This window comes from Nonomuraea zeae, assembly GCF_005889725.1.
Lineage (GTDB): Bacteria > Actinomycetota > Actinomycetes > Streptosporangiales > Streptosporangiaceae > Nonomuraea > Nonomuraea zeae.
Map to the genome: position 1 here is coordinate 1 of NZ_VCKX01000046.1, position 55811 is coordinate 55811.

General features: G+C 72.4%; 44 protein-coding genes. 13 read left to right on the forward strand and 31 right to left on the reverse strand.

The features are described from left to right. Window positions 1–251: 251 nt before the first annotated feature. The 3 genes from ETD85_RS17120 to ETD85_RS17130 all read right to left on the reverse strand — a co-directional run bounded on the left by ETD85_RS17120 (window position 252) and on the right by ETD85_RS17130 (window position 14858). Entirely contained in the window at window positions 252–1952 is a 1701-nt protein-coding gene (locus tag ETD85_RS17120) for an ABC transporter transmembrane domain-containing protein (protein WP_138690713.1), read from the reverse strand. Then, window positions 1939–13008 (reverse strand): non-ribosomal peptide synthetase, encoded by an 11070-nt coding sequence (locus tag ETD85_RS17125; RefSeq protein WP_138690714.1) that lies wholly within the window; start codon window positions 13006–13008, stop codon window positions 1939–1941. The genes ETD85_RS17120 and ETD85_RS17125 overlap by 14 nt, the downstream gene beginning before the upstream one ends. Window positions 13009–13070: 62 nt before the next feature. Beyond that, the gene (locus ETD85_RS17130) at window positions 13071–14858 is read right to left on the reverse strand and encodes an ABC transporter ATP-binding protein (protein ID WP_138690715.1); all 1788 of its coding nucleotides are present in this window, start codon (window positions 14856–14858) and stop codon (window positions 13071–13073) included. Window positions 14859–15122: 264 nt separating this feature from the next. On the opposite strand from ETD85_RS17130, the gene ETD85_RS17135 reads away from it, so the two are divergent. Next, the gene (locus ETD85_RS17135; RefSeq protein ID WP_138690716.1) at window positions 15123–16205 is read left to right on the forward strand and encodes an alpha/beta hydrolase-fold protein; all 1083 of its coding nucleotides are present in this window, start codon (window positions 15123–15125) and stop codon (window positions 16203–16205) included. Between the two features lie 94 nt (window positions 16206–16299). Here ETD85_RS17135 and ETD85_RS17140 read toward each other — a convergent pair whose 3' ends face one another. Further along, the gene (locus ETD85_RS17140; protein ID WP_138690717.1) at window positions 16300–17610 is read right to left on the reverse strand and encodes a lysine N(6)-hydroxylase/L-ornithine N(5)-oxygenase family protein; all 1311 of its coding nucleotides are present in this window, start codon (window positions 17608–17610) and stop codon (window positions 16300–16302) included. Between the two features lie 127 nt (window positions 17611–17737). Between ETD85_RS17140 and ETD85_RS17145 the strand changes: the two genes are divergently transcribed. The 4 genes from ETD85_RS17145 to ETD85_RS17160 all read left to right on the forward strand — a co-directional run bounded on the left by ETD85_RS17145 (window position 17738) and on the right by ETD85_RS17160 (window position 23571). After that, window positions 17738–18682 carry a methionyl-tRNA formyltransferase gene (locus tag ETD85_RS17145; protein WP_138690718.1) on the forward strand — a complete coding sequence of 315 codons (945 nt, stop codon included), beginning with the start codon at window positions 17738–17740 and terminating at the stop codon, window positions 18680–18682. 124 nt (window positions 18683–18806) lie between these two features. Further along, the gene (locus ETD85_RS17150; RefSeq protein ID WP_206058362.1) at window positions 18807–19838 is read left to right on the forward strand and encodes a zinc-binding alcohol dehydrogenase family protein; all 1032 of its coding nucleotides are present in this window, start codon (window positions 18807–18809) and stop codon (window positions 19836–19838) included. A gap of 216 nt (window positions 19839–20054) precedes the next feature. Then, a complete protein-coding gene (locus tag ETD85_RS17155; protein WP_138690719.1) occupies window positions 20055–22532 on the forward strand; it encodes a ligand-binding sensor domain-containing protein in 2478 nt (825 codons plus the stop codon). Between the two features lie 58 nt (window positions 22533–22590). Continuing rightward, a complete protein-coding gene (locus tag ETD85_RS17160; RefSeq protein ID WP_138690720.1) occupies window positions 22591–23571 on the forward strand; it encodes a C39 family peptidase in 981 nt (326 codons plus the stop codon). 39 nt (window positions 23572–23610) lie between these two features. On the opposite strand, the gene ETD85_RS17165 is transcribed toward ETD85_RS17160, so the two are convergent. The 7 genes from ETD85_RS17165 to ETD85_RS17195 form a co-directional block, all read right to left on the reverse strand. Then, complete coding sequence (locus tag ETD85_RS17165; protein ID WP_240779198.1) at window positions 23611–24441, reverse strand: SAM-dependent methyltransferase; 831 nt, start codon at window positions 24439–24441, stop codon at window positions 23611–23613. 166 nt (window positions 24442–24607) lie between these two features. Further along, window positions 24608–26566: a glycoside hydrolase family 71 protein gene (locus tag ETD85_RS17170; RefSeq protein WP_138690721.1), complete on the reverse strand. Its 1959-nt coding sequence runs from the start codon at window positions 26564–26566 to the stop codon at window positions 24608–24610. Window positions 26567–26976: 410 nt separating this feature from the next. Then, window positions 26977–28887, reverse strand: a complete 1911-nt coding sequence (locus ETD85_RS17175) for an APC family permease (protein WP_138690722.1) — start codon at window positions 28885–28887, stop codon at window positions 26977–26979. A 301-nt stretch (window positions 28888–29188) separates the two neighbouring features. Beyond that, complete coding sequence (gene lysA / locus ETD85_RS17180; RefSeq protein ID WP_240779199.1) at window positions 29189–30514, reverse strand: diaminopimelate decarboxylase; 1326 nt, start codon at window positions 30512–30514, stop codon at window positions 29189–29191. A gap of 5 nt (window positions 30515–30519) precedes the next feature. Further along, window positions 30520–30780 carry an SAV_915 family protein gene (locus ETD85_RS17185; RefSeq protein ID WP_170246720.1) on the reverse strand — a complete coding sequence of 87 codons (261 nt, stop codon included), beginning with the start codon at window positions 30778–30780 and terminating at the stop codon, window positions 30520–30522. Window positions 30781–30907: 127 nt separating this feature from the next. Further along, a complete protein-coding gene (locus ETD85_RS17190) occupies window positions 30908–31300 on the reverse strand; it encodes a hypothetical protein (protein ID WP_138690725.1) in 393 nt (130 codons plus the stop codon). Between the two features lie 135 nt (window positions 31301–31435). Beyond that, window positions 31436–32701 carry an alpha/beta hydrolase gene (locus ETD85_RS17195; protein ID WP_138690726.1) on the reverse strand — a complete coding sequence of 422 codons (1266 nt, stop codon included), beginning with the start codon at window positions 32699–32701 and terminating at the stop codon, window positions 31436–31438. Between the two features lie 58 nt (window positions 32702–32759). Here ETD85_RS17195 and ETD85_RS17200 point away from each other — a divergent pair, with 58 nt between their 5' ends. From ETD85_RS17200 to ETD85_RS17210, 3 genes are all read left to right on the forward strand, one after another. Then, the gene (locus ETD85_RS17200) at window positions 32760–33311 is read left to right on the forward strand and encodes a helix-turn-helix domain-containing protein (RefSeq protein ID WP_138690727.1); all 552 of its coding nucleotides are present in this window, start codon (window positions 32760–32762) and stop codon (window positions 33309–33311) included. A gap of 81 nt (window positions 33312–33392) precedes the next feature. Further along, the gene (locus tag ETD85_RS17205) at window positions 33393–33920 is read left to right on the forward strand and encodes a toxin-antitoxin system HicB family antitoxin (RefSeq protein ID WP_138690728.1); all 528 of its coding nucleotides are present in this window, start codon (window positions 33393–33395) and stop codon (window positions 33918–33920) included. A gap of 27 nt (window positions 33921–33947) precedes the next feature. After that, window positions 33948–34844: a DUF4097 family beta strand repeat-containing protein gene (locus ETD85_RS17210; RefSeq protein ID WP_138690729.1), complete on the forward strand. Its 897-nt coding sequence runs from the start codon at window positions 33948–33950 to the stop codon at window positions 34842–34844. Between the two features lie 37 nt (window positions 34845–34881). Here the strand turns inward: ETD85_RS17210 and ETD85_RS17215 are convergent, their stop codons facing one another. Continuing rightward, window positions 34882–35718 (reverse strand): NmrA family NAD(P)-binding protein, encoded by an 837-nt coding sequence (locus tag ETD85_RS17215; RefSeq protein WP_138690730.1) that lies wholly within the window; start codon window positions 35716–35718, stop codon window positions 34882–34884. A 30-nt stretch (window positions 35719–35748) separates the two neighbouring features. Further along, window positions 35749–36153 carry a hypothetical protein gene (locus ETD85_RS17220; protein WP_170246721.1) on the reverse strand — a complete coding sequence of 135 codons (405 nt, stop codon included), beginning with the start codon at window positions 36151–36153 and terminating at the stop codon, window positions 35749–35751. 243 nt (window positions 36154–36396) lie between these two features. On the opposite strand from ETD85_RS17220, the gene ETD85_RS17225 reads away from it, so the two are divergent. After that, a complete protein-coding gene (locus ETD85_RS17225) occupies window positions 36397–38319 on the forward strand; it encodes a sensor histidine kinase (protein ID WP_170246722.1) in 1923 nt (640 codons plus the stop codon). On the opposite strand, the gene ETD85_RS17230 is transcribed toward ETD85_RS17225, so the two are convergent. The 3 genes from ETD85_RS17230 to ETD85_RS17240 form a co-directional block, all read right to left on the reverse strand. Beyond that, window positions 38245–38850: a response regulator transcription factor gene (locus tag ETD85_RS17230; RefSeq protein WP_138690733.1), complete on the reverse strand. Its 606-nt coding sequence runs from the start codon at window positions 38848–38850 to the stop codon at window positions 38245–38247. The two genes, ETD85_RS17225 and ETD85_RS17230, sit on opposite strands and share 75 nt — an antisense overlap. 86 nt (window positions 38851–38936) lie before the next feature. Further along, the gene (locus ETD85_RS17235) at window positions 38937–39404 is read right to left on the reverse strand and encodes a MarR family winged helix-turn-helix transcriptional regulator (RefSeq protein WP_138690734.1); all 468 of its coding nucleotides are present in this window, start codon (window positions 39402–39404) and stop codon (window positions 38937–38939) included. Between the two features lie 64 nt (window positions 39405–39468). Then, window positions 39469–39894 (reverse strand): winged helix-turn-helix transcriptional regulator, encoded by a 426-nt coding sequence (locus tag ETD85_RS17240; RefSeq protein WP_138690735.1) that lies wholly within the window; start codon window positions 39892–39894, stop codon window positions 39469–39471. A gap of 85 nt (window positions 39895–39979) precedes the next feature. Here ETD85_RS17240 and ETD85_RS17245 point away from each other — a divergent pair, with 85 nt between their 5' ends. Further along, window positions 39980–40936, forward strand: a complete 957-nt coding sequence (locus ETD85_RS17245; protein WP_240779200.1) for an NADP-dependent oxidoreductase — start codon at window positions 39980–39982, stop codon at window positions 40934–40936. A gap of 110 nt (window positions 40937–41046) precedes the next feature. Here the strand turns inward: ETD85_RS17245 and ETD85_RS17250 are convergent, their stop codons facing one another. The 11 genes from ETD85_RS17250 to ETD85_RS17300 form a co-directional block, all read right to left on the reverse strand. Continuing rightward, window positions 41047–41319 carry a hypothetical protein gene (locus ETD85_RS17250; RefSeq protein ID WP_138690736.1) on the reverse strand — a complete coding sequence of 91 codons (273 nt, stop codon included), beginning with the start codon at window positions 41317–41319 and terminating at the stop codon, window positions 41047–41049. Further along, window positions 41316–42362: an ABC transporter ATP-binding protein gene (locus tag ETD85_RS17255; RefSeq protein ID WP_240779201.1), complete on the reverse strand. Its 1047-nt coding sequence runs from the start codon at window positions 42360–42362 to the stop codon at window positions 41316–41318. The genes ETD85_RS17250 and ETD85_RS17255 overlap by 4 nt, the downstream gene beginning before the upstream one ends. Continuing rightward, window positions 42344–43105 (reverse strand): ABC transporter permease, encoded by a 762-nt coding sequence (locus ETD85_RS17260; protein ID WP_240779202.1) that lies wholly within the window; start codon window positions 43103–43105, stop codon window positions 42344–42346. Before ETD85_RS17260 ends, ETD85_RS17255 begins: the two co-directional genes overlap by 19 nt. Window positions 43106–43253: 148 nt before the next feature. Beyond that, window positions 43254–44027, reverse strand: coding sequence for a molybdate ABC transporter substrate-binding protein (gene modA, locus ETD85_RS17265; protein ID WP_138690738.1), 774 nt, complete (start codon window positions 44025–44027; stop codon window positions 43254–43256). Between the two features lie 41 nt (window positions 44028–44068). Then, window positions 44069–44479, reverse strand: coding sequence for a TOBE domain-containing protein (locus tag ETD85_RS17270; protein WP_138690739.1), 411 nt, complete (start codon window positions 44477–44479; stop codon window positions 44069–44071). 363 nt (window positions 44480–44842) lie between these two features. Further along, complete coding sequence (locus ETD85_RS17275) at window positions 44843–45595, reverse strand: peptidylprolyl isomerase (RefSeq protein WP_138690740.1); 753 nt, start codon at window positions 45593–45595, stop codon at window positions 44843–44845. Between the two features lie 99 nt (window positions 45596–45694). After that, a complete protein-coding gene (locus ETD85_RS17280; protein WP_240779203.1) occupies window positions 45695–46621 on the reverse strand; it encodes an ABC transporter permease in 927 nt (308 codons plus the stop codon). Beyond that, the gene (locus tag ETD85_RS17285; protein WP_138690741.1) at window positions 46618–47634 is read right to left on the reverse strand and encodes an LLM class flavin-dependent oxidoreductase; all 1017 of its coding nucleotides are present in this window, start codon (window positions 47632–47634) and stop codon (window positions 46618–46620) included. Before ETD85_RS17285 ends, ETD85_RS17280 begins: the two co-directional genes overlap by 4 nt. A gap of 12 nt (window positions 47635–47646) precedes the next feature. Further along, the gene (locus ETD85_RS17290; protein WP_138690742.1) at window positions 47647–49242 is read right to left on the reverse strand and encodes an ABC transporter substrate-binding protein; all 1596 of its coding nucleotides are present in this window, start codon (window positions 49240–49242) and stop codon (window positions 47647–47649) included. A 35-nt stretch (window positions 49243–49277) separates the two neighbouring features. Further along, entirely contained in the window at window positions 49278–50795 is a 1518-nt protein-coding gene (locus ETD85_RS17295; protein WP_138690743.1) for an ATP-binding cassette domain-containing protein, read from the reverse strand. Further along, window positions 50792–51595: an ABC transporter permease gene (locus ETD85_RS17300; protein ID WP_240779204.1), complete on the reverse strand. Its 804-nt coding sequence runs from the start codon at window positions 51593–51595 to the stop codon at window positions 50792–50794. The genes ETD85_RS17295 and ETD85_RS17300 overlap by 4 nt, the downstream gene beginning before the upstream one ends. Before the next feature lie 123 nt (window positions 51596–51718). Between ETD85_RS17300 and ETD85_RS17305 the strand changes: the two genes are divergently transcribed. Further along, the gene (locus ETD85_RS17305; RefSeq protein ID WP_138690745.1) at window positions 51719–52180 is read left to right on the forward strand and encodes a MarR family winged helix-turn-helix transcriptional regulator; all 462 of its coding nucleotides are present in this window, start codon (window positions 51719–51721) and stop codon (window positions 52178–52180) included. Window positions 52181–52433: 253 nt separating this feature from the next. Here ETD85_RS17305 and ETD85_RS67500 read toward each other — a convergent pair whose 3' ends face one another. Further along, window positions 52434–52718 (reverse strand): SDR family oxidoreductase, encoded by a 285-nt coding sequence (locus ETD85_RS67500; RefSeq protein ID WP_379507311.1) that lies wholly within the window; start codon window positions 52716–52718, stop codon window positions 52434–52436. Between the two features lie 18 nt (window positions 52719–52736). Between ETD85_RS67500 and ETD85_RS17315 the strand changes: the two genes are divergently transcribed. After that, window positions 52737–52907, forward strand: a complete 171-nt coding sequence (locus ETD85_RS17315) for an AraC family transcriptional regulator (protein WP_206058365.1) — start codon at window positions 52737–52739, stop codon at window positions 52905–52907. Here the strand turns inward: ETD85_RS17315 and ETD85_RS17320 are convergent. Together ETD85_RS17320 and ETD85_RS17325 are read right to left on the reverse strand one after the other, a co-directional pair. After that, a complete protein-coding gene (locus tag ETD85_RS17320; RefSeq protein ID WP_206058366.1) occupies window positions 52868–53320 on the reverse strand; it encodes a hypothetical protein in 453 nt (150 codons plus the stop codon). The two genes, ETD85_RS17315 and ETD85_RS17320, sit on opposite strands and share 40 nt — an antisense overlap. Window positions 53321–53529: 209 nt before the next feature. After that, window positions 53530–53979 (reverse strand): carboxymuconolactone decarboxylase family protein, encoded by a 450-nt coding sequence (locus ETD85_RS17325; RefSeq protein WP_138690746.1) that lies wholly within the window; start codon window positions 53977–53979, stop codon window positions 53530–53532. 84 nt (window positions 53980–54063) lie between these two features. Between ETD85_RS17325 and ETD85_RS17330 the strand changes: the two genes are divergently transcribed. Further along, the gene (locus ETD85_RS17330; protein WP_138690747.1) at window positions 54064–54942 is read left to right on the forward strand and encodes a sigma-70 family RNA polymerase sigma factor; all 879 of its coding nucleotides are present in this window, start codon (window positions 54064–54066) and stop codon (window positions 54940–54942) included. A gap of 178 nt (window positions 54943–55120) precedes the next feature. On the opposite strand, the gene ETD85_RS17335 is transcribed toward ETD85_RS17330, so the two are convergent. Continuing rightward, the coding region (locus ETD85_RS17335) for a TetR/AcrR family transcriptional regulator (RefSeq protein ID WP_138690748.1) at window positions 55121–55811 on the reverse strand (691 nt) is incomplete at its 5' end.

Here is a 55811-nt window from a genome sequence, read left to right on the forward strand (position 1 = left end):
AGATGTGTATAAGAGCCAGGCTCGGCGACGCCGCCTGCGACCGGGAAGGGGTGGGCGTCGCCGTCGGTGCGGGCGTGCCGAAGGGCGGCCAGGCGCCCAGCCCGGGGACCCTGCCGCAGCCGGCCAGGCTCAAGACGAGAGCCGCCATCAGCAGCGTTCTGCGCACCGGGCACCGACCCCCAAGACCGGAAAAGGACATGGCCGAAAGAGAACATATCGGACATCCGATCTAGGTGGCGCGTCCGGGCGGGCTACCGGGCCACGGCCAGGCGGTAGTTCTCGTCGGTGGCGAGCAGGTTGCGGTGGGTGTCCTCCGCGATGATGACGCCGTCGTCCAGGACCAGGACGCGGTCGGCGGCGTCCAGGAGCGCCGGGCTGCCGGCGATCACGATGGTGGTGCGGTCGCGGCGCAGCTCCGCGAGGTTGCGCGCGATGAGCTGCTCGGTGACCGCGTCGACCGCCGTCGTCGGATCGTGCAGGACCAGGATGTCGGCGTCGGCGGCGAGGGCGCGGGCCAGGGACAGCCGCTGGCGCTGCCCGCCGGACAGGTTCGCGCCACGGTCGCGGACGCCGTAGTCGAGCCCTTCGCGGTGCAGGGCGACGACGTCGGCCAGCATGGACGCCTCGACGGCCTCGGGGACCACCCGGCTGACGCCCGCCGGGTCGATGTTCGTGCGGAGGGTGCCGGCGAAGATCTCCCCGTCGTACGGGTTCACCAGCAGGTGCTCGCGGACCGCCTCGATCGACAGGTCCGCCAGCTCCCGCCCGCTGACCCGCACCACGCCCTCGTACGCGCCGGGCGGGACGCGTACGGCCAGGATCGAGGCGAGGTCGGCCGCCGCCTGCGGCTGGTAGACGGCGATCGCCACGAACTCGCCCGCGGACACGTGGAACTTCAGCTCGCGCAGGGACCCGTACCGGACGCTGTCGACCTCCAGGTCCCCGCCGGCGGACGGGCGCTCGGACCCCGGGGTCATCACCGCGGGCGCGGCCAGCACCAGCGCCATCCGCTCGGCCGAGACGCGCGCGGTCATCACGTATTTCGGCATCTCCGAGAACAGCTTGAGCGGCTCCATGATGAACTGCGCCAGCCCCACGGCCATGACCAGCTCCCCGATGCCGATCCGGCCGTCGAACGCCAGCCAGCCCGCCGTCAGGGTCACCGCGGCGGCGAGGATCGCGTTGAGCGCCAGCGCGGTGCCGGCGTACGCGCCGTTCACCTTGGCGACGGTGATCGCCTGGCTCTTCGCCTCGGTGCTGACCTTGCGGTAGGACAGGAATGCCGGGTGGTTGCCGCCGAAGCCGTGCAGCGGGCGCAGGCCGGTGATCAGGTCGGCGACCTTCGCGCCCGCCCGCGCCACCCGGGCCTGCTGCTCGCGGGTGCCGGCGCCGATCCGCCTGGACAGCACGCTCAGGATCGACAGGATCGCGATGGTCCCCACGATCACCAGCAGGCCGAGCTGGAGGCTGGCCAGGCCCAGCGCGACCGCAGTGATCAGCACCGCGACCAGCGAGCTGATCAGCAGCGGCACCACCTCGATGATGTCGGCGGTCTGGTCGGCGTCCTCGGTGGCGATGGTCAGGATCTCGCCGGACTTGAGATCGACGTTCCTGGCCACCGGCTGGAGCCCGCAGGCCGCGACCCGCACCCGCCAGCGGTGCGCCTCGGTCGTGTTGGCCTTCTGCAGGATGCGCATCCCGAACCGCCACGACAGCGACACCGTCGTGATGATCACGGCCAGCGCGGCGATCGACACGGCGAGCGAGCCGAGGCTGCGCTCCTGCAAGGTGTGCTCGACTATCAGGCCGAGCGCGATGGGGAAGGCGGTCTCGCCGGCCTGGTACATACCCATGAGGACGGTGCCCCAGGTCATGGCGCCGGCGTTGCGCCGCAGCGCGGTCCGGAGGATGCCGGACCCCGTGCTGGGCCGCTGCTGGTCAGGACTGATCATCAAGGTGGTGGGCAATCGCTTCCGGGGTCCGCAGGGCGAGCAGGTCACGAACGGTGATCACGGGGCCGTACTCGCGGCGGAGCAGCCCGATCAGCCGCACCGCCAGCATGGAGTGCCCGCCAAGGGACGTGAAGTCGCTCACCGCGCTCACCTCGTCGTCATCCAGGTCCAGCGCCTCGGCAAAGAGCTCGCACACCACGGTCTCCGTCTCGGTCTCCGGGCCGCGCTCGCCCGAGGTGGTCAGCGCGCCCAGTGGCCTGGCGTCCGGCAGTGCCTTGGCGTCGGCTTTCCCGTTCACTGTCAGCGGGATGCTATCGACCTGCGCGTAGTGCGTGGGCCGCAGGTAGTCCGGCAGCCCGGCGCCCACCTCGGCGGCGACCGCCGCCAGGTCACCGTCCCCCAGGACGAGGTACGCGGCCAGCCGGTAGGCCCCGTCCACCTGCGGGTCAGCCTGGGCGACCGCGGCGGCGAACCGCACCGCCGGGTGCGCCGCGAACGCGGCCTCGACCTCGCCCAGCTCGACCCGGTGCCCCCGGATCTTGACCTGCTGGTCGGTCCGGCCCAGATACGTCAGGTTCCCGTCGGGCCGCCGGGCCGCGAGGTCCCCGGTGCGGTACATGCGCTCGCCGGGCTCGCCGAACGGGCACGCGACGAACCGGTGCGCGGTCTGGGCGGACTGCCCGAGGTAGCCGCGGGCGATGCCGATGCCCGACACGTACAGCTCGCCGGGCACGCCGTCCGGCACGGGCCGCAGCCACGGGTCCAGCACGTACACGTCGGTGTTGTCGATCGCGACGCCCACCACCGGGTCCTGGCACTCGAAGGTGCCGACGCCGAGGGTGTTGATGGTGTACTCGGTGGGTCCGTACAGGTTGTAGCCGACCGTCCCCTCGGTCTCGGCGAGCCGCCGCCACAGCGCCGGGGTGACCGCCTCGCCGCCCAGCAGCACCAGCGCGGGCCGCCGCGCGGGGTCGTCGAGCAGCCCCTCGGCCGCCAGCTGCTGGGCGTAGGTGGGGGTCACGTTGATGACGTCGATCCCGTGCTCAAGGCAGTACTCGACCAGGCGGGGCGCGTCGCGCCGCAGCTCCTCGTCGCAGATGTGCACCTCGTGGCCGTCGGCGAGCCACAGCAGCTCCTCCCACGACATGTCGAACGCGAACGACACGGTGTGCGCGATCCGGAGGACCCGGTGGCCGTGCTCGGCCAGCACCGGCTCGAAGATCCGGCGCTGGTGGTTGATCAGCATGTTGGTGAGCCCGGCGTACTCGGTCACCACGCCCTTGGGCTTGCCGGTCGAGCCCGAGGTGTAGATCACGTACGCGGGGTGCCGCAGGCGGTCCGGGTCGTCCGGCGCGAACGTCACGAACGGCTCGGCCGCGGGCAGGGGGCGGTCCAGCTCGATCAGGTCGCCGGTCAGCCGGGGAGAGACGGCGCTCACGGTGAGGATCGCGTCCGGGCGGGCATCCGCGACGATCGCGGCGATCCGCTCGTCCGGGTGGTCCAGCTCCAGCGGCACGTACGCGGCCCCGGCGCGCAGCACGGCGAACAGCGCCACGATCGAGTCGAGAGAGCGCGGGATCGCCAGGCCCACGGTCGACTCGGGGCCGATGCCGCGCTGGGCGAGCACCCCCGCCACTGCCCGGCTGCGCTCCCTGAGCTGGGCGAACGTCATGGTCCTGCCGTGGGCGACGAGCGCGACCCGGTGCGGGCTGCGCTCGGCCGCCTGGTCGAACCGGTCGACCACGGTGTCCGTGCCGACGTCCGCCCGCTCGCCCGGCTCGGGCTCCGGCCCCAGTCCCCGCAGCGCGCCCACCGGCCCGGTCGAGCGGGCCACGTCGTCGAGCACGCGCAGGTAGTCGTCCAGGAGGCCACGGGCGCGCTCCGCGTCGTCGCCGCCGTGCTCCAGCTTGATCGTGAGCCGGTCGCCGGGCGTGACGACCCAGGTGAACGGGTAGTGCGTGGAGTCGTCGGCCCGCACCGAGGTGATGCCGTGCCGGGCGTTCAGCTCGGCGAGCGCGTCCAGGTCCAGGAAGTTCTGCAGGACGAACAGGTTGTCGAACAGGACGTCGTGCCCGCCGGCCCGCTGGATCTCGCCCAGCCCGAGGTGCTCGTGCTCCATCGCCGAGACCCTGGCCGCCTGCACGCTGGACAGGTACTCCCGCACCGTGTCCTCCGGCCGGGCCCGCGTCCACATGGGCACGGTGTTGAGCAGCACGCCGACGATCCCGGCCAGGCCCTCGCCCTCCCGGCCTGAGACGGTCACGCCGAACACCGCGTCGCTCCGGCCGGTGTGCGCGCCGAGCAGCAGGCCGAACGCGCCGGTCAGCACCGAGTTCAGCGTGACACCGTGCGTTCTGGCCGCCGCTCGCAGCAGCTCCGACTGCTCGGCGGTCAGCGTGTGCACGAGCGCGCGCGGCAGATCGCCGGGAAGCGCCGGTGACGGCCCGGCGAGCAGCGTGGGCCCGGGCAGGCCGGTCAGGTGCTCTGCCCAGAAGCGTTCCGACGCGGAGTGGTCCCTGGCGTCGAGCGCCCGGGCGTGGTCCTCGAAGCCCGGCGTGGCCGGGGCCGGGTCGAGCGGCTCCCCCGCGACGACGGCCTGGTAGGCGTCGAACAGGTCCCGCAGCACGATCTCGCGTGACCAGCCGTCCCACAGCAGCAGGTGGTAGCTCAGCAGCAGGCCGTCGTGGCCGCCGGGCCTGCGCACCACGGTCAGCCGGATCAGCGGCGGCTCGTCCGGGTCGAAGCCGGTGCCGCGGTCCTCGGCGCGCAGGGCTTCGACGTCCGCGTCCGACGGCAGGAACACCGTGCGGACCTTGACCCGCCGGCCCGCCGCCAGGACCTGGACCGGGTTGCCGCCGGCGTCCGTGGTGAAGCCGGCGCCGGCCACCGGGTGCCGCGCGATCACGTACGCCATCGCCTCGGCCAGGGCGTCGGCGTCCAGGCGCCGGTCGAAGGTGAAGTAGCTCTGGGCTACGTAGTGCCCGGCCGGGCCCGTGAGCTGGGCCTGGAAGTACAGGCCCCTCTGCAGCGGGGTCACCGGCGCCGTCCGCTCGGCCGTCGCGCAGGCGTCCGCGATGCGCTCCAGCGCGTGCCGCCAGTGCTCGGTCAGCTCGTCGGGGATGCCCGCGGCGAGGGTGAAGGCCGCGCGCAGGCGTCCGGTGGCGGCGTCGATCCACGCGTTGACCTCGACGGCGTACGGGCTGCCTGGGTCACCAGCAGCGGTGGGCCGGGTGATGGACAGGGCTTGGGACTCGCTGCCCCGGCCGAGGTAGTTGAACAGCACCTGCGGGCGGGCGGTCAGCAGCGGGGCCGTCTGCGAGTTGAGGTATCTGAGCCGGCCGTAGGCGACATGCCCGCGCTCGTCCGGCTGGCGGTCCGCGACCTCGCGCGCCGCCGCTACGGGGTCGGTGTGCGGCGTGAGCCGTACGGGTGCGATGGAGGTGAACCAGCCGACCGTACGGCTGTAGTCGTGGTGTTCGAGCGCCGGGACCCGGCCGTGCCGCTCCAGCTCGATCGCCAGATCGGCGGGCGTCGGCTGGATGCGCGTCAGCGCGGCCCGCAGCGCGCCGCACAGCAGCTCGGTGAGGCCGACGCCGAGCGCGGCGGGCGCGGTGCGCGTCACGAGGGCGGTCACGTCGGGCCCGGCCTCCACGATGACCTCGCGCTGCTCCTCGATCGCGGGCAGCAGCGGGGGCGCTTCGAGCGTGGTGATCCAGTGCCCGAGGTCGTCGATCGCGTGGGCGGACTCGGTCGTCAGCGCGTCGGCGTACTCGGCGTAGGACGTGGTCGGCGGCGGCAGGGCCGCCCCGCGCATGGCGGCGGTCAGGTCGTCCAGCAGGACCAGCCAGGACACCGAGTCGACGGCGAGGTGGTGCACTACGACCACCAGGGTCCGGCTCGCCGCCAGCCACGAGAACGCGACCACCTCGCCCGCCTCGGGATCGAGCCGGCCGGCGGCTTCGTTCGCCGCGGCAGTGGCGTCGGCCACATGGGTCGCGGGGGTCTCGTGCGTTGCGGCGGTCGCGGCGGTTGCGGCGGTTGCGTGGGTCACGGCGGTTGCGTGGGTCGCGGCGGGCGTGTCCGTTCGGACGACGGTGACCTTGCGGGCGGGCTCGGTGTGCAGCGTCCACACCCCGTGCTCGGCGCGCAGCCGCAGCCGCAGCATCGGGTGCGCGGCCACGACGGCGTTCGCGGCGCGCTCGGCGTCGGCGAAGCCGGCACCCTCGGGCGCCACCAGCGCCCTGGCCTGGGCGAACCGGGCGAGAGAGCCGCCCAGCTCGCGCTGGCGCAGGATGATCGGCGTCGGTGCCAGCGGGCCGTCCTCCGGGCGGGCGGGCCCGGTCTCGGCGGCGTCCGCGGCCTGCGGCGCGCGCGGCCCCAGCTGTCCGGCGAGCGCGCGGGGCGTCCTGAACAGGAACACGTCGCGCGGGGCGATCGGCAGGCCGAGTGCCCTGGCCCGGTTGACCACGGTGATGGCGACGATGCTGTCGCCTCCGGCCCGGAAGAAGTCGGTGTCGCCGTCCGCGTCTCCGCCGGGCAGCGTCTCGGCGAAGATGCCGACCAGCGCGGCGAGCGCGGAGTCGCTCGCGGGCGCCGGGAGGTCGTCGTGCCGCGCGGCGAGCGCGGAATCGTTCGCGGGCAGCGGGAGGTCGTCGTGCCGTGCGGCGCGCTCGCTCAGGGCCTTGCGGTCCAGCTTGCCGTTGACCGTCAGCGGCAGGGCGTCGACCAGCCGCACCGAGCTCGGCACCATGTGCGCGGGCAGCTTCGCCGACAGCAGGCCGGCGAAGTCACCGGGCACGCGGCCCACGACATGCGCGACCAGGTGATCGCCCCCACCTGCCACAGCGCCGCCCGCAATGACACCCGCAGCGTCACCAATAGTGACGGCCACGTCGACCACGCCGTCGAGCTCCCTGATCGCGGACTCCACCTCGCCGAGCTCCACGCGGAACCCCTTGAGCTGCACCTGGTCGTCGGCGCGGCCCACGAACTCCAGCTCGCCGCCGAGCGTGCGCCGGGCGAGGTCGCCCGTGTGGTACATGCGGGAGCCGTCCCCCGCGAACGGGTCCGCCACGAACCGGCTCGCGGTGAGCTCCGCCCTGCCCAGGTAGCCGAGCGACACCTGGTCACCAGCGACGTAGATGGCGCCCACCCGGCCCGGCGGCACCGGCCGGAGCCGGTCGTCGAGCAGGTGGGTGACCAGGCCGGGGATCGGGCCGCCGATCGGGCTGACGTCGTCGCCGCCGGCGAAGTCCGCGCCGGTCAGCACCCGGTGCGTGACGTGGACGGTGGTCTCGGTGATGCCGTACATGTTGACCAGCTCGGGCGAGGCCGTGCCGTGCCGCTCGACCCAGCCGCGCAGCCGCCCGAGATCCAGTGCCTCGCCGCCGAAGATGATCCGGCGGAGCGCGGTGACCGGCTCGGCGGCGTGCCGGTCGGCCTCGATGAACTGGTAGAACGCCGACGGCGTCTGGTTGAGCACGCTCACTCCGCGCTCGCGGACCAGGCGGTGGAAGTCGACCGGGGAGCGGGTCAGGGCGTACTCCGGCACCAGCAGCTCACCGCCGTACGCCAGCGCGCCCCACAGCTCCCACACCGCGAAGTCGAAGGAGTAGGAGTGGAACTGCACCCACACGTCGTCCGGGCCGAAGCCCATGTCGGGCTGGGTGTTCGCGAGCAGCGTCACCACGCTGGAGTGCGGGACGACGACGCCCTTGGGCCTGCCGGTCGAGCCGGAGGTGTAGATCACGTACGCCGGGTCGTGCGGGCCGGCCTCGGACGGGGTGGCGTCCAGCGGCAGCTCGTCCCCCTGCACGAGCACGCGGGCCGGCACGCCCGCCCTGGCCGACAGCTCCGTGAAGCGGTCCCGCTGGTCCCGGTCCACGAGCACGACCTGCGGGGCGGAGTCGGCCAGGATGTACTCCAGCCGTTCGTCCGGGTACGCCAGGTCCAGCGGCACGTACGCGCCGCCCGCGGTGACGATCGCGACCAGGGCGACGACCTGATCGAGGGAGCGCGGGACGGCGACGGCGACCCGCTTGCCCGGTCCGACACCGGCCGCGCGCAGCGCCGCGGCCAGCTCGTTCTTCGCCTCCGCCAGCTCGCCGTAGGTCAGCGACCGGGCGCTGCCGTCGAGACCGCACTGGGTGACGGCGGCGGCGGCCGGGTCGCGGTCCGCGGCGGCGTCGAACAGCCCGCCCAGCGTCGCCGGGGTGATCCGCGCGGGCTGCCGGACGCCGCCGGGCACCGGCTCGTCCGGACGGGCGAGCAGGCCGGTCAGGGTCCGGGTGAACGTGCGCAGGATCGCCTGGGCGTGCGTCTCCCGCAGCAGCTCGCCGTCGTAGATCAGGTTGAAGCGCGGGCGGCCGCCGGGTGCGCGCTCCACCACCAGCGTCAGCGGGTAGTGCGGGGCGCCCTCGTTCACGATGCCGGTGATGACCAGCTCGTCGCCGGGCCGGCGCAGGCTGTCCAGGTCGGTCGCGACGTCGAACACCACCAGCGTGTCGAACAGGGGGCCGCCGCCGCCGGCCTGGCGGCCGATCCTGGCCAGCGAGACATGCTGGTGCGGCAGCACCGCGCTCTGGTGCTCCCGCACCGAGGCGAGCAGTTCGCGGGCCGTGGTGGTGGCGTCCCAGCGGGCGCGCACGGGGATCGTGTTGATGAGCAGGCCCACCATGTCCTCGATGCCGGGCACGTCCGCGTCCCGCCCGGACACCGTGGAGCCGAACACCACGTCCGTGCCGGGCAGGATGCCGCCCAGCGTCACGGCCCAGGCGCTGTGCACGGCGACGCTGAGCGGCACCCCCGCCGCCCGGACGGCCGCGTCGATGTCGTCGCCCGGCTCCTCGGCGGTCTCCGCGAACCGGCCGGACGGGGTGTGCCCCTCGGCGACCAGCGAAGGGCCGGGCAGCCCCGCGAGCTGCTCGCGCCACACCCGGTCGCTCTCGTCGCCGTCGCGCATGGCGAGCCCGCGTACGTAGCCGGGGAAGCCGCTCTGCGGATGCCCGGTCCCCGGCGCGTGGTACTCGGCCAGCAGGGCGCGCAGCATCGGGGGCACCGACCAGCCGTCGGCGATGATGTGGTGCACGGTCTGCACCAGGACGTCGCGGCCGTCGCCCGCGCGAATGAGGGTGTATCTCATCAGCGGGCCGGTGGCCAGGTCGAACCCGGCGCGGCGGTCCCGCTCGGCGCAGTCGCGGATCTCGTCGTCGGTGATGCCGGGGCGCTCCAGCGTGGTGAACGGCGCCCGCGCGCCGCTTTCCAGCACCGAGACCACGCGGCCGTCGGAGAGTGCCACGAACCGCGCGGCCAGGTTCGGGTAGAGAGCGAGCAGCCGGGTGGCCGCCGCCGCGAGCCGGTCGGCGTCCACGTCGCCGTCCAGCGTCAGGAGCTGCTGCTCGACGTAGCTGCCCGCCGAGTCGTCGTCGAAGACCGAGTGGAAGTACAGGCCCTCCTGCAGCGGGGTCAGCGGCAGGATGTCGCGCAGCGCCGGGCCGTCGAAGGCGTCGACGTCGGCCTGCGTGAGAGACACCGCGCCGAAGTCGCTGGGGGTGTGGCCGCCCTCGTCGAGCGCGGCCAGCCCGGTCAAGGCCGCCTGGAAGTACGCGCCGATCGTCGCGATGTCCTCGCCGGCGAACATCCCGTCGGGCCAGGAGATGGTGGTGACCAGCTCGTACTCGCCGGTCGGGCCGGGTTCGGCGATCGCGTTGAACTCCAGGACGCGCGGCAGGCGCATCCCGGGGTCGCGCCTCTCCCCCAGCTGGCCGGTGGCGCCGGCCAGCTGCCAGTCCCCGGACGCGCCCGCGTCGAAGCGGCCCAGGTAGTTGAACAGCACCTGCGGGGCGGAGGCGTCGAACCCGGTGCCGGCCAGGTATCGCAGGGCGCCGTAGGACAGCCCGTTGCCCGGCACCCGGGCGAGGTCCTCCTTGACCGACTTGAGCGCGGCGGACAGGTAGCCGGGGGCGGTGAAATCGGCCGTCGCGCCGGGGTCCACGGTCACCGGGAACAGCGTGGTGAACCAGCCCACGGTGCGTGACAGGTCCGGCTCGAAGCCGGCCGGGCCCGCCACGAACCGCCCTTCGCGGCCGTGGCCTTCGAGCTCGATGTGCGCGAACGTCTGATCCTGCCCGAGGTCGCGGCGCCACCGGGCGAGGGCGACGGCGAGCGCGGTCAGCAGCACGTCGTTGACGCCCGCGTGGAACTTCGCCGGGATCTCGCCCAGCAGCGCGGCGGTGACCTCGGCGCCGGCGGAGACGGCCCGGGTCCGCTCGCGTGCGACGGTGTCGGATCCGGACAGCGGGCGCCGGCCCAGCGGCCCGTCCGCTCCCGGCAGGGGACGCTGGAAGTGGCCGCGGTCCGCGTCGAACGCCGTCCGCTCCAGCAGCTGGGTCCAGCGCCGGAACGACGTGCCCACGGCGGGCAGCTCGATCGGCGCGCCCGAGGCGAGCTGCCGCCACCCCGTGGCCAGGTCCTCCATCAGGACACGCCAGGACACGCCGTCGATCACCACGTGATGGACGACCACGACCAGCTGCCGGGCCGCGCGCCGCCAGACGGCACGAAGCATCACGCCGCCGTCCGGGTCGAGCCCGCCGGTGGCGAGCTCGACGCACTCGTCGAGCGGCCGGTCGCTCTCCTGCCACGCCGCGACGGCCTCATCCGCCTCCGGGACGTCGAAGCCCCAGCGCTCGCCGCGCACCAGCCTGGCGCGCAGCATGTCGTGCCGCCTGACCACGGCGGTGAGCAACTCGCCGAGAGCGCCGGCGGTCAGGTCCGCCGGGGTGTTCAGCACCACCGACTGCACGAAGCCGTCGATCGCGCCCGTGCTCTCGCCGAGCCAGCGCAGGATGGGCGACCCCGTGACGGGACCGGTCGCGACATCCTCCCGGTCCACGGCGGAGACGTCGTCGCGGCTCGCCACCGCCGCCAGCGCCCGCACGGTGCTGTGGGTGAAGATCTGCGTCGCCGTGACGTACAGGCCCGCCTCGCGCAGCGCGCTCAGCAGCGAGATCGCCAGGATGCTGTCCCCGCCGAGCCGGAAGAAGTCCTGGTCGGCGCCGACCTCGTCCAGCCGCAGCACCGACGCGACCGCCGCGCACACCGCGCGCTCGTTCTCGGTGGCGGGCGGGGCGGACGAGCCCGTCCCGATCCGCGGCTCCGGCAGCGCGCTGCGGTCCACCTTGCCGTTGGGGGTGAGCGGGAACGCCTCCGTCACGACGATGTGCGCGGGCACCATGTACTCGACCATGTGCTCGGCGGCCCACGACTTGACCTCCTCGGCGCGCAGGTCCTCGCTCCCGGCCGCCGGGATCACGTACCCCACCAGGTAGGTGCCGCCGGCCGTGTTCTTCCTCGCGACGACGCAGGTGTGCCGTACCCGGGGGTGCTCCGCGAGGCCGATCTCGACGTCCTCGATCTCCAGCCGCATGCCGCGGATCTTGATCTGGTTGTCGGCCCGGCCGAGGAAGTCCAGCGACCCGTCAGGGGCGAAGCGCGCGAGGTCACCGGTCCGGTACAGCCGGGACCCGTCCCCGGCGAAGGGATTGGCCACGAACCGGGACGCGGTCAGGCCGGGCGCGTTGACGTACCCGCGCCCCAGGAGGAACCCGCCGACGTACAGCTCGCCGCCGACGCCGACCGGCACCGGGCGCAGCTCCTCGTCCAGCACGTACAGCTCGGTGTTGGGGTTGGCCTTGCCGATCGACGTGGACAGGCGCTCGGCCGCGCCCCGGTAGATGACGTGGGAGACGCCGATGGTCGTCTCGGCCGGGCCGTAGCCGTGGTACATGGGGATGTCGAGCCGGGTGCGGAAGCGCTCGTACAGCTCCGGGGTCAGCACCTCGCCGCCGCACCACACGTGCCTGAGGCTGTCCAGCCGCCCGGAGTCGCCCGCGATCTCCAGCAGCACGTCCAGCATGGACGACACCAGGTACGTGAAGGTGACGCGCTGCTCGGCGATCACGCTCAGCAGGTGGTGCGGGTCCCGCTCGCCGCCCGGCCGCAGGATCACCAGCCGGCCGCCGCACACCAGCGGCAGGAAGATCTCGTTGATGGAGATGTCGAACGACAGCGGCGCCTTGAACAGCGAGGCGTCGTCGTGGCCGAAGCCCAGGATCTCCCTGGACTGCCACAGCAGGCGCTCGCTGATCGCCTCGTGCCGGATCATCGCGCCCTTGGGCCGCCCGGTCGAGCCGGAGGTGAAGATCACGTACGCCAGGGCGGGACCGGGGATGGCGGCCCCGGCGTGCTCGGTGGGATACGAGCCGAACCGCCAGTCGCCGAGGTCGACGGCCACGGCCTGCGGTTCGCCCGCGCCGTGCTCGCCGGAGCCGTTGAGCTGGAGCACCACCCCGGCGTCGTCGATGACGACCGCCCGGCGCGCGGCGGGCCACTGCGGATCGAGCGGCACGAACGCGCACCCCGCCTGGAGCACGCCCAGCAGGCCGATCACCATCTCGGCGGAGCGCTCCAGCGAGACGCCGACGATCTGCTCGGCGGTGAGCCCGCGTTCGATCAGGTGGTGGGCCAGCTGGTTGGACAGCCCGGCCACCTCACGGTAGGTCAGCGACCGCTGCCCGTCGACGATGGCGATGGCGTCCGGCCTGGCCCGCACCTGCTCGCGGAACATCTCCACGATGGTCGGGCGGACCCTGTCGGCCCTGGTGTCGTTCCACTCGGCCAGGGCCCGGAGCCGGGCCGGCACGCTGGACGGGCCGATGGTGCCGATGGGCCGGTCCGGGAAGTCGGCCAGGTCGTCCAGCGCGAGCTGCGCGTCGGCCAGCCCGACGCCCTCGGGGACGGTGATGCTCCGGCCGTCGGCGCCGACCGCCCAGCCGGCGGCCTCGTCCCCCGCGTGCTCGGCCCAGCCGAGGACGTCGGCGAACAGGGTGCCGGAGTTGAGGTCGAGACCGTCGGGGCTCTGGTTGTCCGCCCAGTAGGCCAGGCCGATGGCGCAGGCTTTGGTGATGGTCTTGTCGGAGTGTTCGCCGGTCCGCCGGCGCACGCCGGCCAGGCGTTCAGGAGAGAGAAGTGCGAGACGAGTGCTCGGTTCCGTCATCGAAGACTCAGCCATCCCTTTCGAATACGAAGGTTAGCCTAACCTAACTTTGGATCTCCTGACTAGCTGCCTTCCTGCCACGCGCGCCACAGCCGCGCGTACCGGCCGCCCAGGGCCACCAGCTCCTCGTGGGTTCCCTGCTCGACGACGCGTCCCGCGTCCAGCACGGCGATGCGGTCCGCCGCCATCGCCTGGGTCAGCCGGTGCGCCACGAACAGCGTGGTGCGGCCCAGGCAGGCGGCCGACACCGCGCGCTCCAGCTCGGCGGCGCCCTGGCTGCCCGCCTCCGCGGTCGACTCGTCCAGCACCACCACCGGCGCCCGGCCCAGCACCAGCCGGGCCAGCGCGATCTGGGCGACCCTGGTGCCGTCCAGGCGCTCACCCCCTTCGCCGACCCTGGTGGCGAGGCCGTCGGGCAGCGCCTCGGCCCACGTGCCGGCGCCGACCGTGCGCAACGCGTCCATCAGCTCGGCGTCGGTCGACTCCGGCGCGGCCAGCCGCAGGTCGTCGGCGAGCGGGCCGGAGAACACGTGCGTCTCCTGCGTCAGGATGCTCACCAGGGCCCGCGCCCCGGCCTCGTCCAGCCCGGCGAGATCGGTCGTCCCGATGCGCACGGACCCGGCCTGCGGGGTCCCGATGCCCGCGATCAGCGCCGCGAGAGTCGTCTTGCCCGCGCCCGTCGCCCCCACCAGCGCGAGCGAGCCGCCAGCCGGGATCGCCAGGTCGACGTCCCGCAGCACCGGTTGCTCGGAGTCGGGATAGCTGAAGGTCAGCCCCTCCACCGTCACCGGGTACGGCCCGTCGCCGACCGGCGCGGCGGCCACGCCGCCCACCAGCCGCTCCTCCGTGTCCTCGCCCAGCACTCCGACCAGGCGGGTCAGGCTCGCGCCCGACTTCTGCGCCTCGTCGAAGGTGAACATGATGGCGCCCAGCGGATTGAACAGCCGGTGGAACAGCAACGGGGCCACCGACGCCGCGCCCAGCGTGATGGCGCCGGCCTCCAGCAGGACGTACCCGACCACGATGATCAGGACCAGCCCGATGAACTCGGCGCGGTTCTCCCTGCCGACGAACCGGCCGAAGAACCGGAACACCTCGACGCCGAGGTCGCGCACCCGCCACGACTCGCGGGTGACCTCCTCGCGGAAGGCTTCCTCAAGGCGGTAGGCCCGGACGGTGTCGATCCCGTTCAGGCCGCTGATCAACGCCTGCGCGCGATCGGCCTGGGCCTCTCGCTGCCGCTTGTAGAGCGGCGCGGACCTGGGGAGATACCAGCGCAGGGCCAGCCAGTAGGCGGGCAGCGCGCCGGCGCCGGCCAGGCCGAGCCGCCAGTCCAGCCCGAACATGCCGGCCGTGGCGATGACGACCAGCACGCCTGACGAGAACACGGTGGGGATGGCCGTCCTGATGCCCTTGGACACCACGGCCACGTCGTCGCCGACCCTGGACAGCACGTCGCCCCGGCCGACCTGCTCGATCCGCGCGCTCGGCATGCCCAGCACCGCCCGGACCGCGGCCTCCCGAAGCCGCGCGAGCAGGTCCGCGCCGAGACGCCCGATCAGGTACGTCGACGCCGAGACGACCGCCGAGCCGAGCAGGACGGCGGCCACCATCAGCGCCCCGACCGTGACCAGGATCGAGCGCGGCTCGCCCCTGACCACCCCGTCGACCACCTGGCCGAGCAGGAACACCGGCAGCACCTGGAACGCCGCCCCCGCCACCGTGGTGAGCACGGTGGCGGCGGTCAGCCAGGGCACCTCGCGGACGTGCGCCGCGACCCATCGCGCGGCCTCACGTCCGGTCGCCGTGCGCAGGATGGCCGGGGCGGCGGGCGTGCCGGTGGTGCTCACGCCCGGGCCACGGCGGGCCGGGGCGTCGGCATGGAGGCTGCCGCCGCGAAACGCCGCAAGGTCTTGTTAAATGTCGTTCGTTGGAGAAACATCCGGAAATCCCGTGCTTTCCTGCATCGCGGCAATCTGAATGACGCAGGCAAACCGTAACACGGGAATATTAGGCTAGCCTAACCTCACATTGGGATTCGCCTGAACGCCGCACGGCCCGCTCTCCCGAGACCTTAGTCGCCGGCCGGCGCCAGGGACGGAGTGAGGCTGCGCATGGAGAACACCTTCGCCAGGTTCGGGGTTCGCGGACAACCCGGCAGCGACGAGTTCTGGGCGGCGGCCCGGACCCCCGTGTCGGTGCCCGCCGGGGACGACGGCGGCTGGGTGACCCTGTTCCTGTGGCGCGGGTCCCCGGCGAGCATCGGCTTCGAGAGCTGGTCGGGGCCGGTGCCGCTGCGCCGGTGGGGTGACACGGACTGCTGGTACGCCGAGGTGGTCATGCCCGCGCGGCTACGGGTGACCTACCAGTTCCTGACGGGCGACGCGGCGTACGCCGACCCGTTCAACGCGGCCGGCGCGGGCGGCGACCGGTCGATCGCCGCCACGCCGGACGCCCCCGCCCAGCCGCACTGGCCCGCCGTCGGCGCCGCCGACGTCCTGCCCCTGCCGCGCGCCCGCCTGCGCTGGACCAGCGAACGGCTCGGCGGACGCCGCACCGTGCGCGTCCACCCGGCGGGCGGCGGCGGGCCGGTGGTGCTGCTGCTCGACGGGGACGACTGGCTGTACCTGCACCCGGCGATGACCGCCTTCGACTCGGCCGTCGCCGGTGGCGAGATGCCCGCCGTCACGCTCGTCTTCCTGCCCGCCCGGGACAGGAACGCCGAGTTCGGGTGCCGGCCCGAGCTGTGGGAGGCGATCCGGGACGAACTGCTGCCGCTGGTGGCCGGCAGCGGCGTGCCCGCCGACCTGGACCGGCTGGTGGTCGCCGGGCAGAGCCTCGGCGGGCTGAGCGCGATGTACGCGGCGCTGGAGTTCCCCGGCCTGGTGTCCGGCGTCGCGTGCCAGTCGGCGTCGTTCTGGTGGGCGCCCGGCGCCGCGGACCTGGCCGACCCCCTGGGCGGCCGGACCGGTGGCGCCATCGCCGCCCGCCTGCGGGAGCGCCCCGACCTGTCCGGCCTGCGGGTCGCCTTCGACGTGGGGGAACACGAGACGCGGATGCTGCCGCACTGCGAGCTGGTCGAGTCCCTGGCCGAGCAGGCCGGCGCGACCGTGCGGGTCTCCCGGTCGGCCTGCGGCCACGATCGGGCGGGCTGGCGGCAGGCCCTGCTCAGAGACGTCGCCTGGGCGCTCGCCTGAACGCGGTGGCCGCCGGCCGGCTCCCGGCGGCCTGCGGCCTGGACGCGGTGGCGGCCGGCCAGGTCCCGGGGGGCCGGCCGCCGCCGCGCGGGGGTCAGCGCGAGAACGCGTAGGTGTTGCGTCCGCCGGCGCTCAGCCGCCCGGACACGGCGTCGACGATCTCCCCTGCCCGCACGGCGGTGTTGGACAGCAGCGTCGAGGCCAGGCCGTGGGTGTGCTCGGTGGCTCCCTGCACGTAGATCCCGCAGCGCAGGTGCTCGGAGGTGGCGATCCGGTAGTCGCGCTCGATGCGCAGCGCGCCCGACGGCAGGCGCTCGCAGTGCTCGCCGACGGCGCCCAGCAGCGTCAGCGGGTCGCCGGGCCGGTAGCCGGTGGCGTAGACGAGCACGTCGGCCTCCAGCACGGTCCGCTCGCCGGTGGGCAGGAACTCGACGGTGGCGCGCACGCCGTCGGCGTCCCTGGCGGCCTCGACGAGCCTGGAGGCGTTGAGTATGCGCAGCCGCTGCCTGCCCTGCACCTTCTCCTGGTAGTGCCTGCGATACAGCTCGTCGATGAGGTCGAGGTCGACCACGGAGTAGTTGGTGGAGGCGTGGTAGGTGCGCAGGCTCTCCTTGACCGTCTCGGGCGCGCCGAAGTACTGGTCGACCGCGGCGGGGTCGAAGATGCGGTTGGCGAAGGAGCTGTCGTCGGCGGGGGTGTAGCCGTACTTGGAGAACACCGCGCACACCTCGGCGCCGGGGAAGCGGCCGTGCAGGTGGTCGGTCACCTCGGCGGCGCTCTGCCCGGCGCCGACCACCACGAACCGGCGGGGGTCCGTGACCGAGGGGATCCGGTCCAGGAGCTCCTCGCTGTGCCAGATGCGCTCGTCGCCGACCATGCCGTCAGGCAGCACGGGAACCAGGCCGACGGCGACGACGAGATTACGGGCGCGGCGAGTGCTCAATTCGCCGTCGCCCTGGCGGACCACCACGTCGAGGTATCGCACCGCGCCGTCCACCGTGACGGGAGTGACCGCGACGACCTCCGAGCCGTATTCCACCTGGTCGGCGAATGGTTTCGCGGCCCATTCCAGGTAGTCGTGGAATTCCACTCGGGAGGGGAACATTGTTTTGTGGTTGATGAAATCCAGCATCCGGTCGCGCGCCTTGAGATAGGACAGGAAGCTGAATTCGCTGGCGGGATTGCGCATGGTGACCAGGTCCTTGAGAAAGGAGACCTGCATCGTGGTGCCTTCAAGGAGCATCCCGCGGTGCCATCCGAAGGAGAGCTGCTTCTCCAGGAACACCGCGTCGATTCGCTCGCCAGTACGCGCCTCGCGCTCGCGCAACGCGATGGCCAGGGCGAGGTTGGAAGGTCCGAAACCGATGCCGACGAGGTCGTGGACGGGCTGCTCGGCAGTGGGCATGGAAGGCCTTTCGAGAGAGCGGTCCGGGATCGGGATCCGTAGTGGAATCAGTGCCCGACTTAGGTTAGGCTCACCTAATTGTGGCGAGCCTAACCTTTCTCCCACTCACCTCACAAGGAGAGCGCTGATGCGGGTCGTGATGTTCGGCTACCAGACCTGGGGCCATCGCACCCTCCAAGCCTTGCTGGCCTCCGAGCACGATGTGGTGCTGGCAGTCACCCACCCCCAGAGTGACCACGCCTATGAGAAGATCTGGAGCGATTCGGTGGCCGAGCTGGCCGCGGCGCACGGCGTCCCGGTCCTGCTGCGCAACCGCCCCGACGACGAGCTCCTGCTCACCCTCAAGCAAGTCGAGCCTGACCTCATCGTCGCCAACAACTGGCGCACGTGGATACCTCCGGAGATCGTCGCCCTCCCCCGCCACGGCATACTCAACGTGCACGACTCGCTGCTTCCGGCCTACGCCGGCTTCTCCCCGCTCATCTGGGCGCTCATCAACGGCGAGAAGGAGGTCGGCGTCACCGCCCACATGATGAACGCCGAGCTGGACGCCGGGGACATCGTGGTGCAGCGCGCCATCCCGGTCGGACCGGCCGACACCACCACCGACCTGTTCCACCGCACGGTCGACCTCATCGCCCCGATCGTCGCCGAGTCCCTGGACCTCATCGCCTCGGGCCGTTCGGACTGGACGCCCCAGGACCGCTCCAAGGCCAGCTTCTTCCACAAGCGGTCGATCGAGGACAGCAACATCGACTGGACCTGGCCCGCCGAGGACATCGAGCGGCTGGTACGCGCCCAGTCCGACCCCTACCCCAACGCTTTCACCCACTACAGGGGCGAGCGCGTCCGCGTCCTGAAGGCCTCGGTCTCCAAGGGCATCTACGGCGGCACCCCGGGCCGGGTGTTCATCCGCGAGGGCGACGGCGTCGTCATCGTCGCCGGCGCCGAGGCCCGCCGCGGTCGCAGCCACGGGCTGGTGATCGAGCGGGTCCGCACCGAGGACGGCACCGACCTGCCGGCCGGCGAGGTGTTCAGGACCATGGGCGGCTACCTGACCCGCCGGCCGTAGGCGCGTCCCGAGCCGGGCGTCCGGCTCGCCCGCGCGTCCCGCGACCGGCATGCTCGCGCCGGAAGCGGATAGTCAGCAGACTGTCACTCAGCGGGAGCGAAGCTGACGACGAGGGAGAGCTCCGATGAGTGAGAACGCGGGCCGGATGCGCGCCGTCGCGTACCGGAAGAGTCTGCCGGTGGACGACCCCGGGAGCCTGGTGGACGTCGAGCTGCCCGTCCCGTCGCCGGGACCGCGCGACCTGCTCGTCCGGGTGGCGGCGGTCGCGGTGAACCCCGTGGACTACAAGGTGCGCCGCGGCACCGACCCCGGCGGCGAGCCCAAGGTGCTCGGCTGGGACGCGGCCGGCACGGTCGTCGCGATCGGCGACCAGGTGGAGCTGTTCGAGCCGGGAGACGAGGTGTACTACGCGGGCGCGCTCGACCGGCCCGGCGCCGACGCCGAGTACCACGTGGTGGACGAGCGCATCGTGGCCCGCAAGCCCGCCACGCTCTCCTTCACGGAGGCGGCCGCGCTGCCCCTGACCTCGCTCACCGCGTGGGAGGGCCTGTTCGAACGCCTGGGCCTGTGCGACGCGCCGATGGAGCGGACGGGCGCGCTGCTGGTGACGGCCGCCGCGGGCGGCGTCGGCTCGATGGTGGTCCAGCTCGCCACCGCCCTCACGGGGCTCACGGTGATCGGCACCGCCTCCCGCGCGGAGACCGTGGAGTTCGCCCGGCGCATGGGCGCCCACCAGGTCGTCGACCACCACCGGCCGCTGCCGGAGCAGGTGCCGGGCGGCGTGGACTACGTCTTCAGCACCGCGGGCACGGACCGGAACCTGCCCGCGTACGCCGAGCTGCTCCACCCCTTCGGCCACATCGTCGCGATTGACGACTACGACACGCTGCCCGTCGGCGTGCTCAAGCCGAAGAGCATCTCCTTCCACTGGGAGCTGATGTTCACCCGCTCCCTCTTCCAGACATCCGACCAAATCGCGCAGCACCGCATCCTCACCCAGGTGGCCCGGCTCGTGGACAAGGGGATCCTGACCACCACGGCGGCCACCGACCTCGGCCCGATCAACGCCGCCCACCTGCGGGAAGCGCACCGGATCCTCGAATCGGGCAGCGCCATCGGCAAGATCACGCTGACCGGTTTCGACCGGGGCGCGTGACCCGGGCCCGGCTCCCCCGGCCTCCCGCCCGAAGCTGACATTCGGCACGGCATTGACGGGTCACGTTCGCGAGGTTACGGTCAGGACCGCAATCGAGCACAAACGAACACGCACCCGTGGAGGTGGCGCTGTGCAGATTCCCGAGGAGGGCCCTTTAGCATCGCGGAGCCGGCCGCCCGTCAGACGGCGGCCCGCCCGCACGAGAGGCGGCGGCGCGTGAGGCGCGCCCTGCGCGGGGCGGTGACCGCGGCGGTCCTCGCGACGCTGCTCGCGGCGCCGTTCGCGCCGGCGTCCGCGGCCGACCTGCGGATCGCCAACGGCGGATTCGACAGCGGGCTCACGGGCTGGAGCGGCTCCCACAGCCCGGGCGGCGTCGACGCCGCCGTCTGGGACGGGCGCACCACCGCGCGCGTCACCGACGCCGACCCGGCCGCCGCCTACGGCAGGGAGAGCATGCCGGGGCTGCCCGCCACGGCGGGCACCGCCTACACCCTGCACGCCGAGGTCTGGGCCGACAGCGGCACCGCGCATCTGTATCTCCGCTTCAGGGACAGCTCCGGCCGCCTGCTCACAGGCGGCGCGAACGCCTCGGCGACCGGCCGGCGATGGAGCCGCGTCACGGCCTCGGGAGTCGCGCCCACCGGCACGGCCACCGTCTCCGCCCTCATCTACTCGGGGGTGGCCGACGTGGGCACCGCCTACTGGGACGAGGTGCTGATCACGAAGAACGTGACCGACCTGGGCGTGCAGATCGAGAGCAGCGTGCCCAACGCCACCACGTTCGCGGGCGCGAGCGCGTACGCCGTCTACACCGGCACCGTCGACGCGAACCCGCAGCTCGCCGTGATCGACGTGGCCACCGAGCAGGTCACCAGGAAGATCACCATCCCCGACTCGGCGGCCACGCCCACCGTCGGCGGCTGGGCGGCGGCCACGGCCACCGACGGCAGCGTCTACCTCGGCACCTATCCCAACTCCAAGCTCTACCGGTACGTCCCGGGCCAGTCCACGATCACCGACCTCGGGCGGGCGGAAGGCGGCTACTCCTTCATCTGGGACCTGGAGCCGGGAGCGGGCGGGAAGGTGTACGGCGGCACCTACAACGACGGCCGCTACTTCAAGTACGACAACGGCGCCTTCACCACGATCGGGACCGTGCCCATCGCGGCCGGCGCCCAGTACGTGCGCAGCCTCGCCCACGACCCCGCCGCCAACGCCACCTACCTCGGCACGGGCACGAACGCCGCGCTGACCAGGTACGACAATGTCACGGGGCAGACGGACAGCCTGCTGCCGGCGGCCTACGCGCACAACTCCATGGTGGGCGGGCTCACCTGGACGGGCGGCAGGCTGTTCGCCAAGGTCGACGGCACGCTGCTCGTCCTGCGCGTCACCCGCGACGCCGACGGCTCGTACTCCGCCACCACCGACGCCGCGATCGAGGACGTGGACCTGCACCACTCGCCGGCCCGCGACGGCAAGGTGTGGCTCGTCAAGGACGGCCTGCTGCACTCCTACGACGTGGCCACCGCGTCCCTCCATGCGACCTCCGTCCGGCCCGGGCTCTCCGTCACCGGCTACACCTGGTCCGGCGGCACGCTGGTCGGCCTCGGCGCGGCCACGGACGGCACCAGGATCTTCAAGTACGACCCCGCGAGCGGCAGCTGGAGCAGCAGGGTCGTCACCGGCACCCCGGTCCTGCCGGCCGCGATCAACGCGCTCGGCACGGGGCCCGACGGCCGCGTCTACACCGGCGGCTACCTGACCGGCGGCACCGGCGTCTACGACCCGCTGCGGGGCGACGGCGACGACGGCCTGCCGGACACGCCGACCCGCACCGGGCTCAGCCAGACCGACAGCCTGCTGGCGCACGACGGCCTGCTCTACATCGGCGCCTACCCCTCGGCCAAGCTTTACAGCCACGACCCCGCGCGTCCCTGGCCCCCCACACTCAGGTACACCGCCGGCGAGGCGGGCAGCAGGGCCGACGACTGCGAGCCGGGCAAAGGCCCGCCGCCGCAGGACCGGCCGTACGCGCTGGCCGGCGGGCCGGACGGGACCGTCTACATGGGCACGGTGCCGAAGTACGGCAAGCGCAGCGGCGCCCTCACCGTGTGGAAGGAGGGCACGGCCGGGCGGACGCTCTGCGTGGTGCCGGACCAGTCCGTCGTCTCGCTGGCCTACGCGGGAGGCAAGGTGTTCGGCGGCACCTCCACGCGCGGCGCCCTGGGCGTGGACCCCGTCTACGCGCCCGGAGCCTCGGCCACGCTGTTCTCCTACGACCCGGCCACCGGCGCCGTGCGCCGGCATCCGCTCCCGTTGACGGCGCCCAAGGCCGTCACGGCACTCGCGGAGGTGGACGGCGAGCTCTGGGGCCTGGCCGGCGGCTCGCTGTTCACCCTCGATCCGGCCCGGCCGGAGGCGATCACGGCCACGCGGCTGTTCGCCGATCCCGACTACGCCGCCAGGTCCAGCCTGGCCTGGCGCGACGGGGTGCTGCTGAGCGTGGCCCAGGATCCCGGCCACGTGTACGGCACGGCCGGCGACCAGATCTTCAAGATCGACAAGTCGACCAGAGCAGTGACCGTGCTGCTGACGGCCCCCGGCGCGGAGGGCCTGACGGCCGACGGCTTCGGCCACCTCTACTACAAGATCAACGAGCGGCTGTACCGGCTCGCCACCCCCCTGCCATAAGGAACCCGTTCCGGATTCCGGCCTGAACCGATATTCCTGCCCTCGACATACAAGGAACATGCCCGTGCGAAGAATGGTCAGAGCCTTACTCGCGATCCTGGCGGGAACGGCGCTCGCGATCGTCGCCGTCCCCGCGCTGCCCGCAATGGCGGGGATCTGGCACGAATACCCGTCCGCGGCGAACCGGACGTGCAGCGACAGCCGCGTCTACAACGGCACCGCCTACCAGGTGTGCCTCGAGTTCAACTACGCCCGCACCCAGGTCCGCACCGTCGCCTTCATCAACCCGGGCGCGTACACCAACTTCCAGGTCAACCTGCGGCTCTGGTTCGGCGGGAACGGCCCGGACATCACCGACTCGTGCCCGACGATGACCACGAACGCCAGCCGGGCGTGCTACACCGCCTTCACCGACCTCCGGCGCCCCTACGTGGTCACCGAGGCCACGTTCGGCATCGCGGGGGCGTGGCAGCTCCCGGTCCGGGCCCTGGACATGAGACTCTCCGCCAAGCAGCAGGAGCGCGACAACTGGTGCGGCCCCGGCGCCGTGCAGACCACGCTCGCCACCATCGGCATCTCGGCGCCGCCGCAGTCGGAGCTGGCCGGCAAGCTGCAGACCGAGGAGACGCTCTTCGGCGCCACCATGCCGGGCCGGATCCCCGGCGCCATCAACTCCTACATCGCCGGCTCCGACTGGCAGTACAAGTGGGAGGAGATCTCGGTCTCCAACGGCCAGACGTATGAGGCGGGCATCAGCCGGATCGTCACGTCCCTGTCGCGCGGCAGGCCGGTGATGGTCCTCGTGATCCCCGGCAAGCTGCCGTGGTGGAACGCCTCCACGCCCACCCTGCGCCACTATGTGACCATCCACGGCTACGGCGGCGTGGTCCACTCCGACGGCTCCGTCCATCCCACGACGTTCAAGGTCGCCGACCCGGCGGACGCCAGCGAGCACTCCATCGACGTGGACAAGCTCCTGCTGGACAACGCCAACCTGGCGTGGAACGGGATCGACACCGTGGCCATCGTGCGGACCTGACCCCGGCCCGGCCGCTGCCGACCGGCGGCGGCCGGGCCCCTAGCCGGCCTGGGGGACGCGGCCGACGCCGCCCAGGATGCCGCCCTTCTCCATCCCCGGAGGGATGAACGGGTCGTCATTGCGCCAGTCCTGCACCGGCACGAGGCCGGGTTCGAGCAGCTCCAGCCCGTCGAAGTACGTGCGCACCATGTCGCGCTCGCGCCAGTGCAGGGCGCCGGCGGTCGTCCGCCGGTAGACGTCCTCGGTCTTGGCCTTGCGGTCGAGGGTGCTCTGGCCTCTCTCGACGTACGCGTGCGAGATGATCAGGTGGCTCCCCGGCGCCAGCGGCTCGCGCAGCGCCCGGACGATGCCGGCCACCTCGTCGTCGTCGCCGAAGAAGTGGAACAGCGCGACCGCCAGGACGGCCACCGGCCGGCTGAAGTCGAGGTGGTGGGCGGCGGCGGCCAGGAGGCTCTTGGGGTCGTGCGCGTCGCCGTCGATGATCACCGTGTCGGGGTTGCTGGCCAGCAGCGCCCGGGCGTGAGTCAGCACGATGGGGTCGTTGTCCGAGTAGACGACCTTGGCGTCGGGGATGATCCGGTGCGCGACCTGGTGCACGTTGTCCTGGGTGGGCAGGCCGGTGCCGATGTCGAGGAACTGCCGCACGCCGGCCCTGGCCACCGCCTCCACGGCGCGGACCAGGAAGCCGCGGTTGGCCCGGGCCACCTCCCGCACGTCCGCGCCGCCCCGGCTGCTCAGCTCCAGGACCTTCTCGGCGGCCTCGCGGTCGGCGGGGAAATTGTCCTTCCCGCCGAGGAAGTAGTCATACATCCGGGCGACGGTGGGGACGGTCGGATCGATCTTCCCCGGAGGCCGCTCACGCTCGATCACACTTCACCTTTCCTCACTTATGCCCGCATCCTATGGGAATCAGGAGATCTGTGATCAGTATCGGTCAGGTGCCCGGCATTCGATGCCTCGAGCGGCGTGGATGCCCGCCGTGGGTTCGGACAGCGGGCGTCAAGGTCGCCGAGCCCGGCGACCTTGACGCCCTGCCTCAGCGTTCGCTGGAGGCCGCGCGGTAGTGCAGGTCCTGCACGTACGGCGTCGTGGTGATCGCGTACGGCGAGACGACCTTCGCCATCGTGGCGGAGCCCCTGGTCACCGTGGCCGAAGCGGTCCCGGCCTTGAGCGGGAACGTCTTGGCGGACACCCCTGCCGGCGCGTCGTAGGTCTGCGTCGTGCCGCCGATCGTGACGGACACCTTGCCCGCCGCCGTGAGCATGCTGAGCACCTCGACCGTGTCACGGGCCGCGGTACTGCCGCCGCGCAGCTTCATGAGCTTGGTCTGCGCGTACGTCGGCGTCGCCGCGACCGGCTGGATCCGGTGAGTGAGGTACGCCGTGTCGTTCGTGATCTTCGGGCAGCCCAGCTTGTAGCAGGTCAGGTAGTAGGCGTTGATGTCCAGGTAGGTCCAGCCCGCGTTCCTCGACGGCGCGAACTGGGTGTTCTCCGAGTAGTCGTTCCAGGTCGTGAGCTGGACCCAGTCGGCCTTGCCGTCGATCGCGCCCTTCCAGGAGGCCCGGAGGTTCTCGGTGTTGCCGGCCTCGTCGAAGATGCCCTGGTTGGGACGCTCGTCCTGGACGGACACCGGCTGCATCCAGATCTTGTCCATGCTGTGGGCGCGGTCGATGTTGGTGCCCAGGCTGGCGTTGCCCGCAGGGTTGCGGTTGCCCCAGTTCGAGAAGCCGTAGCTGATCGAGGCGAAGGCGTCGCGGTACTTGTTGAAGTCGAGGAAGCACGGCACCAGGGCGACCTTGATCCCGTGCGTGGTCTCCATGGTCTTCATCCAGTCGGACCACCACGCGGCGGTCCGGCCTTCGGCCTTGAAGGGCGCGACGACCAGGCGGTTGTCGGCGAGCCGGTAGACCGACTTCGACGCGGCGAGCTTGGCCATGGCGGTGGCGAAGGTGGCGCTGTCGACCGAGGCCAGCCCGTTCGTGTCCGGCATGAGGACGATCTTGAAGCCGGGGTCGACGGCCTCGGCGGCCTTGATGAGGTTCTGCACCCGCGTCCAGTGCGCGCTGGTCACGGAGAGGATGTCGACGGTGAAGCCGTCCAGGCCCGCGGCGATGGCCTGCTTCACCTCGGTCTTGAAGTCCGCCAGCGCGTAGTCGCCGGTGATCGGGTCGCGGCCCAGCGGCCGGTCGCGGAGCAGGCCGCCGTACGCGGCGTGCTTGCCGCTCTCGCCTTCCGGCTTGAGGTAGTTCCTGGCGTAGTAGTCGTTCGCGGGCGCCTGGTTGTCCAGGGAGACCGGGTACGGGGTGAAGTAGTGCGCGAACACCTTCTTGCCCGCGGCCCGCAGGGCGGCGGTCCCCGCCAGAGTGAAGGGCAGCGGCCCGTCGGTCTGCTCTTCCCCGGTGCCCTCGGTGTAGGTGACCGTGAGCTTCGGACCGCGGTTCCCGGTCTCGCGCGAGGACATCAGGACGGTCGTGGTGGCGGACGTCCCGGTGAGGGCGAAGGCGTAGGTGCCGTCGCCCTTGACGGCCGAGGAGACGTCCAGCTTGGCCGTCGCGCCGGTCGTGAAGCCGGTGTGGGAGCCGACGGCGGTCTCACCGATCGTCGGCTTGGTGTTCCAGGTGGTGGCCGCCTCGCTCCAGGTGCCCGTCACCTCGCGGGCGGAGATGGTGGTGTCGGTCGTCCTGGCCGAGACGACGTCCAGCGTGACCTTGACATCCTCGGCGTCCTCCGGGATGCCGGTGACCTTGAAGCGGGTCAGGCCGATGCGCTGCCCCGCGGCGGCGCTGCCGCAGGTGGAGCCGCAGACGCTCACCCACGTCGCGGTGGCGAAGCTCTTGGCGGGCTCGGCCTGGCTGATGAACACGTCTTCCGCGGCGGCGAAGGTCACGCTGACCGGCGCGGCGGCGGCGGAGGCCTGCGCCGGGGCGACGGCGACGGTTCCCAGCGTGGCTAACGTCGCCACCGCCGTCAGCAGCCTCCGATATGGGTTGATCATGGAACTCCCTTGACTCTCCGTACGGCTCCGCCGAGGTGGAGCCGCTGTGCGTGACCAGGATGAAGCAAGATCAAGCCGCACTCCCGACTTTTCGCACAAAAACCTCATTTGGCACGTGCCTAAATCCGGGGCGGAGGCGGCGTCCACTCTCCGGTGGGCGCCGCCGAAGGAGGTGTTGGCGGCCAGCGCCAGCAGCACGACGGTGGCGAACCCGCACCAGGTAGAACAGCGGCCCGCCGCCCAGGGCCGCCTCGGCCCGCTGCACCCGGCATATCCGGGGCTGACTGAAGGACGGCACGGCGTCGGCCGCCCATACGCGTTTCTGACGCGGACCTCCCGAATGACCACGCCATGACTACGGCGGGGCCTTTCGGCGAGGTCCGGGCGGCGGATGCCGGTTTCTCGACCCGTCAGCCGACGTGGACGTGCGGCCGGCGCTCCAGGTCCGGCTCGGCCTGGCGCAGCACCTCGCGGGTCAGCGGCGGCACGTCGCCGCCGCCGAAGACGAGGTAGCGCAGCATCGCCACGACCGGGTTGCCCTCGGTCCAGTGGAAGTAGATGTGCGGCACCGAGCCGGTGCGGTCGCGCAGATAGAGCAGCAGGGCCGCCAGGGAGTTCGGGACGGCCGAGCTCTCGATGACCAGGATCTTGTGCCCGTGCCGTTCCTCGCCCCTGACGTGCAGCTCGGTCTCGAACTCCGAGGCGTCCGGCACCGACACCTCCACGAACAGGACGGGCTCGGAGCTGCGCAGCCGGTGGTTGCGCCAGGTCTCGCGGAGCTTGTCGTGGTACTCGTCCTGGTCGCGCCGGTCCGGCTCGTTGGCGATCACGTGGATGTCGCCGCAGGCGTCGTTGACGTACTCCTCGGCGAGCGGATCGAGGCGCACGTCGGTGACGCGCAGCTCGGTGGACCGGGTGGCGCGGGAGATCAGCGACGTGGCGACGATGGCGGCGATGAAGAACGAGGCGATCTTCACGCCGTCCGGCCGCTCGATCACGTTGTCGACGAGGGTGCAGGCGAGCACCGCGGTGATGACGGCGAACCCGGCCGTCGCCCGCCACTGGCGCTTCTTGCGGGCCGACAGCGTCACCGCGACCGCCGCCGACAGCATGAGCACCAGCACGCCGGTGGCGTACGCGCCGCCCTGCGCCTCCACGTCGGCGTCGAAGATGATCGTGATGCCGAACGCGATCGCCGAGAACACCAGCACCAGCGGCCGGACCGCGCCCGTCCACTCCGGCGCCATGCCGTAGCGGGGCAGGTAGCGCGGCACCAGGTTGATCAGCCCGGCCATCGCCGACGCCCCCGCGAACCACAGGATCGCGATCGTGGACACGTCGTAAGCGGTGCCGAACCAGTCGCCCAGGTAACCGTGCGCCAGGTACGCCAGCGCCCGCCCGGCGGCCTTGCCGCCTTCCTCGAACTCCTCGTGCGGGATCAGCACCGTGGTGACGGTGCTGGAGAGGATCAGGAACACGCTCATGATGAGGGCGGCGACCGTGAGCAGCCGCTTGGTGCCCTTGATCCGCTCCCGCACGTCGCCCCTGACCACCGGCATCACCGCGACGCCCGTCTCGAACCCGGACATGCCGAGCGCCAGCTTCGGCATCACCAGCAGCGACAGCCCGATCATGGCGAGCGGGCTGCTGAAGTCCAGGCTCAGCGCCCGCTGCCAGTCGACCACCACCTGCGGCGCCTGGAGAACGTGCACGAGGGCGGCGGCCACCACGACGGCGTTCAGCGCCAGGTAGACGAAGACGAGCAGCACCGCGATGCCGATCGCCTCGGTGAACCCCATCAGGAACACCCCGCCGAGCCCCGCCAGCAGCACCAGCGTCACGATCACCCGCTGCCCGGCCAGGAACTCGGGCACGAACGGGTTCTCCAGGATGTGCGCGGTCGCGTCCGCCGCCGACAGCGTCATCGTGATGACGAAGTCCGTGGCCGCGAACCCGAGCAGCGCCAGCACGAAGAGCTTGCCCCACCACTGCGGGGCCAGCTTCTCCAGCATCGCGATCGAGCCCTGCCCGTACGGGCTCTCCTCCGCCACCCTGCGATAGACCGGCAGCGCCCCCAGCAGCGTCAACGCCACCAGGAACAGCGTGGCCAGCGGCGACAGCAGCCCCGCCGCCAGCGCCGCGATGCCCGGCTGGTAGCCCAGCGTGGAGAAGTAGTCCACGCCGGTCAGGCACATCACCCGCCACCACGGGTGCTTCACATGGGGACCGTGCTCGATCTGCTCACGGTCGGTCTGCAGCCCCTCCAGCATCCAGGAACGCAGCGTGCCTTCCGCGGCGGCCGGCCGTTTCGCCAGCACCATGAGCGGTCACCCTTCCGTCAAGAACGCATAAATACGCATCCGCACACTACTGACGGTTTGAGGGCATATGACCAGGTGAGGGCGTCAAGAAAACGTATGGACGCGTCTGGATGGGGCGTCAGCTCTCCAGGTCCCGGCCGCCCAGGCCCGCCATGAGCCGCGGCGCTGCGGGGCGGCGCGCACGTGGGCTCCTTTCTGTCCAGCGGATGTGGAAGGGCCCGGCACCGTCGTCAGGCCAGGGTGAGCAGGGCGACGACCACGATCAGGACCAGGAGCGCGACGGCCTCCGGGCGGATGCGCGTCACAGCCCGACGTCCCGGCGGAGCAGGTCGTCGATCTCCTCCCGGCGCACCACCACCCGGGCGGCCCCGTCGGCGACCGCGATGACCGGCGGGCGGCCGGTGAGGTTGTAGGTGGAGGCCATGGAGTAGTGGTAGGCGCCGGTGGCCGGCACCGCGACGACGTCGCCCGGCCGGACGTCGGCGGGCAGCGGCACGCTCTCGGCGATGACGTCGCCCGCCTCGCAGTGGTGCCCGACCAGGGTGACCTGGCGGGCGGGCGCGGTCGAGCGGCGGCCGATCAGGCGGGCGGTGTAGCGGGCGCCGTAGAGGGACGGGCGCGGGTTGTCGCTCATCCCGCCGTCGACGGCCACGAAGGTCCTGGTGAGGGTACGTTTGACGGCGATCACCCGGTACAGGGTGAGCCCGGCGGGGCCGCTGATCGACCGGCCCGGCTCGATGGTCAGCCGGGGCACCGGCAGGCCGAGCGCCGCGCAGCGCTCCTCCATCGCCTTGACGACCGTCCTGGCGTAGCCGCCCGGGGTCAGGCCGTGCTCGGTCCCGAGGTAGGCGATGCCCTGGCCGCCGCCCAGGTCGAGCTGGGGCAGGACGATCCCGTAGGTGTCCCGTACGAGGGCGAGCTGCTCCACCATGACCCGCGCGGCCTGCTCGTACGGCTCCGCCGCGAAGATCTGCGAGCCGAGGTGGCAGTGCAGGCCCACCAGCTCCAGCTCCGGCTGGCGCAGCACCCTGGTCACGGCCGCCGCGGCGTCCCCCGAGGCGATGGACAGGCCGAACTTCTGGCCCTCGCCGCCCGTGCGGATGGCCGCGTGGGCGCCCGCCTCGATGTCGGGGATCACCCGCAGCAGCACCTTCTGCCGCCGGCCCGGCGGGACGAGCACCGCCAGGCGCGGGATCTCGGCGAGGTTGTCCACGACGATGCGCCCCACCCCGTACTCGACCGCCTCCAGCAGCTCGTGCGGGGTCTTGGCGTTGCCGTGGAAGACGATGCGCTCGGCCGGGAAGCCGACGGACCGCGCGATGGCCAGCTCGCCGCCGGAGCAGACGTCCAGCCCGAGTCCTTCCTCCCGGATCCAGGTGGCCATCGCCCGGCACAGGAACGCCTTGGCGGCGTAGAGGATGTCGGCGTCCGGCAGCGCGGCGCGGAAGGCGCGGCAGCGTCCCCGCAGGTCGGCCTCGTCCACCACGTAGGCGGGGGTGCCGTAGCGCTCGGCGACGTCCATCAGGGGCACGCCTCCGGTGGCGGCGTACGGGTGGAAGCGGGTGGTGGCCGACCAGGGCTCCGCCGCGGACGGCGTCTCAGGCCGGGTCTGGTCCTGCTGGAGCACGCACATCAGGCCACCCGCTCGGCGGACCGGGTCATCGTGCCGGCGGGGTCGATGACGATGCCGATGACGTCCAGCTCGGCGAGCATGCCGCGCAGCGCCGGGGCCGTGAGCACCACCCACCGCTGGTCCGTCCCGAGCACCTTGGTGAGCTTGAGCGGCGAGGTGAAGGCGACCGCCGTCCGCTTGCCCGCGGCGGTGCGGAACAACCGCAGGGCGGTGGCGTACGCGCCGGCCCGGACGGGGACGAACAATCGAGGCTCTGACATCTGCTTCCTTCCAACGAAAAAGCCGTACATGTCAGACGCTAGAACCGGTTTTGCCGGCACCTCATGATCACTACGCATTCCGGACGCGCGACCCCGGAAATCCTGACGCGACGTTGACACCAGCCGCTCAGGACGCGTCCGCGACCGGGGTGCGCGAGAGCGCCTGACCCGGCTGTCGCGAGGTCCGGCGACGGCGCGCGCGGGCTGCCCGCGGCACGCCTCCCCCGAGCCCCAGCGCCAGGAACGCCGTCAGCCTGACCAGGTCGCCGGGCGTGAACGTCAGCTCGCCGGCGGCGTTGACCAGGAAGCCGGTGGTGAAGCACCAGGCCATGACCCCGGTGGCCAGGCCGGCGAGCACGCTGCGGGACCACAGGGCGTAGGCCGCGACGACCGCGCCCATCACCACCGCTCGGGGTACGACCTCGGGAGCGGGCAGCGTCAACGCCACCGCCGCGCAGGCCAGGACGGACAGCCCGAAGCCACCAGGGATCAGGAATTCCAGCGGACGGCGTACACGCATGACCCATGCCTTCCAAAGACAATGTCCCTGCATGAAACCCGTCCGCGGTCAGCGGAATGCCAATTTAGATGACATCAATGCGGCTTCATTACCCGCATTCACGCGCTGTTGACGCGCGCGCGGAGCCCGCGTCGGTCAGGCGGCCGTCGTCAGCCATTCGGCGATGTCGGCGACGACCGCCGGGTCCACGTGCTGGGCCGGCTCGTATCCGGCGGGGGTGGACGGGCCCGCGCCGGGGAAGAAGAGGTGGTCGTCGGCGTCGTAGACGCGGATCGTGACCTCCGGCCGGTCACCGAGGCCGGCCCGCCAGCCGGGGAGATCGTCCGTCACGGTCACCTGGTAGTCGCGGCCACCCTGGAGGATGAACATCGGCTTGTCCAGCGCCGCCGCGGTCGCGACCGGGTCGTAGCCGCGCAGATCCAGCCAGTACGCCGCCGGCCAGCCGAACAGCAGCTCTTCGGCCGGCGTCGAAGGCGACAGATCGGGGCCGCCGACCGCCGCGGCCTGCCGGGTGATCGTCTCGACGGCCGCCTCCATCCCCGGGCCGGAGTGCAGCGAGGCCAGATAACGGACCACGCGGACGGCGGCCTGGTGCATCGGCTGCGTGTCGCCGGCCATGATCACCAGACCGGCGACGGACGCCTCGGCGGCCGCGACCCGGGGCGCGACCTTGCCGCCCATGCTGTGGCCGAGAACGAAGACGCGGGCGGGGTCCACGCCCGGCTGCCGCTGGAGGAGCCGGACGGCGGCGACCGCGTGCGGCACGTACTCGTCGGTCATCGTGAAACCGGCCGTGCCTGCCACCTGGCCGCCGTGGGTGTGGGTCACCTTGTCGAACCGCAGCACCGCGACGCCGCGGGCGGCCAGCCCCCAGGCCAGATCCTTGAGGGGCTTGTTCGCCCCGCTGGTGGCGTCCCGGTCGAACGCCCCTCCCCCGCTGAGCAGCACGACGCCCGCCCGCGGGCCGGGCACGTGCGGCAGGCTCATCGTGCCGGTCACGGCGAGGGGCCCGTCGCCGACCGTGACGTCCTGCTCGTCGAACGTCGCCGGATCGGCGTACGGCGGCGGGGCCCAGGGCGCGGTGGCCGCCGCGAGCCGCAGACCGGTCAGCCTGCCGTCCTCGTCGATCGTCATCACCACGTCGAGCCCCCCGCGCTCGCCCGTCACCGGGACGCTCACGAGGACCAGCCCCGCCCCGGCCGGCTCGCTCTCCGGTTCGCCGACGGCGGAGACCGGACCGATCTTGCCCGTCTCGGCCGTCCAGGCCTCCCGCAGCGCTTCCGCGCCGACCAGCGCGCGCAGCGGCGGCGCGAACAGCTGCTCGATGTCGGCGAAGCGTTCCTCCCGCGCCAGCTCGACGACCGTGACTGCCGTCGCCGCCGGGTCAGTTCCCATCGTCATCCCAGCTCCATTGTTCTCGTTTTTTGAGAAAGGTAGCACGATATGAGATCGTAAGCAGGTGGACACTTTCGAGCTCCTGGGACACCCCGTCCGGCTCCGCATCGTGCACGCGATGCGCGGCGGCCGGACGCTGACGACCTCCCAGCTGTGCGCCCGGATCCCCGACGTCTCGAAGGCCACCGTCTACCGGCACATCGAGCTGCTCGCGTCCGGGGGCATCCTGGAGGTGGCCGACGAGCGGCGGGTGCGCGGCGCGGTGGAGCGCCGCTACCGGCTGCGCGAGGATCGGGCCTCGTTCGACGCCGGCATGATCGAGTCGATGTCGCCCGACGATCACCGGCGCGGCTTCGCCATGGCGATGACCATCCTGCTCACCGAGTTCCACGCCTACCTCGAACGGGATCACGCCGACCCGGTGGCCGACCTGGTCGGCTACCGGCAGCATGCCGTCTGGCTCAGCCGGGAGGAGCTCCTGGAGCTGATCGGCGAGCTGCGCGGCGCGATCGCGCCCCGGCTGGCGAACCAGTCGCGGCCCGATCGCGCCCGCTACCTGCTCAGCCCGATCCTGTTCCCGGCGGAGGAGCCGTCCACCGGCCCCGAGGCCGACTGACCCCCGCCACGGACTCCCCCGGGAGAGCTGATGGCGCCACCATGACTTGCGTTGGCGCCATTTTGGCGCCATAGTGGTGCCATGGATCTCAGGCCCTATGTCGACCGGCTCCTCCGAGACCTCGCGGTCGCGGCGGAGGCCGGAGGTGAGGACGCCCGCGCCCTGGCCGGGCGGCTCACCGCGCCGCTCGAGTCCTCCCTCCGGCTCATCCTGCTGGAGACCCTGTCGATGGCCGCCGACGAGATCACCCGCGACCTCGCGCCGGGCTCGGTGGAGGTGCGCCTGCGCCGCGGCGAGCCCGATTTCGTCGTGACGCGATCCCCGGCGGACCACCCCTTCGGCGAGGACGACCGGGCCGTCGCCGAGCCGGTCGACGCGGACGTCCCTCCCGCGAGCGCGTCCAAGGAGGGCGGCGGCGGCACGGCGCGGATCAATTTCCGCCTGCCCGAGGAGCTCAAGGTCCGGGTCGAGGAGGCCGCGCGCCAGGAGGGGCTGTCGGTCAACACCTGGCTCGTCCGCGCCGTGTCGGCCACGTTCGAGTCCGCCGGCCGCCGCCCGGCGCGGCGCGTCACGGAAAGCGGACGCCGCTACACCGGCTGGGTCGGCTGACGCGCATCACCGATGGAGGAGAGTCTCATGCCAACGTTCAACACCCCCGAGCCGATCTCGGTCCGGATCGACCTGCCCGACGGCGACTTCACCATCATCGCCGGCGACCGTACCGACACCGTGGTCGACGTGCGGCCCGGCGAGGACGAGGAAGAGGCGCCCCCGCTGCGGATCGAGTACGAAAGCGGCCGGCTGGTCGTCAGGGCCGCGCGGCAGGAGCCCGAGACGTCCCGGCAGACCGCCGCCGCGGGAGCCAGGCAGCACAGCTGGGTCCTGTCGGGGCTGGCCCGCCTGCTGGGGAGCTGCGGCGAGTCCGCCCGGGTGACGATCGAGCTGCCGTCGGGGTCCCACGTGCAGGGCGAGAGCGCCAACGGCGGGTTCCGCTGCACGGGCCGCCTGGGCGAGTGCCGCCTGCGCACCGACCACGGCGACATCCGGCTCGACCAGGCCGCCGCGGTCCATCTGACCAGCGACAGCGGCGAGATCACCGTCGGCCGCGCGACCGGCCACGCCGAGATCCGCACCGACTCCGGCGAGATCAGGATCGACGAGATCGACGGCTCCGCCTCGATCAGGAGTGACGACGGGGAGTGCTACGTCGGTGAGGTCACCGGCACCCTGCGGCTGATCGGCGCCAACGCCGACATGCACGTCAACCGGGCCCACGGCAGCGTCGAGGCGAAGAACGTGGACGGCGGCGTCCGCATCGGCGAGGTCGCCCGCGGCACCGTCGTCCTGACCAGCACATCGGGCGAGCTGGAGGTCGGCATCCGGCCGGGCACGGCCGCGCTGCTCGACGTCAGCACGGCCGACGGCAGGCTGCGCAACTCCCTCGACGCCTACGACGGCCCCGACGGGTTCGGCGAGACGGTCGAGATCCGGGCCCGCAGCCACGACGGCGACATCGTGATCCGGCGCGCCTGACCCTGCGACGAGCCCGGCGGACACGGCCCCAGCGGCACTAGCCCTTGCGGAAGGCGCCTGCGTGGGCGTGGGCCCACTGCTCGAAGGTGCGGGGCGGACGCCCGGTGACCTCCTCCACGGTGGGGTGGACCTGCGATTCGTCGAGCGTGCCGTCGGCGTAGAAGCGGAAGAACGCATCGACGTACTGCACGGGCATCGTCGCCTCCATCTCGGCGCGCGCCTCGGCGTTCGTCAGCCCTTCGCAGCGCAGGTCCCTGTCCAGCACCTTGGCCAGTACGGCCACCTGGTCGGCGGGCAGCAGCGCGCACGGGCCGGTCAGCTCGTGGGTCCGGCCCTCGTGCCCGTCTTCCAGCAACGCCAGGGCCGCGACGGCGGCGATGTCGTACGGGTCGACGGCCGCGAGCGGCACGCCCGCGAACGGCACCCGCACCACGTCACCGGCCTCGAGCTGCGGCAGCCAGCGAAGGACGTTGGACATGAACGCCCGTGGCCGCAGGATCGTCCAGGGCAGGCCCGACTCCCGGACGGCCCGCTCGGAGAGTGCCATGTAGCGGGAGACGGCGTTGTCCATGTCAGCCAGCGCGGCCGAGCCGCTCGTCAGCAGCACGACGCGCCCGACCCCGGCGTCGCGGGCGCGGGCCAGCAGGCCCGGCATGTCCGCGTAGCCCGGCAGGAGGAACAAGCCGCGGACGCCGTCGAGCGCCTCGGACAGGCTTTCCGGCCGGTTCAGGTCGCCGCCGGCGAGCTCCGCGCCGGGCCGCGGAGCGCCGGCCGCCGGGTTCCGCACCAGCGCCCGCACCCGTTCGCCGGCCCCGGCCAGCGCGTCGACCAGCTCCGATCCCACGTTCCCGGTAGCTCCGGTGACCAGAATCATGCACTGCCTCCTTAGTGTGTGGTGGCCCAGCTACGCGGCCAGGATGAGCCCGGCGGCCAGGGCGATGAGCGCGGCCGCCAGGAGCAGGGCCCCGGCGCGCGTGAGCACCGTGCCGTACGAGCCGCGGCCTTCCCTGCCGATGCCCAGATGGACGAAGAAGCCGCCCGACTGCGCCAGCACCCCGGCCAGCAGGGCTCCGCCGCACAGCCACTCCATGCCGTCGGAGAATCCGGCGCGGGGCAGGTACAGCAGGTAGACGAGCGAGAGCACCAGGAGGACGCCGGCGTGCGCGTGACCGGCGCGGAAGAAGCGCTCGCGGAGCTCCCCCAGCCGGCCGGCGTCGGTGGTGACGAAGCGCAGCAGCGCGTGGCCGCCGAACTCGACCGTGACGATCGACAGGATCGCGATGATCGACAGGACTTCGGTGGGCTCCATCAGCGCGCTCCGGCGCGGGCGGGCGGCGGGTCCTGGTGCGGCGGCGCGGCGGCGGTCTGTCGCATGGGTTCTCCTTGTTCACCGCTGAGGTGGTGGGGATCTCGCTGTCCCGGAAATGGTGGCAGCGGGCCGGAAATGGCCGATAGTGTCCCAGTCAGCAGGCGGGTATGCATTTCGCATAGTTCGACGGGATTGCCAGTGGGGCGGACGGCCGACGATCTTCAGCTTCGGCTCGCCCGGGCCATGTTGTGGACCGCGTTCGGCATCCTCTTCTACATCCGCTTCATGAGCGGGGTGTGGCGCGATGCCCCGCCGCTGTCGCTGCTGCTCGCGACGCTGCCGTACCCGCCGCTGATCGCGATCGCGGTGCGGCGTCCGCGCCCGGCCGTCCGGCGCGGGCTGCTCGCCGCCCTGGTGCTGCTCTACCTGCTGCCGTTCGCGGTGGTCGGGACCCAGTGGGACTGGATGCCGTGGACGGTGGCCGCCGGTGTCCTCTGCGCGCTGCCGGCCAGGACGGCCTGGCCGCTGTTCACCCTCGCGGTGGCCGCGGCCGGCGCGGGCGCCGCCCTGCTCGGGTACGGGGTCTACGACTCGGTCTGGTTCATGATCGTCACGGCGGACGACGGTCTCATCGTGTTCGGCCTGGCCGCGCTCGTCGGAACCGTGGCCCGGCTGCACGACACCCGGGAGGAGCTGGCCCGGCCGGCGTTGCTGGGCGAGCGCCTGCGGCTGGACCGGGAGCTGTGGAGCCTCCTCGGCGGGAAACTGCAGGCGATCGCGTTCCGGCTGCGCAAGGCAGCCGGGGCGGGACCGGCACAGGCCCGGGACGACGTCACCCTCGCCCGGGAGGACGTACGCGAGAGCGCCGCCCTCGCCCCGCACGACATACGCGAGAACACCGCCCTCGCCCAGCACGACATACGCGAGAGCGCCGCCCTGGCCCGGCACACCTTGGCGGAGGTCCGGGCCGTGGCGGCGGCGTACCACGCCGATCCGCTCGCCGCGCCTCCCGCGCCGATCGAGTCGCCCCGGCTGGCCCGGTCCGTGCTGCTCGCAGTGCTGCTCATCCAGTGCGTGCTCGCGATGACCACGCTCTACTACTACGATCACGCCGACGCGCCGGCGCTGCTCCTCGCCGCCGCCGGGCTCGCCGCGATCGTGGCGCTGCAGGTCATGCCCCAGACCCGCGTCACACTGGCCGCGCAGGGCCTGCTGATCCTGCTGCCCCTCGCGCTCGCCCCCGGCTCATGGGACCGGGTGCTGAGCTACCTCACCGGCAAGGTGCTCCTGAACGTGCGACCGCCTCGATCCTGGGCGATCGCCGGCGTCATCCTGGCCGGGCACCTGGCGCTCATGGTGACCGAGTACGGGTCCGAGACGGCGAACGTCCTCGCCAACCTCGGCGGTCACGTCATGCTCGCCTGGCTGGTCTACAGCCTGGGCCGCATCGGCGAGCTCGTGGTCGTGCTGGACCGGGCGCGGCGCGAGCTCGCCGCGGCCGCCGTGCGGCGGGAGCGGACCAGGATCGCCCAGGACCTGCACGACGTGCTGGGCTTCAGCCTGTCGGCGGTCGCGCTCAAGGGCGAGGTGGCCGAACGCCTGCTCGCCACCGACCCTGCCCGGGCCAGGACCGAGATCGCCGCGCTCGTGTCACTGGTGGAACGAGCGCTCGCGGAGCTCGACGCCATCACCGGCGACGGCATCGAGCTGCGGCTGGCGACCGAGGCCGGCGTCGCCCGCGAGGTGCTGGCCTCCGCCGGCATCGACGTCACGGCGCGGATCGAGCCCGGCCCGCTGCCGCCCGCGCTCGACACCGCGCTGGCCGCCGCCCTCCGCGAGACCGTCACGAACGTGCTGCGGCACAGCCGGGCCCGGACGTGCGACATCTCCGTCACCACCCAGAACGGAGCCGCACGGCTGCGCGTGGTCAACGACGGCGCCGCACCCCGCGCGACCGCCCACCCGGCCGGAGCGCCCAAGCAGGGAGAGGGCGGCAGCGGGCTTTGCGGCCTCGTGCGGCGGACCGGTGGCGGCCGGGTGGAGGCCGGTCATCGGGCTGACGGCACGTTCGAGGTGATCGCGGAGTTCGCCCTAGATCCACCCGGCCTCGGTGGCGATCCGGAGGGCGTCGACCCGGTTGCGAGCCCCCAGCTTGGCCACGGCTGACGTCAGATAGTTGCGGACGGTGCCGTAGGTCAGGAAAAGCCGCTCGGCGATCTCGGCGGGCTGGGCACCCGTGGCCGACAGCCGCAGCACCTCGGTCTCGCGCTGGCTGAGCGGGCTCTGCGGCGCCTCCAGCGCGACCAGCGCCAACGCCGGGTCCACGGCCCGTCCCCCCGCCGCCACGGTCCTGATCGCCGCGGCGAGCTCGGCCGGCCGGACGTCCTTCGGGAGGAAACCGGCGACCTGGGCACCCAGCGCCCTGCGCAGGACGCCCGGTTTGGTCAGCGCCGTCAGGATGAGGACGTGGCAGCCGGGCAGCGCCTTCCGCAGCTCGGCCGCCGCCGCCACGCCGTCCATCCCCGGCAGGTCGATGTCGATCACGGCCACGTCGGGCCGGAGCTCCAACGCCGCCGGCACGATCTCCGGGCCGGTGGCGACCCCCGCCACCACCTCCATGTCGTCCTCCAGTGACAGCAGCTCGACCAGCGCTTCGCGGAGAATGTGCATGTCCTCCGCGAGCAGGACGCGGATCACTTGGCCCCAGGAACGGTCACGCGGAGAATGTATCGGTGATTCCGGCGAGCCTTTGACATCGCGGTCTGCCCGGCATCCGGGCACGGTCACGAGTCTGATCGCGCTCGCGCCAGCCGGCGTTCGTAGAGCTCTCGGTTGCGGCGCAGGAAGGCGGCGAGCAGCTCCAGGTCGGCGGCGGTGTAGTCCGCCATGAGGGCGTCGCCTTCCGTGACGAGCGGCCCGTAGAGGCTCGAGGCGCGCTCACGGGCGGTTTCGGTGATCTGGATGAGGGTCTTGCGGCGGTCGGTGGCGTCGGGAGAGCGGGTCAGGTAGCCCAGCCGTTCCAGGCGGTCGAGCATGGCGGTGACGCTGCCGGTGGTGAGACCGAGCTCGCTCCCGAGCCGGCTGGGAGTCAGTGCGGCGTGCTGGTTGAGCACCTCCAGGCAGTGCAGGTCGGTGCGGTTGACGCCGAGCGATCGCGCCGCTTCGTCGTCGTAGGCGTCAACGGCCGCCTGGAGCGCCTGCATCTCCCTGGCCACCGCACGGCGGAGCTCTTCCCCGGAATCCCTTGACATCCAAGCCTCTTGACTCTCAAACCATACCTTGGAGATCAAGATACGTGACCGCCGAGAGGAATCATCACGTGTACGCGGGTGGCAGAGGTCGCACGTCGGCAGAGGCGTGGGCGTCGAATGTCCGGCGGCTGTCGAGGATCTCGGGCGCGTGCTCGATCGACCAGTCGGCGATCGCGGTGGTCAGCCGGCCGACTTCGACGCCCAGCTCGCTCAGCGCGTACTCCACCCTGGGCGGAACGGTGGGATAGACCGTCCGGCGGACCAGCCCGTCACGTTCGAGCGCGCGCAACGTCTGTGTCAGCATCTTCTGGGTGATGCCCTCCAGGAGCCGGCGCAGATCGTTGAAGCGCATCGGCCCGTCCTGTCGCCGCAGCGCCGCCAGGACGTACAGGGTCCACTTGTTGGCCAGAACCTCGATGACGGTGCGCGACGGGCAGTCCCGGCGATAGGTGCGGGCCAGATCGGCATCATGCCCCGACTCGGTATCCATAAGGTACCTAGATATCAAATGGGTGCCTTCTTTACAAGAGAAACCCCCGATGGCCAGCATGGATGCCGACGAAAGGACATCAACGATGACCACACGCATGCTGGCCGTGAGCCAGCGGGCCTTCGGCGGTCCGGAGGTCCTGAAGATCATCGAGACCGGGCGGCCCGAGCCGGGACCGCACGAGGTGCTGGTCCGGATCAAGGCGGCCGGGGTGAACCCCGCCGACTGGAAGATCCGCTCAGGCCAGGTCCACCGGGCGGGCCGGCCGCCGTTCACCCTCGGGCTGGACCTGTCCGGCGTCGTGGAGGGGGTCGGCGAGGCGGTGACGCGGTTGCGGCCGGGCGACGCGGTGTTCGGCAACGCCTTCCCGCCCTACGGCGCGTACGCCGAATACGCGGCGGTGCCGGACACCTGGCTCAGCCTCATGCCGCCCGAGCTGGATCACGTGCAGGCCGCCGCGCTGCCCACCACGGCGCTCACCGCCTGGCAGCCGCTGACCCACGTCGCCTCCGTCACCGCGGGGCAGCGGGTCCTGGTGCACGCCGCCGCGGGCGGCGTGGGCCACCTGGCCGTGCAGATCGCCAAGGCCCGCGGCGCGTACGTGATCGGCACCGCCCAAGCCGGCAAGCACGCCTTCCTCCGGCAACTGGGCGCCGACGAGCTCATCGACTACACGCAGACCGACTTCGCCACGGCCGCGCACGACATCGACGTCGTCCTGGACCCGATCGCCGGCGACTACGGCCCCCGTTCGCTGGACACCCTCGCACCCGGGGGAACGCTCATCGACGTACGGGGCTCCGGCCCAGACCGCGGCGACGTGCGCAAGCTGGCCGGCGAGCGCGGCCTGCGGTTCGTCGAGTTCGGCTTCACCCCCTCGGCGGCCGACCTGGAGGCGATCGCGGGGCTGGTGCGAGCAGGCACCCTGCGGGCCGCCGTCGAGACCGTTCTCCCGCTGGCGCAGGCGGCCAGGGCGCACGAGCTCAGCGAGACCGGCCGGGTCAAGGGCAAGATCGTGCTCACGGTGGACGAAGCCGCCTGACCGCCTGCCCAGCCGGTCCCCGCCTCCCGTACGTCCGCAACGGCGAGGTGGGTGTGGCGGGCAGGCACATCAGCCAGGTCACCGACCTCAGGGTGTGCGCCGACGACCGGTTATGGGGCTAGGCCGCCGCACGAGCACGGCGGCGGGGGCGGTGCGTCGGCCCAGTGCAGGGCGACGTACGGCTCGTTCCGGCCGGAGTAGCGCACGCGCTCGCGGGTGACGCGGTAGCGGGCGCACGCCTCGGGCTCTCCGGGCAGGCGACGCGGTACGGGGACGACCAGGACGCCGATGTCCTGATCGATGTGGGTGAGCAGGCCGTGGCAGGGGCCGCCCAGGCAGATGGCGTTGCACTCGTGAACGCGGTCGCCCCGCCCGGCGCTCATGCCGGATACGCGTGGGTCTCGGTGGCCTTGACCGACGCCCACACCTGCTGGCCGGCGGTCAGGTCGAGGTCGGCGACGGCGGCGGGGGTGATGTCGGCGAAGGCGGTGATGGGGCCGTCGAGGTGGACGCGGACGTTGTCGCCGTGGCGTTCGATGCCCTCGATGCGGGCCTGCCAGACGTTGCGCGGGCTGCCGTCGGGCCGGACGCGGTAGAGCGCCACGGCAGCCGGTGGAAAGGCCACGAACGCCGCTCCCTCCAGCTGTTCCGACGTGCTGAACATCAGCTCGCCGACCTTGACCCGCGCCCCGTCGGCCAGACCCCGGTACAGGTTGAGCCCGACCAGCCTGGCCACGTAGTCGGTACGCGGGCGGCGGGCCACCTCGATCGGCGGGCCCTGCTGGACGATGGCGCCGTTCTCGATGACGATCAGCCGGTCGGCCAGCACCATCGCGTCCAGCGGATCATGGGTGACCAGCACGGTGGCGCCGTCGAACTCGCTCAAGTGGCGGCGCAGGTGCGAGCGGATCTCCAGCCGGGTGTGGGCGTCCAGCGCGGCCAGCGGCTCGTCCAGCAGGAGCAGCCGCGGCCGTACGGCCAGCGCCCGGGCCAGCGCGACGCGCTGCGCCTGGCCCCCGGACAGCTGCCGGGGCTTCGCCGCCGCGTGGGCGGCGAGCCCGACGCGGTCGAGGAGGACGGCGGCGGCGCGGCGGGCCTCCGCCTTCGGCACGCCTTGGCAACGCGGGCCGAAGGCGACGTTGTCCAGGGCGGACAGATGCGGGAAGAGCAGGTAGTCCTGGAAGACCACGCCGATCGGCCGCTCCTCGGTGGCCAGCGTGTGCATGGGGGCCCCGTCGAGGACGATCTCGCCGCCCGACAGCGAGGTGAGCCCGGCCAGGGCGCGCAGGGCGGTGGTCTTGCCCGCGCCGTTCGGGCCGAGCAGCGCGACGACCTCGCCGGCGGCGGCCTTGAGCGCGAGGTCGAGGGTGAAGGCGGGCCGGGTGACGACGAGCCTGGCGTCGAGGGTCACGGCGCGCTCACCCACCGGTCGCGCAGGCTGGCCAGAATGATCACCGAGACGGCCAGCAGGACGAGGCTGAGCACGATCGCCGCCTCCGGCTCGGTCTCCAGCGCCAGGTAGACCGCCAGCGGCATCGTCCGCGTCGTGCCGGGGAAGTTGCCTGCGAACGTGATCGTCGCGCCGAACTCCCCCAGCGCCCGCGCCCAGCACAGCACCGCCCCCGCCACCACGCCCGGCATGATCAGCGGCAGCGTGACGCGGCGGAACACCGTCAGGCGCGAGGCGCCGAGCGTGGCGGCGGCCTCCTCGAAGCGCTGGTCGGCGCCGCGCAGCGCACCCTCGACGCTGATGACCAGGAACGGCATCGCCACGAACGCCTCGGCCACGATCACCCCGGCCGTGGTGAACGGCAGCGTGATCCCGAAGCTCGACTCCAGCCACTGCCCGACCAGCCCGCGCCGGCCCAGCACCAGCAGCAGCGCCACGCCGCCGACCACAGGAGGCAGCACGAGCGGCACGGTCACCAGGGCCCGCACCAGCCGCCGGCCGGGGAAGTCCACCCGGGCCAGCAGCCAGGCCAGCGGCACGCCGAGCAGCAGGCAGGCCGCGGTGGCGACGGTGGCGCACACCAGCGACAGCCGCAGCGCCTCCAGCACCTGCGGCTCGGCCAGCCGCTCCAGCAGCGTCGGCCAGGGGGCGCGGATCAGCAGCCCGGCCAGCGGCAGCACCAGGAACGTCAGCCCGGCCAGCGCGGGCAGCAGCAGCATCCAGGGCAGCCGGCCGGAAGCCCGCTCGGCTGTCCGGCCGGCTGTCCTGTCGGATCCCCGGCCGGATCCCCGGTCGGATGACGCCGGGCGACCGGTGGACCCGTCGCGCGGGTCCACCGGTTCGGCACGCTTGAAGGCGGTCATCCGGTCAGGGCGCCTCGAAGCCGGCCTTGGTCAGCACGTCCTTGCCCGGCTGCGACAGCACCAGATCGACGAACTGCCTGGCCAGGTCACCGGCGGGCGCCTTGGCCAGGGTCGCGATCGGGTAGTCGTTGATCGCCTGGTCGGCCTCGGGGAAGGCGATGCCCTGCACCTTGCCCGCCGAGGCGATGACGTCGGTCTTGTAGACCAGCGCCGCGTCCACCTCACCCAGCTCGACCTTCGTGAGGGTGGCCTTGACGTCCTGCTCCAAGGTGACCGGCGTGACCTTCAGCCCGGCCGCGGCCAGCGCCTTCACCGCCGCGGCCCCGCACGGCACCTGCTCGGCGCACAGCGCCACCTTCACCTTGGGGTCGGTCAGGTCCTTCAGCTCGTCCACCTTGGCCGGGTTGTCGGCCGGGACGGCGATCTGCAGCTTGTTGCGCACGAACGTGGCCGGCGCGCTCGCCAGGGACGCGTCGGTCACCGTCTTCATGGTGGCCGGGCTGGCGGCGGCGAACACGTCGGCCGGCGCGCCCTGGGTGATCTGCTGGGCCAGGGTCGCGCTGGAGCCGAAGTTGAACTTCACCGTGGTGCCCGGGTGCGCGCCCTCGAAGACCTTGCCGAGCTCGGTGAACGTGCCGGTCAGCGACGCCGCCGCGAACACCGTCACTTCCTTGGCGCCCGCGGCGGGGGCCGGCGCGGAAGCCGAGGCCGAGGAGGTGGCCGGGTCGCCGGAGCCGCATCCCGACAGCCCCAGCGCGAGCGCGACAGGAAGGGCCACGGCCCACCTGGAAATACGACTGATCACCAAAGGGGGGCTCCTCACAGGCTGCTGACCACGCGTTCGTGGCCGGGGATCTCCACGACGACGTTGGTGGACTTGATCACGGCGACCGCCACCACCCCTGCCTCCAGGCCGAGCTCGTCGGCGGCCTGGCGGCTCATCAGCGACACCACCCGGAACGGCCCGGCGGCGATCTCCACCTGCGCCATCACCGCATCCCGGACCACCTCGGTCACGATCCCGCGGAAGCGATTACGGGCCGAGGACCGGCCGCCGTCGACCGTCTCGACCTGGGCACGGGCGAACGCGGCCAGGTCGGCGCCGTCCACCTGCCGATGGCCGTGCTCGTCTCTGTCGGCCCGCAGCCGGCCCGCGTCCACCCAGCGGCGGACGGTGTCGGAGCTGACCCCGAGCAACGCGGCGGCCTCGCTGATCCGAAACGTCGTCACAAGTCCTCACCCTACCTTTCGCACATTCAACCCTGAATACCCGTCTTCTGCTGCATCAGCGGCTGGATCCGCCGCTCTGCCATGGCATCCGCGAAAGAGCAGAGAGCCGGGCCCCGCCTGCGCTCACCCGGTCACCGGGCCATCGCGTTCACACTCGCGACAATTCGCGACAACCCGCGACAACCCGCGAGAACTCCGAGAACTCCGAGAACTCCGAGAACCTCGCTCACCGCGCTCGCGCCTTCAACCGCAGGTGCCGCCCGCCGTCGCCCTGGCCGCGACGCGAAGCGGGCCGTGCCCCGCCGGCACTCGCCGGGGCACGGCCCGCGTCAGGGCGTCTGGCTGGAGCCAGTCGTTTTCGGCCTACCGGTGGCGCACCCGGGCGTCCTGGATGTCGGCGGGGAGGACGGGCTTGCCGTCCACCGGAGGCGTGGGGCCGTCCGGCGCCGGCTGGATGCCGCCGGCGGCGATGCGGTCGAGCGCGGCGAGCCCGGCGGCGTCCACCGTGCCGAAGATCGTGTAGTTGGGCGCCAGCCCGGAGTCGCCGTAGACCAGGAAGAACTGGCTGCCGTTGGTGTCAGGGCCGGCGTTGGCCATGGCCAGCACCCCGCGCGCGTACGTCTTGCGCACCCCGGTCGTGTCGCCCGGCCACGGCGGCAGATCCGTGGGCAGCTCGTCCTTGTACCGGTAGCCCGGCCCGCCCTCGCCGGTGAAGCTCGGGTCGCCGCACTGCAGCACCTTCAGCCGGTCGTACGCGGTGAGCCGGTGGCACGACGTGACGTCGTAGAACCGGTGCCGGATCAGGTGCACGAAGCTCTGCACCGTGCACGGCGCCTTGGCCGGGTCGAGGGCGAGCCCGATGTCGCCGTGGTTGGTCTTGAGCACCGCGGAGACCGGGCGGGTGGGAGTGCGTCGCGGGTCCGGCGGCAGCGGCACCTTCCGTACGGCCGGGTCATCGGGGGTCTCGGTGTACTGGCACGGCCCCTTGGTCACTCTCGGCGGCCGGTCCGCGACCGACGACGCGGCCGGCGCCGCGCCGATCGCGATCAGCGAGCCCGTCGTGACTGCGGATAACGCGGCGCGGGCCGCGAGTCGTACCAACGCTCTGCCGGACATCGTGTCCTCCACTGCGTGATGATCGCCGGGCTTTCTGTGGTCTAGTCGATCTGACCAGCGCAGTCAAGAGGGTGGCGCGAGCCTGTCCGATCCGGGGCGTCACCCGCGGGCCCGTACCCTCGGGTCCAGCAGCGGGTGGAGCAGGTCCACCAGCAGGTTGGCCACGGCGAAGACCGCCGCCCCGAACAGGACCAGCCCCTGGACGAGCGGCAGGTCCTGGCCGCTGACCGCCTGGGCGGACAGCCGGCCCAGGCCCTGGCGCGAGAAGACCGTCTCGACCACCACCGATCCGGTCAGCAGCCCGCCGACGAGCAGCCCCGCCATGGTCAGCGCGGGCGGTGCGGCGTTGCGCAGGGCATGCCCCGCCAACACCCGCAGCGGCGAGGCGCCCTTGGCCCTGGCGGTGTCGATGTAGCTCTCGTTCATGGTCTCGCCCAGGCTCTGCCCCAGGACGTGAGCCACCACCGCGGCGGCGGGCAGGGCCAGCGTGACCGCGGGCAGCACGACGCCGGCCAGACCCTGACCGCCCGTCGCCGGGAACCAGCGCCAGTGGAAGGAGAACTGCTGCAGAAGCAGCAGCCCGACCCAGAACGACGGCACCGCGACACCCAGCGGTGGCAGCGCGGCCAGGACCCGCCACCGGCCGCGGGCCAGCCCGGTGACCAGCGCGAGCGCAAGTCCGAGCAGCAGGCCGAGCGCCAGCCCCGCGCCGGCGATCTGGGCGGTCTGCGGCAGCGCCGCGCCGATCATCGCGGTGACCGGCCGGCGGTACTGGATCGACTCCCCCAGGTCGCCCCGCAGTACGTCGCCCAGCCGGGCAACGTACTGCAGGGCCAGGGGACGATCCAGCCCGAGGTCGGCCCGCATCGCGGCCAGCTCGGCGGCCGTGAGCCTGGCGCCCGGCCCCACCATCACGCTCACCGGATCGGCCGGCAGCGCGAACAGCACGAAGAACGACACCGTGTACGCGGCCCACAGCACGAAGACCGCCTGGCCGAGGCGCCGCAGGAGATAGCCGGCCATCATTCGTCCAGCGACCGGCTCGGCAGCTCCTTGCGCAGCACCGGCGCGATCTCGGTGAAGAACAGCTCCAGCGTCGCCAGGTAGTCCTCGCGGGCGAGCACTTCGCCGTCCACGTGGATGTGCATGACCTCGTGCCCGAACAGGCGGTGCTGCTCGGCCACCTTCTCGATGATCTGCTGCGGGCTGCCGACCAGCACCGAGCTGCCGGCGATCCAGTCCTCGACGGTGTCGTACCTGATCGAGCCCCGGTCGTACCGCTTGTTGACCTTCAGCCGGGCCTCGAACACCGGCCGGTAGCGCTCCACGGCCACCCGCGAGTCGCGATGGCCGAAGTAGCCCGCGGTGCCCGCGCCCACCAGCGCCCTGGCCGGGTCGTGGCCGTACTCGGCCAGCCGTTCGCGGTAGTGGTCGATCAGCGCCGCGAACGGGCCGGGCGGGCCGGTGCCGTTGGAGGAGAAGAGCGGGTCGCCGTGGCGGGCGGCGAAGTCGGCGGACTCCAGGCTGGTGGCGCTGCCGTGCCAGATCCGCAGGTTCGGCCGTTCGGGGCGCGGCAGGGCCTCGGCGTGTTCCAGCGATCTGGCCGGCCAGGTGACGTCGTCGTCGTTCCACAGCCGCCGGAACAGCGCGTAGTTCTCCCGCAGCAGGTCCCACTGCCGGTCGGGGGTGACGCCGAACAGCTGGGAGGAGCGCGGGTAGGCGCCCTTGCCGATGATGAGCTCCAGCCGGCCGCCGGACAGGATGTCCAGCGTGGAGTAGTCCTCGAAGGCCCGCAGCGGGTCGAGGTGGCCGAGCGTGGTGACGGCGGTGAAGAGCTTGATCCTGGACGTACGCGCCGCGATCCCGGCGAGGAGGACCGGCGGGGAGGAGGAGACGGCCGGGCGGTCGTGGCGCTCGCCGATGGCGTAGCCGTCGAAGCCCCATTCCTCGGCCAGGACGGCGAGCTCGACGAGCTCGCGCACCTGGACGGCGTCCGGCTTGTCAGGGCTGGGCAGGTGGGGCAGCAGCAGGAATTTCATCGGGGTCTCCTTCTACGACAGCCAGACGGCGGCGAGCTGGGTGAGTTCCGAGGCCGCGCCGAGGGTGATCCCGTGAAGTGACGGGGCGACCGCGAGCACCGTGGTCTGCTCGACGACGGGGATGAACAGGGCCTGGTCGACGAGGTGCGACTGGATCTCGGCGAGCACGGCGTCGCGGGCCTTCTTCCCGCCGATGGCGACCTGCTGCTGCAGCAGCCTCTCCAGCGCGGGGTCGTCGATGCGGTAGTAGTTCGGCGGGGCGGAGGAGAAGCTGGAGCGCAGGATGTCGCCGTCGGCCTGCGTGCCGTTCGTCCAGAAGAAGTCGTAGCGGGCCTTGGCCAGCCCGTCGAGGAGCTGCCCGCCGGTCTGCTCCAGCAGTTGCAGGTCGACGCCGACCGCGCCGAGCCGGGCCTTGATGAGCTCCAGCATGCGCTGGTTGGCGCTGTAGTTGCGGAACCAGCCCACGACCAGGGACAGCTTCTTGCCGCCCTTGGCGCGTACGCCGTCGGGCCCGGCCGTCCAGCCGGCCTCGTCCAGGAGCCGCGCCGCCTCCTCCGGCCGGAACCCGACCTTGGCGGCGAGGTTCGCGTAGCCGGGCGTGGTGGCCGCCAGGACGCTGGTCGCCGGGGCGAAGTCGGGGCTGAGTACGGTGTCGCGGACTTCCGTGCCGTCGACGGCCAGGGAGATCGCCCTGCGCACGCGTACGTCGTCGAGGGGCGCGCGGGCCGAGATCGGGATCAGCCCCCACACGAGCCCGGGGTTGGGGTGAGTGACCAGCTGGAAGCCCCCGTCACGCAGGGACTGGGCGTCGGCGGGCGGCACGTCCCCGATGGCCTGGACCTGCCCCGACTCCAGGCTGCCCGCGCGCACGCCCGACTCGGGGATGGCGGTGAAGACGACCTTGTCCAGGTACGCCTCGCCCTGCTTGCCGCCTCGCGGGGCCCAGCCGTAGCCCGCGCGGCGGCTCAGCGTGGCCTTGTCACCGCTCAGCGAGTCCAGGACGAACGGCCCCGATCCCACGATCTTGTCGAACCGCTGGTCGAAGGGCAGGCGGAGGGTCTCAGGCGCCAGGATCGACAGGGCGGTGCCCGTGGCCGCCTGGAGGAACGGGGCGTTGGGCCGGCTGAAGGTGACGCTCACCTCGTCGGCTCCGGTGGCGGCGGCGCCCTTGAGCGAGCTGATCACCGCGGTGATGGCGGGATTGAGCTTGGCCTTGTTGGCGAGCAGATCGTCGAAGTTGGCCTTGACGACCTCGGCGGTGAGCGGGCTGCCGTCGGGGAAGGTGACGCCGGCGCGCAGGTGGAAGGTGAAGCGCGTGGCGTTCTCGTTGACCTCCCACGATCGCGCCAGCCACGGGACGATCTCGCCGGTGGCCGGGTCCTGGGCGACGAGCGAGTCGGCGAGCTGGCGGGCGATGTAGACGGTGGCGGTGTCGGTGAACTGGCGCGGGTTGGCGCTCTGGGGCGGGGACTGCAGGCCGAAGGTGATCGTTCCGCCGCGCTGAGGTGTGGCGGGTGCGGGCAACGCGGCGGGCTCGGCCGTTCCGCAGGCGGCCAGTGCGGCCGCCAGAGCGAGACCGGCGGCGGTGGCCCGTGTTCGTGCTGGCATGGGTGCTCCTGGTGTGCTGGGAAGGTGGGTCAGGGTCAGCTCTGCAGCGCCGGTGAGGCGGGCGCGGCGGCCAGCAGAGCCTGGGTGTGGGGGTGTCTGGGCGCGGCGAGCACCCGCGCGGCGGGGCCCGTCTCGACGAGGCGCCCGTCGCGGATGACCGCGACGTGGTGGGCGAGCCGCCGGACGGCCGCGAAGTCGTGGGAGATGAACAGGTACGTCAGGCCGAGGTCGTCCTGCAGCCGGGCGAGCAGGGCGAGCACGTGGTCCTGCGCGGCGGCGTCCAGCGCGGAGGTCGGCTCGTCGCAGATCAGCAGGTCCGGGCTCAGCGCCAGGGCCCTGGCGATGGCGACGCGCTGGCGCTGCCCGCCGGACAGCTCGCGGGGCCGCCGGTCCAGCAGTGCGGCCGGCAGGCCGACCCGGTCGAGCAGCTCGGCCGCCCGGGCCCGCCGCTCGGCGCGCGTGCCGATCCGGTAGGACGCCAGAGGGTCGGTGACGATCTGGCGGACCGTCATCCGGGGGTTCAGCGAGGTGAACGGATTCTGGTAGACGATCTGCACGTGCCGGCGCAGCTCTCTGAGCCGGGCGCCGGTCGCCCCGGTGATCGGGGTGTCCCCCAGCATGATCCGCCCGGCGGTGGGCTCGACGAGCCCCAGCACCATGCGGGCGACGGTCGACTTGCCCGACCCCGACTCGCCGATCAGCGCGAGCGTCTGGCCCGCCGGGAGGGTGAAGGACACCTCGTCCACCGCGCGCACGGCCGGCCGGTACTCCTTGACCAGCCCCTCCACCCGCAGGTGCGCCTCTGCGGACGCGGGCGCAACGGGCGCGGCCGGTCGCAACCGGGGGCGGACGTCGGCTCCCATCGTGACCACGCGGTCGGCCCGCCCGGCCGCGGCCGGGTCGTGGGTGACGATGAGCACGCTGGTGCGTGCGGCCCTGGCGAGGGACTCGACGAGGTCCAGGATCTGGCCGCGCACGATGGAGTCCAGGGCGCTGGTCGGCTCGTCGGCGACGATGAGCCGCGGGCGGGCCGCGATGGCGATCGCGATGAGGACGCGCTGGCGCAGGCCGCCGGACAGCTCGTGCGGATACTGCCCGGCACGCCGGCCCGGGTCGGGCACACCCGCCTCGGCCAGCAGATCCATCACGGCCGCCGGGGCGTCCCGGCGACCGGCCAGCCCGTTCACGATGAGAGCCTCGGCCACCTGGGCGCCGACCCGCTGCACGGGGTTGAGCGCGGCCCCCGGGTCCTGCGGGATGAGCGCGATCTGGCTGCCGCGCAGGGCACGCATGCGGCGTTCCGGCAGGCCGGCCAGGCTCTGGCCGGCGAACGTGATCCGGCCCGCGGTGATCTCGGCGGTGGTCGGCAGCAGCCCGAGCACGGCGTGGGCGACGGTGGACTTGCCGGATCCGGAGGGGCCCGTCAACGCCACGATCTCGCCCGGGCGGACGTCCAGGTCGAACGCGTTCGCCGCCGTGACGGTCCTGCCCTTGACCCGATAGCGGACGGTGAGGCCCTTGATGTCGAGCAGCGGCTCCGCGGGGCTGCTCATCGCGCGACGACCCCCTCGCCGCCGAGCGCGCGGGACAGGCCGCCGCACGCGGCCACGGTGGCGGCCACCGCGAGCCCGGGGAACGTGGTCAGCCACCACGCGTGCCGCAGGGCGTCGCGGCCCTCGGCGACCAGCGATCCCCATTCGGGCGTGGGCGGGCGGCTGCCGTAGCCGAGGAAGCTCAGCGCGGAGACCGCCAGGATCGCGGCGCCCAGCTCCAGCGTGGCCAGGGCCCAGACGGGACCCATGGAGTTGGGCAGCACGTGGCGGAGCAGCAGCCGCGGCCAGCGGGCCCCGCCGGAGCGCGCCGCCTCGACGTACGGGCTCTCGCGGACGCGCAGGACGTGGGCCCGCACGACCCGCGAGCAGGTGGCGACGCTGCCCACGCCGACGGCAAGTGCCACGTTGCGCACGCCGGGGCCGAGGGCCGCCAGGAGCACCAGCGCCAGCAGCATGCCGGGGATGGAGAGCAGGATGTCGGCGCCGCGCATGATCACCGTGTCCGGCCATGAGCGCAGGAACCCGGCCAGCACTCCCAGCAGGGTGCCGAGACAGAGACCGACCAGAGTGGCCGTCAACGCGGAGCCGAGCGACAGCGCGGTGCCGTGGACGAGCCGGGCGAGCAGGTCGCGGCCGAGCTGGTCGGTGCCGAGGGGGTGGAGGGCGGATGGGCCGCTGAGTCGTACGGCGGGGTCGACGGCGAGCGGGTCTCGCGAGGTGAACACACGCGGCGCCACCGTGGCGGTGAGGATGATCGCGAGCCAGGCCAGCGAGAGCAGTGGGAGGGAGCGGACGGGCACGATCGCCTTGCCTAAAGCAGGTAGGAAAAATAGGAAATATCGTCAAGTTGACGTATCACCCGAAATAGTGCCCCGCATCGAGCTGACATGTCAACTCGATGAGTTCGCGGCTAGGATCAGCCCATGCCGGAGGAGAACGAGGGGCTCGACGAGCATGACAGCCGCGTCTGGGAGGCGTACTTCGAGATGCAGGTCCTGTTCTGGCGGCGTATGAGCCACGACCTGCAGCAGGAGACCGGCCTGTCCGAGCCCGACTTCGCCATCCTGACCGCGCTGCGCAAGGCACCCGGCGGACGGCTGCGCGCCTACCAGCTCGCCGGTGTCACGGAGTTCGAGAAGAGCCGGCTGCACCACCACCTGACGCGGATGGCCGCGCGCGGGCTGGTGGCCCGCGAGCAGGATCCCGCCAACTCCCGCGGCACGCTCATCACGCTCACCGACGACGGCCGGACCGCCATCGACCGGGCGACCCCCGCACGTGCCCGGCACATCCGCAAGTGGCTCATCGACCCGCTCGACCGTGACCGGCTCGACCTCCTCGCCGACGTCTCCGCACGCGTGACCAAACGCCTGCGGGCGAACTGAGCAGGGGCACCGTCCGTCTCCAGGCCGGGCCGGCCGAGCGCCTGCGCCAGCACCTTGGCCATGTCCGGCACGCTGAGCAGCTCCGGCCCCGTGAGCGGGCGGGTCTCCGCTTCCCCGCCGGACGTCAGCGCCCGCACCGCGACCTCGGCCACGTCCCGGGGATCGACGACGCCCTGCGCGCCGTTCCCCGTCATGTTCGGGATCCGGCGCGGCCGCGCGGATCGCGAGAGCCCAGAGCAACGCGTTGGAGGCTTCACCACTTTCCGCGCGCCCGCCACCCGCGCGGCGGCGAGCATCGCCGTGTCGCGCTCGGGAACCCAGGGGCCGGGGGCACTGAGCAGGAAGACGGCCTCCGCCCCCGCGCCGCCCCGGCCAGGGACCCGGGGTCGCCGAAGTCGCCCCGTACGAACTCCACGCCGGGCCGCGCGGCCTCCTTCGATGGGTCCCTCGTCATCCCCCGTACGTCCTCACTCCCGGCCGCCAGCAGCCGGACCACCTCACTGCCGATCGTGCCCGTGGCACCTGTCACCAGAATCATTTCGAGCGCACCGGGCGCGTGCGCAAGGTGCTCGCACTGGGGCGGCGGCGGGAGGCGCCCTGGGGGCAGCTCGCCGCGGCGACCGGCTACTACGACCAGTCGCACATGACGGCCGAGTTCCGTACGTTGATGGGCGTCACCCCGGCGGCCTATTTCGCCGGTCGCCTGCCCGCGCTCCAAGCCTGCTGAGGCGCGCTCGCGCCGGAGCCCTGATCAGCCGCCGTGCCGGAGGTGTACCGCTCGATCAGCTCCAGATCCGCTCGGTCCTTGGGGCGATCCAGATTTCGCTTCCACCGGCATACGTCGGCCAACGACTCGTATCTGAGGCCGTCGATGACCTCGGACCGGGCGATGAGGTCATCGACGGTTCCGGCCTCGGGAAACCAGCCGTTGAAGATCTCTATTCTCCCGTCCAGGAGCTGCACCTTCTCGACCTGCTCGCCGAACGGCGACGAGGCCGGCGTGCCGAGCGAAAGGGCCTGGGCCCAGGCTTTGCCGCGGGCGACGACGTCGAGGTCGCCGATGCTCGGCTTGATGCCGTGTGCCAGCAACGGCCCGCTGCCCGCGATGACGAAATCCTCCGGGGGAAGGCCGAGCGACACGAGCGCCTGGATCAGCGGATGGTCTTTCGCTCTCAACCGAATCACGAACTCGCTTCCTGTTTGGTGTCGTGGGTCAGTACATCGCGTACGCCATGATGATCGCTCCGGGCGGGCCGTGGCGGCGGGCCGTGGCAGCGGCCCGTGGCGGCGGCCCGTTCAGGCAAGTGAACGCCGGGCCGCCACCATCACCGTCTGCCGGCGGCGTCAGCTCACCAAGTCTTGCCCGCCTGCTCCCGGATCGTATGGTTGATCCGGTTGAAGAAGTTGGTCAGCGCGATGTCCAGGATGATCGCGGACAGCTGCTTCTCGTCGAAGTGGGCGGCGGCAGCCTCCCAGATCTCGTCGGTCACGCCCGGCGCGCCGTCCTGGATCCGGGTGGCGGCCTCGGTCAGTGCGAGCGCCGCCCGCTCCTCGTCGCTGAAGAAGGGCGTCTCGCGCCACGCGACCACGCTGTGCAGCCGCTCGTCGGTCTCCCCTTGCTTCCTGGCCGACTCGATCCCGGCGTACACGCACGGGCTGCAGCCGTTGATCTGGCTGGCTCGCAGGTGGACCAGTTCGAGCACGCGCGCGTCGACGCCACCGGAGTGCATCGCCTTGTAGAGGTGCTGGATCGCCGTGATCACCCCGGGGTCACTCGCGCTCTTCATACGTGCTTGCATCGTCCTTGCTCCTTCATTTGGTTACATACGCCCGTCCGGGCCCGTCATGAACCATGACGGAGCAGTTCTGAGGAAGGTAACAACATGTCCGACACCAGCCCGGCGGACCCGGTGGCCGAGGCGTTCGAGGCCCAGCGCGACCGGCTGCGCGCGGTCGCCTACCGCATGCTCGGATCGCACGCCGACGCCGAGGACGTGGTTCAGGAGGCCTGGCTGCGGCTCTCCCGCCAGGACACGGCGACCATCCACAACCTGGCCGGCTGGCTGACCACGGTGGTCGGCCGGATCAGCCTCGACGTCCTGCGATCGCGCCAGGCCCGTCCTGAGGCGTCGTACGACGACCGGCTGCCCGAGCTCGTGGTGACGGCCGCCGACGGCCCCGCGCCGGAGGACGACGTGGCGCTGGCCGACTCGGTCGGGCTCGCGCTCCTGGTCGTCCTCGATTCGCTCGGGCCCAGCGAGCGGCTGGCGTTCGTGCTGCATGACCTGTTCGCGGTGCCGTTCGACGAGATCGGCAAGATCCTCGGCAAGTCCGCGGACGCCAGCAAGATGCTCGCCAGCCGGGCCCGCAAGAAGGTGCAGGCGCCCCAGCGGCCGGCGGCCTCCGGACGAAAGCAGCGCGAGGTGGTCCAGGCCTTTCTGGCTGCGGCGCACCGCGGCGACTTCGAGGGGCTGCTGCGCGTACTCGATCCCGAGGTGCGGCTGACCGTGGACACCGCCGACGGGACGGTCGTCGTCCTCGGCGCCACCGAGGTCGCGGCCGGCGCGCGGATCTCCGCCGGCGGGACGGTGCGGGGACAGGAGGTGCTCGTCAACGGCCTGCCGGGGATCGTGGCGTGGCACAAGGACGGCACTCCGGTGTCGGTGGTCGCGTTCACGGTCGTCGATGGCCGGATCGCCGCCATCGCGAGCGTGACCGACCCCGCCAGGCTCGCGTCGATAGACCTGTCGGAGGTCCGCTGAGCCGGGCACCGACACGGGCCCGGGCCGATGCCGGTACGTCCCAGATCGGCCCCGGGCACGGCCCGGATCGGCGCCGGGTACGGCCCAGCTCGGCACCAGGCACGGCCCGGATCGGCGCCGGTACGACGCCCGTCGGACCCCGGTCCGTTCGGGACAGGCCCTCCCTGGGACGGCTGGGTCAGTCCCGGGGAGGGCGATCCGCGGCGGGTCTCTGCTGGTCCTCCGGTCCGGCGAACGGACGTAGGGCATCGACGACGAGGTCGAGGAGCCGGCCGGTCTGTTCCGGCGTGTTGCCGGCCGTCGTGGAGAGGAAGACGCCGAGGAGCATGGTGGTGATGTCCTCGGCGTCGACATCCGCCCGGAGCGTGCCCGTACGCGCTCCTTCGGCGAGGATCGTCGCGATCGCGCCGACGACGCGCTCCCGCGTGGTCGGTGTCGCCATGGTCCCCGACGCCCAGCCGGCCCGAAGCGTGTCGATCATTCCGCGCTTGGTCGCGACGAACACCGCGTAACGGTCCATCCAGGCGCGGAGAGCGGCCTCCGGCGGCAGCTCGGCGAGCAGGGCGGGGGCGCTGGTGGTGACGTCGTCGAGCTCGGCGCCGTAGACGGCTTCGACCAGCGCCTCGCGGGTGGGGAAGTGGCGGTAGAGCGTACCGATGCCGACCCCGGCCTCGCGGGCGATGGCTTCGAGCGCGACCGTGTCGTCTGCCGCCGCGAAGGCGGCCCGTGCGGCGGCAAGGAGCTTCTCACGGTTGCGCCGCGCGTCCGCGCGCGCCGGACGACCGGCACCCGGCGGAGTGCCATCGGAAACGCCAGAAGGCGGGCCGCCGGGGGCCTCAGCGGGCCGGCTGTCAGGCGAGCCGGAGGGC

Bases quoted from the DNA above. Each gene is read 5' to 3' on its own strand.
- ETD85_RS17120 (WP_138690713.1), bottom strand. From the start codon at position 1,952: ATGATCAGTCCTGACCAGCAGCGGCCCAGCACGGGGTCCGGCATCCTC.
- ETD85_RS17125 (WP_138690714.1), bottom strand. From the start codon at position 13,008: ATGACGGAACCGAGCACTCGTCTCGCACTTCTCTCTCCTGAACGCCTG.
- ETD85_RS17135 (WP_138690716.1), top strand. From the start codon at position 15,123: ATGGAGAACACCTTCGCCAGGTTCGGGGTTCGCGGACAACCCGGCAGC.
- ETD85_RS17140 (WP_138690717.1), bottom strand. From the start codon at position 17,610: ATGCCCACTGCCGAGCAGCCCGTCCACGACCTCGTCGGCATCGGTTTC.
- ETD85_RS17145 (WP_138690718.1), top strand. From the start codon at position 17,738: ATGCGGGTCGTGATGTTCGGCTACCAGACCTGGGGCCATCGCACCCTC.
- ETD85_RS17150 (WP_206058362.1), top strand. From the start codon at position 18,807: ATGAGTGAGAACGCGGGCCGGATGCGCGCCGTCGCGTACCGGAAGAGT.
- ETD85_RS17160 (WP_138690720.1), top strand. From the start codon at position 22,591: ATGCCCGTGCGAAGAATGGTCAGAGCCTTACTCGCGATCCTGGCGGGA.
- ETD85_RS17170 (WP_138690721.1), bottom strand. From the start codon at position 26,566: ATGATCAACCCATATCGGAGGCTGCTGACGGCGGTGGCGACGTTAGCC.
- ETD85_RS17175 (WP_138690722.1), bottom strand. From the start codon at position 28,887: ATGGTGCTGGCGAAACGGCCGGCCGCCGCGGAAGGCACGCTGCGTTCC.
- ETD85_RS17185 (WP_170246720.1), bottom strand. From the start codon at position 30,780: ATGTCAGAGCCTCGATTGTTCGTCCCCGTCCGGGCCGGCGCGTACGCC.
- ETD85_RS17190 (WP_138690725.1), bottom strand. From the start codon at position 31,300: ATGCGTGTACGCCGTCCGCTGGAATTCCTGATCCCTGGTGGCTTCGGG.
- ETD85_RS17195 (WP_138690726.1), bottom strand. From the start codon at position 32,701: ATGACGATGGGAACTGACCCGGCGGCGACGGCAGTCACGGTCGTCGAG.
- ETD85_RS17205 (WP_138690728.1), top strand. From the start codon at position 33,393: ATGGATCTCAGGCCCTATGTCGACCGGCTCCTCCGAGACCTCGCGGTC.
- ETD85_RS17210 (WP_138690729.1), top strand. From the start codon at position 33,948: ATGCCAACGTTCAACACCCCCGAGCCGATCTCGGTCCGGATCGACCTG.
- ETD85_RS17215 (WP_138690730.1), bottom strand. From the start codon at position 35,718: ATGATTCTGGTCACCGGAGCTACCGGGAACGTGGGATCGGAGCTGGTC.
- ETD85_RS17220 (WP_170246721.1), bottom strand. From the start codon at position 36,153: ATGGAGCCCACCGAAGTCCTGTCGATCATCGCGATCCTGTCGATCGTC.
- ETD85_RS17225 (WP_170246722.1), top strand. From the start codon at position 36,397: ATGTTGTGGACCGCGTTCGGCATCCTCTTCTACATCCGCTTCATGAGC.
- ETD85_RS17235 (WP_138690734.1), bottom strand. From the start codon at position 39,404: ATGTCAAGGGATTCCGGGGAAGAGCTCCGCCGTGCGGTGGCCAGGGAG.
- ETD85_RS17240 (WP_138690735.1), bottom strand. From the start codon at position 39,894: ATGGATACCGAGTCGGGGCATGATGCCGATCTGGCCCGCACCTATCGC.
- ETD85_RS17245 (WP_240779200.1), top strand. From the start codon at position 39,980: ATGACCACACGCATGCTGGCCGTGAGCCAGCGGGCCTTCGGCGGTCCG.
- ETD85_RS17250 (WP_138690736.1), bottom strand. From the start codon at position 41,319: ATGAGCGCCGGGCGGGGCGACCGCGTTCACGAGTGCAACGCCATCTGC.
- ETD85_RS17260 (WP_240779202.1), bottom strand. From the start codon at position 43,105: ATGCTGCTGCTGCCCGCGCTGGCCGGGCTGACGTTCCTGGTGCTGCCG.
- ETD85_RS17275 (WP_138690740.1), bottom strand. From the start codon at position 45,595: ATGTCCGGCAGAGCGTTGGTACGACTCGCGGCCCGCGCCGCGTTATCC.
- ETD85_RS17280 (WP_240779203.1), bottom strand. From the start codon at position 46,621: ATGATGGCCGGCTATCTCCTGCGGCGCCTCGGCCAGGCGGTCTTCGTG.
- ETD85_RS17285 (WP_138690741.1), bottom strand. From the start codon at position 47,634: ATGAAATTCCTGCTGCTGCCCCACCTGCCCAGCCCTGACAAGCCGGAC.
- ETD85_RS17290 (WP_138690742.1), bottom strand. From the start codon at position 49,242: ATGCCAGCACGAACACGGGCCACCGCCGCCGGTCTCGCTCTGGCGGCC.
- ETD85_RS17295 (WP_138690743.1), bottom strand. From the start codon at position 50,795: ATGAGCAGCCCCGCGGAGCCGCTGCTCGACATCAAGGGCCTCACCGTC.
- ETD85_RS17305 (WP_138690745.1), top strand. From the start codon at position 51,719: ATGCCGGAGGAGAACGAGGGGCTCGACGAGCATGACAGCCGCGTCTGG.
- ETD85_RS67500 (WP_379507311.1), bottom strand. From the start codon at position 52,718: ATGATTCTGGTGACAGGTGCCACGGGCACGATCGGCAGTGAGGTGGTC.
- ETD85_RS17325 (WP_138690746.1), bottom strand. From the start codon at position 53,979: ATGCAAGCACGTATGAAGAGCGCGAGTGACCCCGGGGTGATCACGGCG.
- ETD85_RS17330 (WP_138690747.1), top strand. From the start codon at position 54,064: ATGTCCGACACCAGCCCGGCGGACCCGGTGGCCGAGGCGTTCGAGGCC.